Here is a 57,671-nt window from a genome sequence, read left to right on the forward strand (position 1 = left end):
ATGGTCGTCGCCTGGCGCATTACGTATTTGATGCGCAAAGGTAGAACTTGCCCGGACTTGGCTGCATCGCTCTTCTTCGACCCTGACGAGATTCGTGGAGCCCACCTGCTAACCAAGAGGAAAATGCCGGCCACGCCACCGACACTGAACGAGGTCGTAAGAATGATTGCGCAGGTAGGCGGCTTTCTGGGCCGCAAGAGTGACGGCGAGCCAGGAGCCAAGACTATTTGGCGTGGCCTTGATCAAGTGTTTGCCGCAGCCGAGACGCTGCGCGCCCTGCGGGAAGGGCTTGGCTGACTTGTGTATAACGACATGGCCCTGTGCCGCGCACCGTGCCCTTGAGCTTCTGGACGTTTTCCTTAACCGGCTAACTAGCGGGCAAATGGGCATCCAGCCCTGTAAGCCGCATGTTGTGATTCGCGGCAAAATATGCTCTGCGGTATTTGCCACGAGTCAAATAACTTTAAATGAAAAAATATCTTCTTCTTCGCTCTCGATTTGCCGAACAAATTTTAGAGCGTCGGTATCTACATATATCCAAGTGTCGACCGAGTCACTCGGAATATAACACTGAACCTTGTTTTTCTGAGCATATGAAATAATTTTCCCAGAAATTACTGAGGTAGGCAAGGGGCACCTATATAACTGCAACAATTGTGAAGCATCACCTCGAACCTCCACAACCACACAAATGCAAACTATTTCTGAATCATTCAGCTCCTCGACCAGAGAGTTGAACTCATCAATATCGAAAATTAGTATTTTTTCAGATGAGCAATCAAAAATTTTAGATAAAAATTCCTTTAACTCAAAAAAAGAACAATGGAACTTCAATAAAAAATCTATCATTTATTTATCACCTTATAAACTTCGAGCGCTTTAGATATTCTTTCTTGGGGAATACCCATGTTTTTCATAATTGTATATGCTTGAGGAGATTCTCCAAATTTGTTTAGAACCCCCAATGCCTTAAATTCTCCCCGATCAAGAGGATAAAGACCAGGGCCCGATACCGGATAAAGAATGTCATCATGGAAACTATATGCTCGTCCATTCTCAAGATGATATACCCTACCAATTTTTTCCGCTTTACCCAAGTTAATTGCCAACACATCAGCCGAAATATCTACAACAGACCGGTCAATCACTGTATTCTCATCGCCGACATTTGTATTTTGCTTAACCTTATCTGCATAGTGTCGCGGATTTGGAGCCTTCAATGGTAGATTTTTATCTACATCCACTACAGTGTTTTTAACAACATTTGCAGGACCACACACATCAGAGCAATTGTGAACGAATGCACTTTGCTCTCCAGCAAAATAAGTATGGAAATCGGCAACGGTAAAGTTATATGTTACTGCAGAACGTCCTAGGCTAGTTAGCGACTGCACCGTTAGCTGACCGCGCTGAAGATTTTCCAGTTCCATACCGCGTTCAAGATCGATTGCGTTAACCCATCCTTTATCTTTTACCCAATAAGGATGATTGTCAGTAACATCCATACTTTCGTTGACTCCACGAAAGTCCTGCGTTACTAATCGGTATAACGGCTTCGCTTTGGTGACCATCAATTGAGTCACTGGCTTAAGCTCGGTCGCGCCAGTTTCGGGGTTGCGAGCGTAAACTAACTGCCCAACCTGAATTTGTTCAATAGCCACTGTTCCCGACGACGCAACCACAGGAGTGCCTGCTGGAAAGCAACAGCAGGCTTCGACAACCGTTTTTGTGGCGGTATTATCAGTTGCCGGTTTTGAATCTGATGCTACCGAGTTAACCAGGCTTGTCCCTGTAGACACGACAGGGCTAGTAGTGTTAACACCTCCGTTTATAGCCGGCACCGTCGCAGGAGTATAAGTTGGGGCAAGAGCAGGGGATGTCGGCAATGGGGCTTCCCACAGTTTTGGAACTGGAGTACCGACAAATACCTCTGGCCCAACCACAACGTATTTCCCCGTCAAGGGGTCCATACGCATGACAATTTCGTCGCCTACTGATGCACCCGTCCGTGCAGCGTACGGTATCGGCACTGGCGTTGGGCGCGCGGCAATGGCCGCTCTCACCGGACCGTAGAATGTTGAACCCAGGCCAAAGAGACCACCCGCCATCTGCAGGCCGCCGCCAACGGTATCTCCATTGGCAACTTTAACGCCGCCTTCGCCAACGTTAAAGCCGTTCATGCCGGCACATCCCACCAAGGTGTATATGCAAGCCACAGTTGTAAGCACCATCACTTGACCGTCGTGCGCTCGCTGATCCCTCTGTGCGGGCGTTATGCCGGCATTTACGGCGAGAAGCAAAGGCGAGTACTTGCCAATGTTCTGGGCATTAATTGATGAGTTAAAGTACTCGGCCGGATGCGTCTTGTCGTAGTTGTTGTAATCCCACTTTGTCCCTGTGGCGCTGTCCTGCCCTTTCTTTCCAATGACTCCGACGACCAGCTCATCAATTCGGCCACCATCGTACAAATTCGTCTCATTGTTCGTCCAGCGAAGCAGCTGACGCTCGATACGTGCCAGTGCCTCTGCCTCGGAAATCCCCCCGGCCTTCGCTACCGCCTTGGCGTATTTCTTCGCAAGATCAATTTCGTTTTGATGCAACTGGCGGTTATTCAGGTCGATTATTTCAGCGGTGAAACCTCCCTGCAGGCCCGCAAGCAGGGTGCTGTTACCATCTGCCCCATTCGCCGCCGCTGCTGCGGCCCCCACCAGCGCCCCGCCAATCGCCGCACCAGTTTCCTGATAGGCATTCACAAAGCTAGCTCGTTCCGGCGATCCCACGGCCAGGCCAAGCTTGTCGGCCGCAGCTTCGCCGCTCGCCTCGCCAACTTGCTGGCCCAGGTTACCGCCAATGACACCAGCGCCATTGCTCAGCGCACCGCTGGATCCACCCGTGATGCCGCCAACAATTCCCTGGGTCGCCGTGTGCAGGCCGACGCGATAGATTCCGTTGTCGCCCCAGTTCGCCGCCGTTGTCAGCGCGTCATTGGCCTTGGCTGTAAAGGCAGCCGCCGCAACCGGGTCGTTGTTCGCGGTGGCATTCTCTGCCTGTTGCAAGTACTCTCCGGCCAGCTTTTGCGCATCCTCAACCTGTTTCGCTCCGATGTCGCCCACCTTCGTCGCAATCAATGGCGTAACTTGCTTCGCAATATCGGTCAGCGCCCTGGCGACCTCCCGCTCGCTTTGCAGTTGCTTCAGATCGAAGATTTTGCCGATCGTCCCGGCGCTGTTCGCCGTGTCCCGATTCAGGCCGGCGACGGTATCGTCCGCGCTCTTCCCGGTCGCTGCCAACTGACCCTTGTCGTCCGTAATGACAACCGTACCTGCACCGATGGCGCTCTTCGTCGTACTTGCGGCACTGTCCCGTTGGGCCGGGGTCAGGTTGCCCGCAATGTTGCTCTTGATCGTGCTGCCGGCGCTTGCACCGCTGCTGTACGACAGATTCAAGCTGTCGCTGTCGTAGCTGGCCGCGTTCTTCACGTCCGACTGCGTCAGCGTGCCCGTGGTCAGCTTGTTCTTGTCGGCGCCGGCGGCACTGGCAATCACCCCACCGACCAGGTCGGTATTGTTCTTGACCGTCACGTCGAAACCCTGCTTACCGGCGTAAATGCCGGACTGCTGGTTCACGCCCGCGAACGTGCTGTCGATGGTCGACCTGGCCGCGTTCACGCTGCCGGAACTGGACCCCACGCAGAACGGCGGCACGCAAATGCTCACGCTCGCCCCGCTGCTCGTCTCCCGGCTCTTGTAGTTGTCGATATCCTGCACACTGACAATGTTCAAGTCGCCGCCGATGTTGGCCAACACCTTGTCGCCCTTGACCTCAGCACCGGCCAGGGTAGTGTCCTTGCCGCTCTTGATGGTCAGGACATTGCTTGCCGTGACGCTCGTATCCTGGTTGGTCGTGGCGCTGCCGTTGGCATTGCCACGCGACTGCCCCGCCGCCAGCTCCAGCGTAAAGCCGTTCTGGGCGCCACCCAGCCCGAATCCCACGCCAATGGATGCGTTATGGCTGGCGTTCTTGCTGTCGTTCGCACTGGTGTCCTGCGCGCTGGCCAGCGTGATGTTGCGCGCCGCATCCAGGGTCACGTCTTTCCCGCCCAATACCGCGCCATGCGCAGTAATGTCGCCGTTCAAAGCCTTGCCATCGGCATCCTTGCTGCCGTCGCCGGTGGCAGTGATGCTCAGGTTCTGCCCCGCGCTCACGCTACTGCCCTTGTTCTGCAAGGCGCTGTTATTCGTCGTACTGTCGCTGCTGCTGCCGCCAACGCTCACCGTTGCCTTGATGGCCGCCTGGGTCGGCGACGTCTTCGTAACCGCAACGCCGACCATGCCGGTGCCGGTGTCGGTGCCGGTGCCGGTGCCGGCACCGGTGCCGCTAGCGCCTGCAGGTGTCGAGCCAGTCATGCCGGTGCCGTTGGCAACGGTAAGGGCCGCCTTCAGCGCATAAATCCCGGCCAGCTTGTCGTTACCCTGTTGATCGTGCGCGGCAGCAGCCTGCTTGATGGCATTGGTCGCATCCACCGCATACCCGGACAGCGCCACCGTCACGCCGAACTGGCTGCTCTGGTTGGCCGCCTTGGTGCTGACCTGGTCCACGCCCGGGTCGAGGATGACGTTCTTGCCTTTGATGTCCACGTTGCCTTCGGCACGCAAGTCGCTGCCGCGCACGGCAACGTCATCTTTCGCCGTGATGGCCAGGTTGCCGCCGGCGGCTACGCCGCTGCGAATCGTGTTCTGCTGGTCCTTGCGCGTATCGAGCGTGTCGTTGCTGCGCTTGACGCCGACGGTGTTGGCCGAGCCATTGCCGCCCAGGTCGCCCAACTGCATGGTGCTGTGCGTTTCCTTCAGCACCGTACCGTCCTGGCCGCTGACGATGTCGATCTTGCCGTCCTTTGCGGTCAGCGCAATATCGCCTTTGGCCGTCACACCACTGCCCTTGACCAGGATGTCGCCCTTGTTACTGACCAGTTCAACACTGTTGCCGTTGATCAGGCTGGCTTTTTGCCTGGTGCTCGTTTCATCGCTGCTGTCGCTGCTGCGTTTCTGGTTGTACGGCGACAAGGTCACACCGCCGTTGTTCGGCCCACCGTTGATCGACCGCGTCAAGTCGCCCAGGCTCGGCCCGGCCAGGCTCACGCTCGACGAGCTTGCCGTGGCCGCGCTGCTGTCGCGGCTGCGGTCGGTTGACGCTTCCACGGTGACGTCGCGCTCTGCGCTCAGCTTGACAATGCCGCCGCCGCTGATTGTCGAACCGCTGACCAGGATGTCGCCGTCAAGCGGCTTGCCATCCGCCCCCGCCGCACCGTTGCCGGTGGCCGTGAGGCGAATATTGCCGCTTGCGGTCAGGCCGCTGCCGGACTGCGTTTCGGCATCGTGCACCGTGCTGCTGCTGGTCTTGCTCTTGCCGAAAGTGACCGCCACTTGCGGCGCGGTCAGGCTGCTGTCGGCCAGTTCGGACAGCGTGCCGTTGACACGCCCGAACTTGCTGTCGTTCTTTTTGATGTCCTTCAGGTTGCGCATCGTATCGAGCGGCGTGCCCACCAAGGCGACGCCGACGCTCTTGGATGCCGTATCGACCGAACTGGTCTGGTGGGCCTTGTCCTTGCCGGGAATGATCGCGATGTTCTGCGCGGTGATATCGATGTTCCCGTTGAGCGCAGTGGTCCCGGTTTCCGGGCGCCCTGCGATCAGGTCGCTACCGGCGATGGTTGCGTTCTTGCCAGCAATCAGGGATATGTTGCCACCGGTGGAACCGAGCACGCTGCCGGTATCGCTCTGGCTGACATGCGTGCCGTCTTCACGGGTTTTCACCGTCGACGATCCGGCACTGAAGCCCAGACCGTTCTTCGCACCCGACAAACCGGACTCCTTGACAGTTGTCGCCGCGCTATAGCTACCCGTGCTGGTCGCGGCCACAACGTTGATGTCCGCGCCCGCCTTGACGGTCAGGTTTTTGTCGGCAAGTACCGACGAGCCGATCACATTCACGTTCCCCACCGCGTCCTTGCCGTTGCCGGCGACGATGGCGATGCTGTTGCCTTCGATACTGCTGCCCTGCGCCTGCTGCGCGCTTGCTGTGCTGGAACTGGTCGTGGTCTTAGTCTTGACCATGTTGCCGCTCTTGCTGTAGCTGTCGTTCAGACTGTCATGCTGGGTCGTGACCGCCTGGATCGTCACATCGTTATTGGCCAGCAGCGTGGCTGTGCCGTTCAGCGCGACCACATTACCCGCGTTCAAGACCAGATTACCGGTGCCGACCTGGGCGACCGGCTTGCCGTCCTTGTCAACTGCGCCCGTCGGCGTGCCGGTGGCGCTGATAGTGACGTTCTGCTTGGCGAGAACAAGTCCGCCGCTCAGCGTTTCGTCATCCGTCATGGCACGGTCATAGCGCTTGCGGCTGGCCGTTTGCGCATCGATAAAGGTGCGGTCCTTGACTGCGGAAATGGCAACATTGGCGCCGCTGATGCCCACATCGTTGGCCGCTGCAACCCTGCTGCCGCTGAGGGTGGCGTCGCCGCCCGCCCTGATGGCGATATTGTTCCCGGCAGTCAGCTTGCTGCCGATGTTGGTCACGCTGGCCTCGTTGGTATAACCGGTCCGCCCTTTGGTGTTGCCACCGAGCGGCACGAACAGTGTGTGTTTCTCCGCTACACCGGCAATATCGATGTTCTTGCCAGCCAATACATTCAGATTGGCGCCAGCGTTGACCTGCGCAGCGCGGGCCGTGAAATTGCCTTTGGCATCAATCAGCACATTGCCGCCGGCGATGGTTGCAACGCGGTCGATGTTGGTGCGGCTCGAGGTGCTGGTGCCGTTGTTGCCGACTGTGTCGATGCTGCGCGTCCGCGTCGTGCTGGACACGGTAATGTCGCGCCCGGCACTGAGCGTCACGCGGCTGTCATCGGCGGCGCTGCCGTCGACACCCTTGTTGGACAGGCCTGCAATGCGCCCGCCGATATTGGCGATATCGTTGGTCGCCTTGATATTGATCACATTGCCCGCGATCGTGCCGCGGTTGGTGACATCCTGGGCGTCGAGCGCGACGGTGCCGTACTTGTCGGTCGGCCTGGCGTTGGCGTAGCCAGCCAGGATGGTGCCGCTGTTGCTGATGCCACCATTCTGGTTACGGATGGTGACGTTGTCGCCGGCAATGAGCGCGCCGCCGGTCGACAGGTCGCCCTGTTGCGGGCGGCGCAGATAGACCTGCGGCACCATCGCTAAGGTGGTGCTACCGTCCGGTAGGGTGACGGTTTCTTCCTGCAGCCACACGATGTCGGTGGTCAGCTGGGCCATCTGCTGTTCGGACAGCGCTACACCCGGGGTCAGCTGGAACTGCCTGGCGTAAGCGACGCCCGCATCCATCAGCGCCGTGAAGGCCTTTTCGTTGTTTTCGTAACCGGACAGCTTGTTGCGCCCGGTGATGTTGACCAACTGGTCGGCAAACGCGCGCTGCTCCACGAAGCCGTCGCCGTAGCGCTTCAGGGTGCGCTGCGGATCGAGGCCGAGCTGGGTCAGGAAGTAATCGCTGCCGATCCACTTGTTCTTGTCGGTAAACAGCGGGTCCGTTTCGACCAGATAACCGGCGCCCTCCCCTGGTTTCAGCGAGAACAGATTGCCCGTCGGCGCCTTCCAGTCCGCGTTGCTGGTGAGCGTGACGTTCGGTACCTTCGGATCGGTGGCGCGGCCGTTGATATAGGCTGGGTCGGAGCCGGCAACACCGGCGACCGTCTTCTCCGCCACCGTCACGGGACGGGCGGCGGCAAACCTGGCGAACGAAGTCGTCAGGTCGCCGATAGCCGTCTGCTGCGCTGCGCGTGCATTGCCCGCGATAACGCTGCCAGGCAAGGCGTTGCCTTTCACCTGACCGGTGACCACTGGCTGCGCGCTGGTGCCGACGCTAACGTCCGCTGCGCCGCCACTGCCTGTTTTCTGCGCGTCGGTGGTGACCGGAGCGGCCCCGCCGCTGGTACCTGCCACTTGCGGGCCGATCTGGGTGCCGCCAGCGGCGACGACGGTGTTGACGGACGGCGCGCCGCCAGCAGTCACGCCCTGGGCTGCGACGCCTTGCACCGAGGTGTTGGTATTGATGGCGCCGACGTTGACGCCGACCGTGGTGCTGTCGTTCTGATAGGTGATGACGTTACCGGTCTTGGTGATCGTCGTATCGCCCGCCGCAGTGTTGCCATTGCTGGCGCTGATATTGCCGGGCACGCCAGTGCCGAGGGTACCGACGACTTTGGCAGGATCGGCAACGGTAATCGTTGGGTCCACGGGAGCAGCCGGCGCAGGTGCGGCGCCGCCGCTGTCGTAAAGGACACCAGCGATATCGATCGAGGTGGTCGGACCAACGTCCTGGAAAGCCTGTTCCGGGCCATAGTTCCGAACGTGCTTTTTATTGAAGGTGCCGCCAGTCCACCCCACCGACGTGTCGTACTTGATTCCAGAATAGGTGACCTGTTTGATTCCCTGCGTCGAGATATTGACACTATCGCCTGCCGACTTGATCGCACCATTGCCGACTTCGGCGCCACCGCCAATTCCGATATTTCCACCCGCAATAATCTGGCTATCGATATTGATTGCAATGCTGGCCGAAATGTTACCTGCCGCCGTGACGACGCCAGCCTGCGATTTGGTCATTACCGATGCAACCGTGGTCCTCGTATCAATCGTCTTCTTGGTGTAGTCCTCGATCTTGTCGTGCAAAGCACTCGGGTGGATATAGTAATGCTGATCGTCCGTGTAATACGACAACTGCTCAACCGCGTATTCGGTATTGGTGCCTGCCGGGGTAATCGTGACGCGGTTCATCCCTTCGACAGTGGTTTGGTCTACGAATCCAATACCGCCTTCCAATCCGAACGCGGCGCAATTCGACGCGCCCTGTCCGTTGCCGCCAGCACCACTGACGCAGTTCAGGTTTTGCAGCATCCCGGAAATATTGAGATTGCCGCCCGATTCGATCCGCCCCCCGGCATTGACCACGCCAGCCAACTGCATATTGCCCAGGCTGATCACATTCGCACCCGGCTTGTTGACCAGCATCCCGCCCACGGTCAGCGTCTCGCGCGCGCCGATGGTGGCATTCGCTTCGTTCGACACGGCGCCGCCCGTCATCACGACATTGCCGCCGTAAATGCGCCCGGTATTGACCGTATTGCCGGCGTTGATGCTCGTATTGCCGATCGAATTGACCACCGCGGAACCGTGGTTAGTCAAGCTGCCGACGTTAATCGTGGTATTGGTCGCGCTGATCGAACCGTAGTTATTCAACTCATTGGCCGACAAACTCAGGTCCTTGGCCGCGCTGATCGTGCCCTTATTCGTGTACTTGCCGTTGTTGAGAACAATCTCCAGATTGTTCTCGGCCGCCACCAGGCCCTGGTTGGTGTAATCGCCATCCATCTCCAGGCGCAGGGTGCCGGTCGAGGCCATCACGCCATTGGCGCTGAATTTCGCCATGTGCGCCGTCAGCGTAAGCGTCGCGTCGGTACGCCCCGCCGTATTGATGAAATCGGCCGTGTCGATCGCGACTGTTTCGCCGCTCAGCTGGCCGCCGCTGTTGTCGATGCTGGCCGTGCCAGTGACCTTCAGGTTCTTCAGCGCGACAATCGCGCCATTGACGTTGCCCACCGTGGCCGCATTCACGGTCACCGTGTTCGATGCCAGCATGCCCTTGTCGAACGCGCCGTTATTGGTGTTGCTGTTGTCGATCGCCGCCACATCGAGCGCCAGGTTGTTGTTCGCAAAGACCGTACCGCCGCTGTTATTGAGTAGCGGCGCCTTGAGCGTGGTATCGAGCGCCGACTTGATCTTGCCGTCCTGGTTGTTGATGCCCACCGAGCCGGTCAGGCTCAGCTCTTTCATGGCCAGCATGGTCGAGCCGCCGGTATTGTCGATGCTGCTGCCGTCAATGCTCAGCTTGCCGTCGGCGCCGATATAGCCGCCATCCTGCTTCACACTGCCGCCGGAAATGACGATATCGCCCTGGCTCACAATCCCGCGCTGCGTGCCGCTGTTGTCGTTGGTGAGCGTCTTGGCCGTGATGACGATGCCGCCCGTGCCCGCTTCGATCACGCCGGCATTGTTGTTGACGCTGTCGGCAGTCACCTTGGTCGACGTCAGTCCCGACAGCACGCCGCCGGCATTGTTGACGTCCTTGGCCGCCACAATCAGCTTGGTAGCCGAGCTGACCACGCCGTCCGTATTGTCCAGCTTGCCCTTCAGGCTGCTCAGCTTGATCTCGCCTTCGCTGGCGATGCGCCCGCCCTGCATGTTCAGCACGTCGGCGTCGGTCGTGGCCTGCACGCCGGTGAGGCCATAAATCTCGCCCTTCTGGTTCCAGATGCCCTTGGCGGCGTCGATCTCGACGGCCGCCTTGTCGCTCTGGATCGTGCCGCCCTGGTTGACCAGGGTGCCGGTGCTGCTGGTGAGAACTACCTTGTTTGTGGCCGCAATCAGGCCATCTTGATTGTTCACGCCGTTCTTGGCGATGATGGTGACATCGGCGCCGGCAAGCATGCTGCCGCCCTTGTTGCTCACATCGAGCGTGGCGGTCACATCGAGCGCCGCCTTGGCGCTGAGCGTGCCGCCATCGTTGTCGAAGGTGCGGACATTGACGGTCACTTTGTCTTTGTTGCTGACGATATTGCCCTTGTTGCTGACCAGGGTGCCGGCGTACAGGCTCACTTCACCATCGGACACGATGTTGCCGCCCGAATTGTCGGCCAGGCCGATGACCGACACGTTCACCGCCTCGGCGGCGGTGATGTTGCCGCCGTTCTTGTTGAGCAGGTTGCCGCCGGCGATGCCGATCTTGCCGGCCGCGCTGGCGATGGTGCCGCCATCGTTGATCAGCGACTCGGTGCCCGCGTCGAGCGAGACCAGGTGGTCCGCCGCGATCAGGCCGCCGCTGTTGATCATGCCGCGCGCCTTGAATTCGATCACGCCGGTGGCCGACAGGGTGCCGGCGGTATTGTCGAGCACGCCGCTGCCGGCGTTGAAGAACAGGTTGTCGCCGCTGATGGCCACGCCGCCGGTACGAATCCCGATGGCTTGCACCAGCAGGTCGGTGCCGAACTGGTAGGTAAAGTCGAGCGCGCTGAAGTCGAGCGCCTGGCCCATGCCGAACGACAGGCGTTTGCCGGCCGCCAGCTTGGCGTTGGCGGTGGCCACCAGGCCGCCGCCGTAGATGGCGGCGTTGTTGCCCGCCGCGAACTGACCGAAGCGGTAGTCGAGCGTATTGACCGCTTGAAGCGAAATATCGCCCTGCGTGCGGATGTCGATGGCGACAGCCTGCACATCGGTGCCGTTGATGTTAACGGCCGTGTTGGCAGCCAGCACCGCCTGGTTCAGGCCGACGTTCGCGCCGCCCACGGTAATCGTGTTGCCCGCTTGCAGATTGCTGCCGTTCAGGGCCACATCCGCGCCGGCCATGCTGATGTTTTTGGTGACGGCAATCTTGATGCCGTCGGCATCCAGGCGCGTGTTGGCGCCCGAGGATTGGATGGCGAAGCTGTCGCCGGCGGCAATCGTGCTGCCGGTCAAAACGGCATCGCCGGTGAGCAGACTGAGCTCGCCATTGCTGGCGAAGCGTGCGCCCGAGCCATCGAAACGCGCGCCCTGGGTGTTGATCGTCAGCGCTTGCTGGCCGATGACCTCGCCCTTGCGGCCGTCGAAAGCGGCGGTGGTGAGGCTGGCGCCGCCCTGGGCGCTGACCAGGCCACCCACATTGTCGAAGGCGCCGGTGGTGGCGAGCAGGTTGGCGCCGGTCGTGATCTTGCCGTCGGTATTGTCGAATTTGCCGGCCGCATTGAGCTTGGTGTTGCCACCGCCCGAAATGACGCCCTGGCGGTTGTCAAAGGCGCCCTTGCCCGCGTTGGCAGTCAGTTCGCCGTTGCTGAGCATGGAACCGTTCTCGGACGTGATGCCGTTGGCGACCACGCCCAGCGCAGTCGCGCCGGTCAGTTCGCCGTTATTGTTATCGAGCGCGCCACTGGCCTGAATGCTCAGCTTGTTGCCTGCCAGGATGCTGCCATCTCGGTTGAACACGGCGCCATTGGCGAGCATGGTCACGTCCATCCCGGCCGCGATCACACCGCCCACGGCGGGCGTGGCGGAACCGATGGCGCCGTTGCGCACCGCGCCGCCCGTCAGGCTGACACTGCCCTGCGCGCTGCGGATGGTGCCAGCGCTGTTGTCGAGCATGCCGCTGTTGTCGGTCGTCAGGTTCAGGTCGCCGTTGGAGGCGAGCGTGCCGCCCAGGTTCTGCACGCCGGCAGCGCCCAGCTTGAGCGACTCGCCCGCCAGAATGCTGCCGCCGCTGTTGACCAGCACGCCGTTGCCGGCCTGCACGGTCAGCGTCTTGCCTGCACTCAGCAGCGCGGCCTTGTTGTCGATGCCCTTGCCCTGCACGGTCGCGTTGGCGCCGGCCGTGATGCGGCCCTGTGCATTGTTCAGCACACCCTGGGCGATCAGCGACAGGTCCTTGCCCGCGCTGATCAGGCCTTTGCCGCTGTCGATTTTGTCGCCGGTGATGGTCAGGTCGGTGGCCGCCACGATGGCGCTGTCCGCACCCTGGCTGGCGATCTCGCCGGCCTCGATCGCGACCGAGGCCTTGGCGCTTTGCACGATGCCATTGCGGTTGTCGAGCAGCGTTTTCCCGGTGTCGAGCACCAGTTCCTGGTTGGCGATGAGAATGCCCGCCATGTTGCCCACGCCCTTGGCCGCAATGCTGGCCTTGCCGCTGGCCTGGATCTGGCCGCCCGCGTTATCGAGTGCGCCGCCAAGCGTCTTGAGATCGAGCGTGAGGTCCTTGCCCGTGCTGATCAAGCCTTTCCTGGTGGTCAGTGCAGCGCCGTCGATGCCGAGCGCGCCGTCGGCGATGATCTTGCCGGCATCGTTGTCGATGCCTTTGGTACCCGACAGCAGCATGTCGCCGCCGGCCTGGATCGCGCCGGCGCGATTGAGCAGCGCCCCTTTGACCGTCAGTCCGATATCCTTGCCGGCCGCGATAGTGCCGCCGCTGTTATCCAGCGTGCCCGCGCTGGCCAAGGTCATGGCGCCGTCGCTGTTGATCTGGCCCTTGACGTTGCTGATCGCACCGTCCGGGCCGGCATCGATAGCCAGCGTGCCGCCGGCCGTGACCTGGCTGGCGTCGTTGTTCAATCCCTTGGTGTGCAAGCTGACATTGCCGTTGCTGCCGATCAGCGCTTTGGCGCTGCTGTCGACCTTGCCGGCCGTGATCTCGATGCCGCTGCCGCCGGCCAGGGTGCCGGCGCGGTTGTCGATATCGCCGGCCTTGAGGTTCAGGCTGGTGCCGGCCTGGATCTTGCCGGCCTGGTTGTCGAGCGCCTGTACTTGCATGCCGAGCGCGCTGTTGGCCACCATGCTGCCGCCCGCGTTGCCGACGTTGCCGGCCTTGATTGCGAGCGTGCGCAGGGCGCCGATGCTGCCCTTGCTGTTGTCGAGCGCGCCGCTGCCGCTGTTGATGACCAGGTCGCCATTACTGACGATGCTGCCGCCCGTGCTGTCCAGGCCATTGCTGGTCAAGGTCAGGGCCGGCGCGGTGGCCGCGCTGTCGGTGGCGAGAATGGTGCCGCCGCGATTGCTCAGCGCACCGTTGCCGACGTCGAGCGTGACGTTCTTGCCGATGGCCCGGCCATCGTCGAGGATCAAGCCCTGCGCCTTGACCGACAGCGCCGCGTCGGTCAGGAAGGCGCCGCCCTGCGCGCCCGGCAAGGCGCTCTTGCCCAGGTCGATGCCGCCGGTGCTCACCACCGACAGGTCCTTGAACGCCGAATACTGTCCGCCCTTGATCGAGGCCGCGTTCACGGCCAGCTTGCCGCCGGCGCCGATCGACCCATCCTGGGCGTTGATGGCCGTGCTGCCGATGGCGATGTCGCCGCCGGCCTGGATGCTAGCCTGGCGCGCGTCCAGCGCGGCGCTGGCGATGCTGGTGCCGGCGCCGCTGGAAAGCGTCGATTGCCCCAGGTTGAGCGCACCGGTTTTCAGGCTCAGCAGGCCAGAGGCCAGCAAGTCCGACCCGCTGGCGTCGACACTGCTGCCCTTGCTGTCGATCAGCAGGTCGCCGCCGGCGGCGCTGATGGCCGCACCCTGCGCTACGATCTGCTCAGCGACGATGCTCACACCCTTGCCGGCGCGCACCTGTCCACCGCTCAGGTCGATCTGGCGCGCCGCCAGGGTCAGTGCGTTTTCACTGAGAATGCTGCCTTTGGCGCCACGCAGGTCGCTGTTGCCGAGGTCCAGCACCAGGCTGTTGCCGCTGGCAATCTTGCCGCCGCTATTGTCGATGCTGCCGCTGTTGATCACGGCCCCGCCGACGCCGACGATCGAGCCGCCTTTGTTGTTCAGGTCGGTGTCTCCGCCGGCCGCGACCGGCTTGCCGGCGATACGGTCCAGGCCGGTACGGGTTTGCAGCGTCAGTTGCTCGCGCGACAGAATGCTGCCGCCGCCATTGTCGATGCCGCCCTCGCGCGCCACCATGGTCAGCGCGCCGTTGGCCGCAATCGCGCCCTTGGCGTTGTTGATGGTGGCGCCGGACAGCGTGGCGCTGCCACCTGCCGAGAGCGCGCCGCCGGCCGTGCTGATGCCCTTGCCGGCGTTCAGCACCACGTTGTTGCCTGACGAAACGCTGCTGTTCGAGGTGTCGATCCGCCCGCTCGCATCGAGCGTAATGTTGCCGTTGGCGATGAAGCCCTGGTTCAGCGAGCCGCCGCCGGCCAGGATATTGCCGGCCTTGACCGTGATGGCGCCGGTCTCGCTGCGGTGCGTGCTGCCGCCGGCCCGGTAATCCTTGCCGCGCGTATCGATCGCGATGTCGCCCCTGGCCGCCAAGCGGGCGTTGCCGGCGTCGATGCCGGCGCCGTCGATGTCCAGGCGCGCGCCGCTGGCGATGGTGCTGCCGGCCAGGCCGAGGGCGCCGTCCGCCGCATGCAAGCCGAGGTCGCCCGCGCTCGACAGGCGGCTGGCGCCGGCGTCGATGCTGGCGGCGCTCACTTGCAGAGCGGCATTGGTCGCCATCTGGGTTCCGGTGAGGGTAGCGCTGTTGACGGCCTTGACCGTCAGCGGACCATTGGCGTTGATGTCGGCGCCAGCCAGGTTGACGCTGTCGCTCCCGTCGATGGCGATGGCGCCGTTGCCGGTGATGCTGGCGCGATTCGCCTGCACGGCATGGGCCGACAGGTCGATGTTGCCGCCCGCCATGATCTGGGCACTGTCCACCTGGATAGCCTGGTCCGCGGCGATCGCGATCTGCGCTTGCGACGAGATCAGCGCACCTGCCGCGTCGAGACGCCCGGTGCTGATGCTGAGCGGGCCGCCGGCGCGCAGCGTGCCGTTGGCGCTGGCGATGACGCCGCTCACGCTCAGGGACAAGTCCTTGCCCGCAGCCACGGTGCCGCCGCTGTTCTCCAGCGTGCCGGCGGCCAGGCGCAGTGTCTGGTTCGCGGCCAGCTTGCCGCCATTGTTGTTCAGTTCAGCCGCCGACAAGGTCATCGCGCCCTGTGCTTCAACCAGGCCGCGTTCGTTGGCAAAGCGTTTGCCGCTGGCGTCGATGACGACATCCTTGCCGGAGCGTAGCTGGCCATCGGTATTGTCCACCTCGTTGTCACGCATGACGATGCTGCTGCCCGTGGCAACGCTGCCGAAGCGGTTTTTCAACGCGCCGGCATTCAGCTCCATCGTGCCGGCCACCACGATATTGCCGCCGGTATTGTTGAACACCTGCTTGTTCGCGTCGAACACGGCGTTCGCATCGGACGACAGTGCGCCGCCGCTGTTATCGATGCCATTGGCGCGCACCACCAGCGCCGGCTTGCCCGTGGCGCCGCCCGATTCGGCCACCACCGTACCGCCCACGTTGCTCAGGCTTTGCAGGCCGGCGTCGAGCACGATGTGCTTGCCGCCCACCTCGGCCTTGTCGGTAACGATCCCTTCGGCACGCGCGGCAATATCGCCGCCGGCCAGCATGGCGCCGCCGGTCAGATCAAACCGCTTTTCCATGGTGATATCGATGTCGCCCGCGGCCGACAGCATGCCGCCCTGCTGGCTCTGGCCGGTGATGGCCAGATTGCCGCCGGAGACGGCGCTGCCGCCCTGCATCAGCAGCTCGCCGGTGGCGAGGGTGACGCCGCGTGCGCCGGACAGCGTGGCGTCGCGCAGGTCGACCGTCGCGCCCTTGAGCGCCACATTGGCGCCGCTTTCCACCCGCAGTTGCTGGGCGTTCAGGTTGGCGCTGTCCAGAGTGACGTTGCCGTTGGCGGCAATCGTGGCCTTGTCGAGCGCGGCGTTGCCGCCGATGACCAGCTCGACACTCTTGACCGAGGTCATGGTCGCGCTGGCGCCGGACAGGTTGTCCGCCTTGATCGCCAGCGCCTCGCCGGCTTGCACCGTCGCTGCGGTGGCGACGATGTCGCGCGCCGCCAGCGCCAGCGTGCCCTTGCTGGCCAGCTTCGCGCCGGCCAGGTCGAGCGCGGCGCCGCCCAGCGCCAGCTTGCCGCCGGCGCTGATTTCGCCGTTGGCCCCGAGCAGGCGCTGCGCGCCGATGCTGACGTCGCCGGCAGCGCCGATCGCGCCCTTGGTATTGTCGAGACGGCCAGCCTGGATGGAGACACTGGAATCAGTACTCTGGATCACGCCGCCGGCGCTGTCGATGGCGCCGCTGGCGTCGAGCCTCACGGCCTTGCCGGCCTGGATGGCGCCGCCGGCGTTATCGAACGCGCTGCCGGCGAAGGTGAAGGCGCCGGCTGTGATCAGCTTGCCCTTGTTGTTGTCAACGGCGCCATCCAGCACCAGGTCGCTGGAGGCGGAGACCGTGCCCTCGCGGTTGCGGATACTGCCCACGTTGGTGAACACTGCATTGTTCGAGGCCACCGTGCCGCCCGTGTTGTCGAGCACGCCCGCGCCGGCGTTCAGCGCCAGCTTGTCGTCCGCCACGATCTTGCCGCGCATATTGTCGATGCCGGCCGCGCGCACGTCCATGCCGCCGCTGGCATACAGCACGCCGCCGGTAGTATCCAGTTTGCCCTTGCCCGCATCGACGCTGACCGAGGCCGCCGTCACGGTGGCGGCGCCGCTGTTCACACCCTGGCCGCGCAAGTCGGCCGACCTGGTAGCGCTCAGCTTGCTGCCTTGCACATCGAGCACGCCGGCGGCGTTGAGAAGCAGATCGGTGCCGGCCGCCAGCACGCCATTGGTGGCGCGCAGTTCAGTGGCATTGAGCGTGACCGCATCGTTGGCCGCCCACTGCTGCTTGTCGACAGCGATGCTGCCGGCGCTGACATGCAATGCACGCTCGGCTTGCAGCACGCCGCCGCTGCCGTCGATGGCCTGCGCTTGCAGGTTCAGGTCGGTGGCCGAATAGATACTGCCGCTGCTGTTGATGCGCTCGGCGGCCAGCACGAGAGCCTGGCTGGCCGACTTCTGGATCACGCTGCCGCTGTTGTCGATCTGGCGGGTCTGCAGCAGCACGCCTTGTTCGGCGCGCAAGACGCCGCCTTTGGCGATGGCAATGCTGTCTGGCGCGGCGATGCGCACGTTCTGGTCGGCGTTGGTCTGGCCGGTCAGGGTGACCTTGCCGGTGCTGGCCAGAACCACGTCCTTTTTACTGTAATTGTCTTTCAGGGTCAGGTCGCCCTGCGCGCTCAAGGTCAGGTTGTCCGCCAGCGCTGCAATCCGGCCAGCGCTGTTCACGCCCAGGCCCTTGTCGGTCGCGACCAAGTAGATCTGGTTGGCGTACATGCCGCCCAGTTCGGCGATATCGATCGCGAAGCGGGGCGCGCTGCCAGTGCCGTCCTGCTGCGTGGCCTTGAGCGTGCCGTACAAGACCTTGTTGGCGCCGAGAACCGCCTGCAAATTCTTGGTCGACACTTCCCCTTCGATCACGATGCCGCGCGCCAGCAGGTCGAGTTGTTCCATGTTGCTAGCGTTCAAGCCGCCGGCGCCGATGGTGATCACGCCGCGCTGCACGTTCAGGCTGTCCAGCTGGCCGGCGCTGTTGTAGCCCGGCGTGCCGGTGGTGAGCGTGGCACGCCCGGCGGTATTGAGAAAGCCGCAGCCGTCGCAGGTGATGCCGTTCGGATTGGCGATGACCAGGTCGGCGCGCTGGCCGGCCACTTCGATGTAGCCGTTCAGGCGCGATGGATTGCCGGACGTAACTTCATTGAGGATGATGCGCGCGCTGGTCGTGCCGAGCTGCATATTGCCGTTGACGATGCCGCCCAGCTGGGTGCCGGTTGCCTCGCGGCTGTTATTGAGCATCAAGCCCTGCTTGCCCACGTTGAACTGGTCGTAGCGGTTGTGCGACACGCCGGCCGCGCTGGGCGGCGCGATCAGCACGATCGGCACACCGTTGGCGGCGGCGTCGACCAGCGGCTTTTGCCCGGCCGGTGCATTGCCCGCAGCGACCACCTGGGCGTTGGCAGGGGCCACCACCAGGGCCGTCTGCAGGATCTGCAGCACGATCATCATCTGCGCCACCGCCCGCGCCCACGGACGCCGCGTGCCGCCTTCACTCTCGATCGGCTCCTGCAACTGCTCCGCGACCAGGCGCTCGGCCGCGGTCAGGGTGGTTTGCTTGCTCAACAGATGGCGGATGGGTGATTTCATGATGGGTCCTTGGGTGCCTGGACGGCGTCAAACAGGTGCTGCAAAGGGGGTACTGCTGAATAACTGCGGTGGCGCTCAGCGCGCATACGTGATCGATACCGATGGGGTGACGGCGCGCGTCTTGAAGCGCTCCGGTTTACTGACCGGGATGGCCAGGCTGGCCTCGAAGACCAGCCCCTTCCATCTGCCGCGCACGCCGGCAGCGAAGCCGGTCAGGGTGTCGCCGACCAGCCCGGCGGCGCTTGGCCCCGAAACCTTGCCGACGTCGAGCGCCACGAAGGCGCTGCTGTCAATGCCGGCGATCGAGGGCAAGCCGGTCGACAAGTCATTGCGCAGGATCGCGCCGCTTTCGGCCAACAGCACGCTGTCGCCGTCGAAGCCGCGCACGCTGTAGCGCCCGCCGATGCTGATCTGGTCGGCCGACAAGGTCATGTCGCCGGTTTTTTGCAGGCGCAGGCTGGCGCTGTACTGCAGCGCGTGCGCGGCTACCTTGAACGGCTGACTGAAGGAAGCGTTGAAGCTGACGATGCGCGGGCGCAGGGTCAAGCCGCCCTCGGCCGCGCTCGGATAATCGTCTTCCGCGCGGCCCAGGCCGACGCCCATGCGGTAGCCCAGGTCGAGGTCGAGCACGCCCTGGCCGAGGTATTGCTTGAGGGTCACGCCTCCCTGGGCGCTGGTGGTGCGGCGGCGCTGCACGACAAGTTCCACGTCGTCCAGAAAACTGCGCGCGCGCCGGGTCGAGAGGGCCGCGTACATGCCGGCCTTGGCCGAGGCGCTGCGCCACGCCAGATAGCTCCACCTGGCTTCGGCCGTGCTGCTGCTGCCGCTCGAGAGGAAGCGCGCGGTCGTGCCCTGCACGAACTGGGCGAAGCGGCTGCTGCTGTGCGAGACGGAAAAGCTGTGATAGTCCCAGGGAATGCTGTAATTGGCCGACAGGCTGTAGCTGCGATGGTCACGCCGCGGCTGCTGGGCGTTGATGTTGCTGCTCAGGCTGAGGATGTCGTTCAGGCCGGCGGCGTTATCGAGCGACAGCGAACCGGACAACTGGGCGCGCCCGAGCGCTTCCGAGCCGGAGTTGTCCAGGGTAAGGGAGCCGCGCGTACGCTCGAGCAAGGATGCCGCATTGCGCTCGACCAGCACCACGCTGGTGTCGGCCTCCATACCGGGCTCGATGCGGGTCGTGACCGACTGGCTCGGCAAGCGCTTCATCTGCTCGACACCCTGCTCCAGGTCGCGGATATTGAGCACATCGCCCGCCGCCAGTGGAAATGCATTGGTCCAGGTGCCCCAGGCGGTGTCGGCCACGTCGCCGGGCACGCCCGCCCGCACCATCTTCACGCCGGCCACGCGGCCGATGTGCAGCGCGAATACCAGCTTGCCCTCGCTCAGGTTCTGTTGCGGCAAGCTGACGCGGGTGGTGACATATCCAAGCGCAATCAATCGGGCGTCGAGCACGGCGGCAATCTGGCGCACGCCCTGCACCCCGACGCACTGGCCGAGGAAGGGCGCGACGGTGGACGTCATTGCGTCAAACTTTTGTTTATGACCGACAGTAATGCTCTTAATCAAAAAGCAAGGTGTCTCGACCGGCAATTTACTGAGGTCTGTGCTTATCTGCGCCAGTTGCAACAGGACGGCCTTGGTTTGCAATTGCTGCTGCTGTTCGCGGGTGCGCTCCTCTTGCCGACGGATGCCCTCCTGCGCCACCTCGAGCGGATTGAGGGTGAATCCGCCCGGCGTTGCGATCTGCTGCGCCGACGCGGCCGCAGCCGACATGAGCAGCAGTGCGGCATGCACGAAGGAACCCAGCTTGAGTCGGCGGGGCAGGAAACAGAGTGATGTTGGGGTATGAGTAAGCAGCATGGCGGGCAGGTGACAGCCCATCTACATGGCCTGATTCATTGCACAAATCGTAACGAGTCGAGCAGTTTAGCAGATGAACGTGCATTTTAGAAATTGTTTAATTGCAATTTCAAGGCGATTTTCCTATCTCCCCGGATTTCCTATGCATGCCGCATGGAAACACCACGTGCAAAATGAACGCTGTTATAGATGAATTATAGTTACGTAAAAGCATTACCTAAACTGCTTCATTATTTCTTGCAATGCAGCATAAATACAACACCGAATGTAACTCCCGGTTAGCCAGTCAATGGCAAGTAGCGACCCCAGCTCTTGAAATGGCGTCGACAGGCGTCCAAAATGCACCAATCGGATCAGGAGGATTTTCGTATGTACGTGTACGTTTCAGCAGCATGGTTGGCACTCACGCTGTCGGCGACGCAGGCGCACGGGCTCTCGCCCATTGCCGCGCCGGTGCGCTATAAGGTCAGTGACGGCAAGCCGTCCACCAACGTGTCGATTCAAACCGTGACGCTCGAGGCGGTTCCCGGCATGAACCCACAAGCCGTCGGCAAGGCCAATGCGGTCTTGACAGCGGCGGCGGCCAGCTTTGTCCGCGAGGCCAGGCAGTGCGGCACAGCCGCCGTCCAGGGCCGTCCGTGGGGGTTCACATTGGCTTTCGACAAGGCCGTCGTGTCGGACGCTTACCTCAGTGTGGTATTTGCCAAGTCGACTGTGTGCGCCGGCTCGCCCGACGAGGAAAAGGAAGCGCGCGTGTTCGCGCTCAAGAGCGGCGCCCTGGTGACCTCGCCGGACTTGTTCAAGCAACTGCTGCCAAACGCGAAAATCTTGACCGCCATGAGGACAAACAAGGAATTGATCCGCCTCGGCGAGGAAACGGCCGCGACCCTGATCGACGACAGCAAAGCGGTCCTGAAAATCGATGACGAACGCTGCGACTTTTATCTGAAAACCACCTCGTACCGCATCTGGGCCGACGGCAAGCACCTGATCTTTTACCCGGAATTCAATCAGCCATACTCTTTCTGCCAGAAAGAGTACCTGATCCTGCCCGAGTAAGGTCTCACTCGGTCCACATGGCCGCGCCAGTCCACGCCGACGGCCGCGCCGGCACGCCGTCGAGCACCGCGCCATTGGTGGCGATCACTTCGCGGTAAAAATACGCGCTGTCCTTGAGCGTGCGCTCCTGGGTCGCAAAGTTCACGTGCACGATGCCGAAGCGCTTGGAAAAGCCATGCGCCCATTCCAGGTTGTCCAGCAGCGACCAGGCGCAGTAACCGCGCACGTCCACGCCCTTGCCGATCACCTCGTGGATGGCGCGCAGGTGCTTCTGGTAGTAGTCGATCCGCAGCGGATCGTGCACGCGCCCTCCTTCGGCCACCGGCGGATCGAAAAAGGCGGCGCCGTTCTCGGTGATGTACAGCGGCGGATTGCCATAGCGCGCGGCTACCCATTCAAGCGTGTCGCTCAGACCCTTGGCATACACTTCCCAGCCGGTCTCCGTGTAGGTGGCCAGCGGCTGGCGCAGCGCCACCGCCCGCACCGGCAAGGCGGTGGCCTCGTCGCGCGTGACGCTGCGGGTGTAGTAATTGACGCCGATGAAGTCGAGCGGCTGGCGGATCAATTCGAAGTCTTCCGCCGGCCAGTCGGGCCAGGCGTCGCCGTACACGTCCTTCATCTTCTCGGGATAGCGCCCGAAAAACACCGGATCGAGGAACTGGCCGTTCATGTAGGCGTGCCCGCGCGCGGCCGCTTCCTGGTCGGCCGCGCTGTCGCTGGCCGGGTACTTCGGTTCCAGGTTCACCACCAGCCCGATCTCGTGCTTGCCCACCTCGCGGTACATCTTGACGGCAGCGCCATGGGCGCGCAGCAGGTTGTGCGCGGCGATGGGCGCCTCGAAGCGGTTGTGGTGACCCGGCGCCAGCGTGCCATTGAGGTAACCGCCGTCGGACACCACCCACGGCTCGTTGAGCGTGGCCCACGAGGTGACCCTGTCGTCGAGCCGGTCGAACATCACGCGCGCGTAATCGGCAAACCAGCCGGCGATATCGCGATTGAGCCAGCCGCCCTGGTTGTCCAGCGCCTCCGGCAAATCCCAGTGGAACAAGGTGACCATCGGCTTGATGCCCTGCGCCAGCAGGCGATCCACCAGTTCGTCGTAGAAGCCGATGCCGACCGGGTTGACCGCGCCGCGCCCGGACGGCATGACGCGGCTCCACGATATGCTGAAACGGTAGGCTTGCAGGCCGATCTCGCGCATCAGCGCCACGTCTTGCGCAGAGCGGCGGTAATGGTCGCAGGCCACGTCGCCGGTGTCACCATCGCGGATATTGCCGGGCGAGTGAGCGAAGCGCTGCCAGATGCTCGGTCCCGCGCCATCGGCCAGCGGCGAGCCTTCGATCTGGTAGGCCGATGTCGACGCCCCCCACAGAAAATTTTTGGGAAAGTTAATTGTGTTGGTCATGGTTTTCCCTTGGTGTGATCGAGTGCGATGAAAATGGTGGCCGGCAGCGTGCCGATACGCAGTTCGCCGCCGCGCCAGAGCGCGGCCTTGCCGTTCATGGTGGTGCGCGCGCCGCTCCAGCGGGCATCGTGCGCGCGCAGGCGCACACCGCCAGGCGGCCGCTTGATCTTACCTCCAATCCCCATGGTGATGCCGCGCGCGTCGGAGCGGATGGTGTAATCGAGCCAGCCGTACCCGGTCGGCAAAGACTGCACAGCGACGCCCGCGCCAGCGAGCCAGGCAGCCGGAATGCCATCGGCGACGATCAGCGACTGGTCGGACTCTCGCTCGTAGGCAAACAGGTCGAGCGTGGAGCGGATGAAGTCCGACGCAATCCAGCCGTGCGGCATGTCGCCCACAAAGCGCGGCGCGCGCGCGTCGCGCCCCACCACCTCGGCCCACTGGTTCCAGGCGGCGGGCCGGCGGTCGCGCATGAAAAAATCGAGCAGTTCGTGCGCGCGTTCGCGCCATCCGAGCCGCACGAACGCGGCCACGTTGCGCAGTTCGTACGGCGTGTAGTCGTTCCACTCGCGCCGCCCGTCGCGCCGCGCCGCCGCATCAAGCCAGTAACGTTCGAACGTCCCGTGCAGCAGGTCTTGCGGCAGGCGCTGTTGCAGCCCGCCCGGCGAGAGCGCGATGGTGCTGGAGGTGGGATCGAAGTCCCCCAGTTCCGCCGCGCCCGCAAGGTAGCCGATGCGGTGCGTGCTGGCGGTCAGGCGCAGGGATGCCAGCAGCTCGCGCTCGAACTGGTCGGCCTGCGCGGTCAGGGCAGCGGCGTGCGCCGGCTCGCTCACCACCCTGGCCAGCATGGCGGCGTCGCGATAGCCGCGCAGGCCCCAGAAATTGTCCCAGTTCGCGTGCATCGGCTTGGCCGAATAGCCTTCGTGGCTGATCGACGCCGGCAGCAGGCCATACAGCATGCGCCGCCCGGGCACGAGATTGGCCGCCGTCCGTTGCGACTGGCGCTGCCGCTCCATGTAGGCCGCCGCCGCCTTTACGCGCGGCCAGAGGCGCGTCACCAGTTCGCGCTCGTGCGTGTAGCGCCACACTTGCGCCACCAGGAAAATGAACTCGCCCTGGCTGTCGTTCTCCGGCACCGGGTCGGCGCCGCGCCGGTCCACGCAGCAGGGGATCTTACCGTTCGCGAACTGGTGCGGCGCATACCAGTTCACGTAGTCGCGTGCGTCGGTGTGGTCGCCCAGCCGCAGCATCGCTTCCGACATCATGGCGCCATCGCGGATCCACGAGCGTGCATACGAGCGCGTGCCGGGCATCAGCGCCGCGCCGTCGCGCGTCATCAAGATGTGCGCCAGCGACGAACGCAGGGTGTCCACCAGCGGCTGCGCCGAGGGCGGAACGGTGAACAACACGCGATTGAGGCGCGCGCGCCAGCCGCTGGCGACGTCGTCCTGCATCCTGGTGAGCCATTGCGCGGGACTGGCGCCGGCCAGCTGCGGCGCCTGCGCCGGGCCGTTCAACGGCAGCGCCAGGCCGAACACCGCCGTCGCGCCCGGCGCCAGCGTGACGTCGTACGCCAGCGCGCCGGAGGCGAAGCCGGCTTCGTCCTCCACCCGCCGCAGCGCACTCCAGCCGTCGCCGGCGAGGCGCGCCGGAATGGCGGTATGGTCGAACGACGACACGCCGGCGTGATCGGGAGCGGCCAAACTCCACACGCGGGTGGCGCCATCGACCGCGAAACTGTCGCCGTTCCAGGCGAGCGTGCGGATCGGGCTCACGCCAGGTGGCGTATTCAAGAACTGCATCGGTGGATTGACTTGCAAGGGCCGCAGCGCCAGTACCAGCCGCACGGTCAATGCCGCATCCGACGTGTTGGCCAGGTCGTAGCGCGCAATCAGCTGCGAAGTGGCCGCTGTACCCTGCGCGAAGGCGCTCGTGCGCAGCTGCCAGCGCGGCGCCGTCCAGGTCACCGACGGTATCGGCAGATAGCCGTCCTGCAGCGCGTGCGAGGTCGATACATCGGCCCAGGTAACCAGCTTGCCCCCGTCAATCACGAACGGTTCGATCGTGAATCCGGCGCGCGCCGCTTCAATCGCGCCGTCTTCCGAGATCAGCCCCGTTTCGCGGCCACCGTCCACCCCAAGCACGGTCCAGTAATTCTGCTGCCCCGACATGCCGCGCGGGTAATGGCCGCGCGGCGCCTCCGTTGCCAGGGCCTGGAAGAAGCTGTTGGCCGATGCGCCGTACGCCAGGTCTTTCAGTTCGATGCGATCGAGCCGGTATGGCTGCGCCGGCGCGCCGGGTAGCGCCACGCGCACGTAGCGTGCCTCGGACTCGCCCAGCAGCAGCGGATCGGCGCCGCCGCTGCCGTCGACCACCTTGCGCACCGTGCGCCAGGTGCTGCCATCGTTCGAGAATGCGACCTCGTAGCGGGCGGCGTGCAGCCCGTCCGCCCAGTGCAGCACCAGGCCGCCGAATTCGCGCGGCACGCCATAATCGACCGTCACCGCGCCCGGCGTGGTGGCGACGACCGGCTCGGGTGGTGGCCCGGACGGCGCAATGGCGCGCATGCGCAGGTCGTCGATCCAGACCGACCCACGCCCGCCGTCACGCCCGGCGCTGACCACCAGTTCCATCTGTTCGGTGCGGCGCAGCGTGCGGTCGCTGGCCGGCCCCCAGGCAAAATCGATGTGGCGTTTTTTAAACGTCACCTTTTGCCACTCGCGCGAGATGGCGAAGTTGGGCCGGTTGACCCACCAGACGTTGTCGCCGCTGGCGTCGACCAGTTTCATTTCGAAGTTGTTGAGCGGGGCGTCGGCGCGCAGCCAGAACGAGATGGCAAAGTCGCCGTCGAAGTCGAGCGGCAGCACGCGCTTTGCGCTGGCATAGCCGGCGGCGCTGCCGAAGTCGAAGTCGAAGCGCATGCCCTGCCCCTGCACGCCCGGCGCGCCCGACGCGCTGGCGGTGACGCCGTCCGACACCACTGCCTTCCACGCGAGCGGCTGCTCGAAGTCGTCCAGGATGCGTTCCTGCGCCTGCGCGCTGAGCATCGTGCACAGCAACAGCGGCCATGCTTTCATCATCCCTTCACGCTCCCCACCAGCAAGCCCTGGATATAATAGCGCTGCAAGACCAGGAACAGCAGCAGCACCGGCAGGATGGTGAGCACCGATCCGGCCATCATCATCTCGTTATCCTGCACATGCTCGCGCGAGAGCGACGCCAGCGCCACCGGCAAGGTGTAGAGGTCCTTGTCGGTGAGGACGATCAGCGGCCACATGAAGTCGTTCCAGCTGCCCAGGAAGCTGAAGATCGCCAGCGTCACCAAAATCGGCGCCAGCAGCGGCAGCACGATCGAGCGGAAGATGCGGAACTCGCTGGCGCCGTCGAGCCGCGCCGCTTCGAGCAGCGCGTCGGGAATGGTCAGCGCATACTGGCGCACCAAAAAAATCCCGAAGATGCTGGCCGCCGCCGGCACCAGCACCCCCACGTAGGTGTTCACAAGCCCCATCTGCTTCATGATCAAGAACAGCGGCAGCATCGCCACCTGCCCGGGAATGACCAAAGCCCCCAGCAGCAGCTTGAAAATGCGGTCGCGCCCCGCGAAACGCAGCTTGGCGAACGCGTAGCCCGCGCCCACGTTAAATACCAGCGACAGCAGGGTGGCGGCCAGGGCCAGCACCAGGCTATTCAAAAAATAGCGCTTGACGCCGGCCTGCGCAAACAGCTCCAGGTAATTGGCCAGCGTGGCCTGGCGCGGCAGCAGCGGCGGCGGGAAGTGGCTCGCTTCGCCATGCGCCATGAAGGAGACTGACGTCATCCACAGCAGTGGAAACATCGCCAGCAGTGCGCACAGCACCAGCACCGCATTGATCCACACGCGCCGGGGCATGGCGCCGTGCGCGCTCATTCTTCCAGCCCGCGGCCGGCCACGCGCATCTGCAGCATGGTCACGCCGAACATGAGCAGGAACAGGATGAAGGCGACCGCCGTCGCGCTACCCAGGTTCCACCATTTGAAGCCCTGCTCGTACATGAAGTACAACACGCTGACGGTGCTTTGCAGCGGCCCGCCTTCGGTCATCATGTATGGTTCGGCGAACAGCTGGAAGTAGCCGGCCATGGTGAGGATGCTGACCATGAACATGGTCGGCGCCAGCGCCGGCAAAGTGATGTGGCGCAGCATAGCCATGCTGCGCGCGCCATCGAGTTCGGCCGCCTCGTACAGATCGGCCGGGATGCTTTGCAGGCCGGCCAGGAAGATGATCATGTTGTAGCCGAAGTTCTTCCAGACCGCGAACAGGATAATCGAGGGCATCGCAAAACGCGGGTCGCCCAGCCAGTCCACCGGCGCGATCCCCACCAGATCGAGCCCGTAGTTGATGAAGCCATAGCGCGAGTGGTACAGGTAGCGCCAGATGACGGCCACCGCCACCATCGAGGTGACCACCGGCGCGAAGAAAGCGGTACGAAACAGCGGCTTGAACCACGCCAGCTGGGAGTTGAGCAGCAGCGCCGCGCCGAGCGAGGCGGCAATCGAGAGCGGCACTCCGACCACCACGAAGAACAGCGTGTTGCCCAGCGCCTTCCAGAACAGCGGTGTTTGCAGCAGTTCCGCATAATTGGCCAGGCCAACGAAGCGCAGGTTCTTCAGGTCCGCCAGCGCGTACAGGTCGAAGTCGGTCATGCTCATCGCCAGCGCGGCGAATACCGGCACGAAGAAAAACACGCCGATCACCAGCAGCGGCGGGCCCACCATCCACCATGCGGCGCGGCCGCTCTTCATGCCCTGCCCCGCTGGTCGAGCATCCAGCGGCGTTTTTCCAGGATGCGGTCGGTGCGCGCGTCGAGCTCCGTCACGGCTTGCTCGAGCGTCATGCGGCCCGCCACCAGCGCCTCGGTCACGATGCGCATCTCGGTGCCGATGCGCTCCCATTCAGGCACCTTGGGCGGCGACTTGGCGCGCTCGAGCTGCTCGCGAAAGGCCGCCGAATACGGATCGCCCTGCAACGCCGGGTCGGCCCACGCGCTGCGGCGCGGCGGCAGGTTGCCGGTCATCTGGTAAAAGCGCCGCTGCACATCCGGCTGCGACAGGTATTCGATTACCTTCCACGCTTCTTCTTTATGCTGCGACGCCTTGAACACGACCAGGCTGGCGCCGCCGGCCACCGAAGCGCCGGGGCCGCGCGGTCCGGGCAGGGGCGCCGTCATCCAGGTGTGCTGTTTGTCGGGCGGCAGGCGGCGCTTGAATTCGCCGATATTCCATGGCCCGGAGATGTAGAAGGCAAAAAAGCCCTTGGCAAATTCATCCCACACGTTCGAAATCGCCGTGGCCGAGAGGCGCGGCGCCAGGCCGGTTTTGAAGATGTCGAGATAAAACTGCAAGGTGGCGCGAAAATCGGCATGGCGGAAGTCGCCGAAGCGCCCTCCTTCGCGCAACAGCGGCGCGTCCTGCTGCAACGCCAGCGACAGCAGTTGTTCGTATTCGTTCAGCGGCAGCAGCACGCCATAGTTTTGCGGGCTGCGTTGTTTTACGGCGCGCATGGCATCAAGCCATTCGGCCCAGCTGGCGGGCGGCCTGGCAAAGCCGGCGTCCCGCAGCAGGTCCTTGCGATAGTAAATCAGGCGCGTGTCGACATACCAGGGCACCCCGAACAACTGGGCGTCGATCTGGTTCGAGGCCCAGATGCCGGGAAAATAGTCGGCGCTCATGACGCCGTCGGCGCGGTCGACGCGCTCGCCCAGCGGCTCGATCGCGCCCAGCGCCGCGAACTGCGGTATCCAGGTATTCCCGAGCTGGCACAGGTCGGGCGTGACATCGCCGGCAAAAGCGGTCAGCAGTTTTTCCTGGGCCGACAGCCACGGCAGCTGCTGCACCTTGATGCGGATGCCGGGGTTGATTCTCTCAAAGTCGGCCAGCAGTTCCTTGACCACTTCGCCCTCGCGCCCCATGGCCCACAGGCGCAGTTCCACCGGGCCGCCGCTGCGCCGCTCGCAGCCGGCCAGCAGCAGTGCCAGCGCCGAACCGGCGACCCAGTGGCGCCGCCGCAAATTCATGGCCTGGCCTCGGTCTCGAGCCAGCCGCCAGAAAAGCCGGCTTTGCGCAAGCCGGTGCGGATCACCGGATTGCCGCGCATGACGCGCCACACCGATTCGTCGCGGTGGTTCGCAATCATCGCCAGGATCGGGCCCTGGTCGATGCCCAGGTAGTCGGTGTCGATCCAGCCGAAGCCCGGCACGCGGCGCCCGTTGGCCAGCTTGATGCCGAAGTCGAAAGTCGGATTGAAGGCGTCGAGGAAGCCGTATTTACCGTAGATCTGCTTGCCGTAGCGCGCGTGCATATCGGTGATCGCGGGAATGGCGATCTCCGGCGCGAAGGCGATCGAGGCCGCCGCGCCGGTCGGGGCAATGGTGCAGTCGTCGTAGTGCTGCTTGCCCATGCCGCGCCCGGCGTAGCTGCGGAACTTGCGCCGCTTGCCGCCGTCGGTGATGGTGGCGTCGGCCGGGCCGTCGCTGGCCGTCACCCCCCACAGATTGGCGCCATAGCCCTTGCAGCCGAGCGGATTGGCAATGGCGTAGGCCTGCTGCGCGTAAGTGGCGCGCCGGCTGTTTTCAAAATAGTCGATGCCGCGCTTGCGCATGTAGGCATCCTGGATGCCGCGAAAATCGATCCACACGTGCGAATACTGGTGCCCGAAGTGCGGGGCGAACGCCAGGTGTTCCTGGCCCCACAACGTGCCCCAGGTCTTGTCGTAGGTGCTGGTCCACTCGTCCCAGGCCTTGGGGTCGACCGGGTGCGTGGGCGAGGCCAGCGCCAGCACGTACACCAGCATCGCTTCGTTATAGCCGCGCCAGTCGTAGGGCAGCATGCCGGTTTCGGGATGCCACCCAAGCACGATGGCCGGCGGGCGCGCCTGCGCCCATTGCCAGTCGACGCGCCGATACAGTTCATCGGCCAGGCGGCGGATTTCGACCTCCTGTTCGTCGGCGCCGTCGAAATACGACTGCATGTGCAGCACGCCGGCGATCAAGAGGGCCGTGTCCACCGTCGAGAGCTCCGAGTTGGAACTGCGCGCGCCGGTTTTCATGTCCAGGAAGTGATAGAAAAAACCCTTGTAGCCGCTCATGCCCTGCGCCGCCTTGCCTTGCGGGGCATTGCGGAAGAAACGCAGGGTGGTCAGCACCCGTTCGCGCGCCTGCGCACGCGTGATGTAGCCACGCTCGATGCCGATCGGGTAGGCGGTCAGGCCGAAGCCGACCGCCGCGATGCTCGAGAACGACGGCGACGGATAACGGTCGGGCACCAGCCCATTGGCCGGATTGGCAGTCTCCCAGAAAAAGCGGAAGGTGCGTTCGGACAGGTCGTCCAGCAGCGCCGCCGCCGGCCCTGGAACCGCAGGCGCGGCATGGGCCAGCGGCATCGTCGCGATGGCGCCAACCAGCGCGGCCATCGGCATCAAGCGTTTTCTCATCGACTTCCCTTATTTAAAATGCATAGCGCGCGGTGAGTTTAACCGTTCGCATCGGACCCGTCACGGCGCCCGGAACTCCCAGCTTGACGTTGTCGCCGCCAAGGTAGTTGGGATTGTTTTTGGTCGGCCCGCCGCCCCAGGCATCGTAGGCGGCGTAATTAACCGTGTTGAAGACGTTGAGCACGTCGAAGCGTACCGACACCTTGCCGAAACCGACACCGAGATCCTTGGCCATGGCCATGTCGACGGTGCGGAACGAGCCGCCATCGCCCTTGCGCGACACGCAGGCCTCAAAGCCCGCGGAGCAGTCGGTGATCCGGTACGGCAGGCCGCTGCCAAGCGTCACTTTGGACGAGAACATGATCCCGAACGGCAGCAGACGGTCGCTCAGGCCCGCCACCACCAGGCGATGGCGTTCGACCGTGGTCGACGGATTCCACGAGTGGGCGTAACGGCCGAAGGTCCAGTTGAACATGTCGTTGTTCCACTCCTTGTTCGTGGTCTCGCCTTCGGAGTAGGTGTAGGTCGCGGCCAGGCCCCAGCCCGACGCGGTGGAAAATGGCTTGTCGCCTTTCAGGTAGGCGGACGAGGTTTTTGCCTGCGAGATGAAGTCGCCCAGGATCAGGGTGCCGTAGCCGGGCACGGAGCTGAACATCGGGTCGATCGGGCTGGCATTGCCCCAGCCGCCGTTGACGTCGCGGTTACCGCCGAACCAGTTGAACTGGTTGCGGCTGCGCGAGACGGTCGCCCCGGCTTCGGTATTCCATGCGCCCAGCGCCTGGCGCACGCCGACGCTGAACTGGTCGGTGTACGGCAGCTTGTGTTCACTGCGGACCAGCCAGATCTCGCCGCCGGCCTGCGAGTTCTTTTGCAGTTCGTCCAGCGCCACGTTGGCGATGGTGCGGTCGTAGGCGCGCCCGGCACCGGCGAAAAAGACCGTATTGCTGTCGCCGAAAAGGTCGTACGAGAGCCCGACGCGCGGCTGCCACGCATCCTTGAACGACTTGCGGTTCGAGCCGGTGCTGATGTAGTTCCCGATCGTCACGCCGCCCTTGGCCAGCGACTGCGCGTAGGTCTGGCCCACAGGCGCACCGGAACGCGGGTCCTGCTTGCCGAACAGGCCGGCGCGGTCGCTTGGGGTAACGTAGCTGTCGTTGAGCATATTCGTCTCGTAATCCCAGCGCAGGCCGAGGTTCAGTTCGAGCTGCTTGGTCAGCTTCCAGTCGTCCTGCAGGTACACGCCGTACTGGCGGTCGGTGTAGCTCACGCCGGTCGGCGCCAGCGCGCGCGAAATTTCGAAGACCTGTGGAATGCCGGTCACGTTGTCGATCATCTCGCGCCGGATATCGATGGCGTTCGAGGTGCCGTACAGCTTGAAGTCGACCTTCTTGACCTTGACCCCGCCCTTGATCGTGTGGCCGTCAAGACCGGTCCAGGTCAGGCTCTCGCTGAACGAGAGGCCTTTCTGCATGCGGTCCTGGGCATCCGGCGAGCCGCCGGTAAACAATACATCAACCACGTTCTTGGTCTCGTTGCTCGGCGAGACCACATACTTTACGTAAGGCGTCGACAGCAGCGCGCTCGGATTCCAATGGAATTTTTCGTAGCCGATGCGCGCTTCGTTGAGGAAGTCGCCGCGTGAAAATTCGTGTTTCAGGTCGATCCGCGTTTCGTCGTTCTTGCGGTCTTTCTCGTTGCCCGGCACCGACAGCTTGAAGTCTTCCGGCACCAGGTCGTTCTCGCGCCGCACGCGCGTGGTCAGTTCGATCAGGTGGTCTTCGCCGATGCGCGTGGTGAGCTTGCCGAGCACCAGGTCTTCCTTGAACTTGGCGGTGGCCGATCCGGCCTGCGCCAGCAGGGACGGCACGATGCCGGCGTTGGGCAGCAAGTCCTGGCGCTGGGCCACCACCTGGCGCGGCGTGTCGATCCGCTTGCCTTCGTACGCGATGAAGTAATGCATCACGTCTTCCTTGATCGGCCCCCCGAGCGTGGCCCCGTACTGCTTCTGCGAGTAGCGCGGGCGCTCGACGCCGTCGGCCTTGTTCTTCTTCTGGAACGGATCGTGGGCGGTCAGGTTGGCGCCGGTGCGGTCGAAAAACACATCGCCATGCAACTGGTTGGTGCCCGACTTGGTGATCGCCGTGATCGCGGTCGAACTGACCTGGTCGAATTCGGCCTTGTAGTTTTGCGAAACCACCTTGTACTCGGCCACCGCCGACTGCGGGAACGGGTTGCCGCGCGAAGAGTCCAGGCCGGACATGCCGCCGCGCAGGATATAGTTTTTCTGGCCGACGCCGTCGATGAAGACGTTCACGTTATCCTGGTTCTGCGCCCCGCCCTGCAAGGTGCCGTAGCCGGTCTTGGCCTCAACGTCGAAGCGCACGCCCGGCGCCAGGTCGGCAAAGGCGAGGAAGTTGCGCGAGACCTGCGGCAGGCTCTCGATCTGCGCGCGCGAGACGCTGGTGCCCACCTCGGACGTCTTGACGTTGCGGCGCTGGGCCGAACCCAGGATCACCACCTGCGCCATGTTGGCCGGGTTGGCCGGGTTGGCCGCGCCCAGCGACAGGTCGAGCGAGGCGGTCTGGCCGATCGACAGCGTGACCTTTTCGGTGCTCTGGCCGCCGACCTTGATCGCATACTCGCCCGGCGGCAGGCCGGTGAGCACGTAGCTGCCGTCGGCGCCGGTGCTGGTGCGGTACTTGTAGCCGGTGGCCGTATTGCTGGCGACGACCGGCGTGGCCGGCGCCGCGGGCGCGCCGCTCTGCGTGATTTGTCCCTTGATGGTGGCGCTGCTTAACTGCGCATGCGCCGGCGCGGCGGCCAGCATGGCTACCGTCGACAGTCCCACCAATGCCCGGCGCAGTTCGCGCACGCCCGTTTTCATCTTCATGCATTTCTCCCGTTGTTTATAGTTGTCGTTATTTCAGAATGTCGTTTTCCGTCATGCCCTGCGCATGCGCGCCGCACGAGCGCCGCACCACCAGTTCGGTTTGCACCACCTGCACGGTTTTTTTTGTCCCCTGCGGGTTTTCAATCTCAAAGGCCAGGCATTCGAGCGCGCGACTGCCCATTTCGGTGATCCGTACGCGCACGGTGGTCAAGGGCGGCGTGACGAAGCGCGCCGTCGGCACATCGTCGAAGCCGGCCAGCGCGATGTCGCGCGGGACCACCAGGCCGCCCTCGCCCAGCGCGAACAGGCAGCCGATCGCCATCATGTCGTTGGCGGCGAACACCGCGTCCGGCAGGCGTTTCAAGGCGCGCAGCTGCTGGCCGGCGCGGTAGCCCGATTCCTCGCCGAAGTCGCCGCGCAGCACTTCCGGCTCGAAGCGCGGCGCCCCTGGCAGCAAGCGCGCGATGGTCTCGCGAAAGCCGCGCAGGCGTTCTTCGGCGTCGAAGTTGTCGGCCGGGCCGGCGATCATGACGATGCTGCGGTGCCCCATCTCGACCAGGTGCTGCACCATGTCGGCCGCGCCGCCGTGGTTGTCGACCGCCAGGGCCGAACAATCGTGGCCGGTGGCGCGCGTATTGACAAGCACGATGGGCAGGCTGTCGGGCAGGTTGTCGGCCAAAAAACCGGCATCGACATGCGGCGACATCACGATCAGGCCATCGACCCGGCCGCTCATGGCGCGCATGGCCCGCGCAGCTTCGCCGGCGTCGCCGTGCGAACTCGATACCAGCAGGTGCAGGCCGCGCCGGTGCGCCGCCATGTCGATCCCGCGAATGAGCTCCGAAAAGAACTCGCCATGCAGGTCGGGCAGCACCACGCCGATGGTTTCGGTGCGGCTGGTCGACAGGCTGCGCGCGCCGCTGTGCGGAATGTAGCGCAAACTGCGCGCGGCAGCCAACACCAGCTGGCGCGTCTCGTCGGTGACGGTGTCGCTGCCATTCAACGCGCGCGACACCGAGGCGACCGACACATTGGCCGCGCGCGCCACATCCTTGATCGTTACCGCCATAAAAACACCACGCTTTCACCCCTCCCGCATAAACCCCGGTAACCGATTACATTTTTTCTAATGTACCGCAATCGAGCTCAGCACAGCGTGGTTTTTTTGTAAATTTTTCACCAAAAAAAGCACGACTTCTGGTCGAAATTTTACTTTTTTAACAAAGATGTCATGTAAAATTTATCAGGATGTAACCGCTTACATTGCGCCGTCTCCATTGCCAACCACCGTACCCTGCCCATGACTCCGATTCCATTCAGTCCCGCCGCCGGCGCCCGCTTCCTCTCCAACGGCCATCTGCGGGTGCTCGTCACGGCCGCCGGCACCGGCGCCACGGACCTGGGCGAGCACGCGCTGACGCGCTGGCAGGGCGACCCGGTGGAAGACGGCGACGGCTACTTTATCTACCTGCGCGATATCGACAGCGGCGAATCCTGGTCGGTCGGCGCACAGCCCTGCGCGGTCGCCGGCGCCCGCTATGGGTTCGGCGGCGACGATGGCGGCGCGTGGCTGACCTGCCGCCACCTCGGCATCGAAGCGCGGCTCGACATCGTCGTCGCGACCGAGTCCGACGTCGAACTGCGCACCCTGACCTTGCGCAACACCAGCGCGCGGGCGCGCCGCATCGAAGTGACGAGCTACCTGGAAGTGGTGCTCAACAAGCGCGCCGCCGAAGCCTCGCACCCGGCGTTCTCGAAACTGTTCGTGCAGACCGAGTCGGTTCCCGAGGCCGGCGCGCTGCTGGCGCGGCGCCGTCCGCGCGGCGCCGACGACGTCTGCATCTGGCTGGTGCACGCCGCCGCCGGCGGCGAGGATGGCGGCATCGAGACCGACCGCAAACGCTTCATCGGGCGTGGCCGCAGCCTGGCCGCGCCAGCCGCGCTGGCCTCAAGCACGCCGCTCTCGGGCAGCGCCGGCAACGTGCTCGATCCGTCGTTCAGCCTGCGCCGCAACGTGACGCTGGAACCGGACGCGAATGCCGTCATCGTCTTTACGCTCGGCGCGGCGCCCGGGCGCGATGCCGCACTGGCCCTGCTGGCGGGCGCGCCGGCGCCGGAACTGGCCGCGCGCATGGCGGGCGAACGGCGCGCTGCCCTCCTCACGGCGCTGGCGCTCGATGCCGAACAAGGCGCCTATGCCGAAGCGCTGGCCGCCGCCATCCTGTATGGCGAAAGCGCCCTGCGCGGCCCGGGCGACGCGCCCCTGTCCACCGACAGCCTGCCCGATTCGCTCGGCCTGCCCAAGGACCGCGTGCTGTGCGTGGTCACCGCCATCGGTCCGCGCGACCCGCAGGCGCAAGCCTTGCTCGACGCGGCGCGCTACTGGGATGCGCTGGCCCTGCCGCTGCACCTGGTGCTGGTCGGCGCGCAAGCCGACTGGCCCGCGTTGCCAGGCCCGGTAACCCTGCTCGACCCCATGCACGTCGACAGCGCCGACCTGGAACGCGTGGCCGCGCAGGCGCGCATGGTGGTCAAGGGCGAGCTGCCGCTGTTCGCGCCGCGCGCCAGCATCCTGCGCCCGCCGCGCCCACCGCACCGCAAGCATCCACAGGACGACGCCGAACCGGCGCCGCTGCAGTTCTTTAACGGCGACGGCGGCTTCTCGAGCGACGGCAAGGAATATGTGATCCGCCTGGCCTGGGACGGCGCCGAAGGCCTGTCGCGCCCGCCCCTGCCCTGGACCAATGTGATCGCCAACGAACAGGTGGGGGTGCTGGTGAGCGAAACCGGCGCCGGGTACACCTGGAGCCGCAACAGCCGCGAACACCGGCTCACGCCCTGGTTCAACGACCCGGTGCGCGATCCGCACGGCGAAGCGCTGTATCTGCGCGACGAAGACGACGGCAGCTGGTGGTCGCCCATGCCCGGTCCCGCACCGGCGGCAAGCAACTATGAGGCGGTGCACGGCTTCGGCTACACCACTTTCCGCCATGCCAGCTATGGCCTGGAGCAGGAATGCACGGTATTCGTGCCGCGCCACGACCCGCTCAAGATCGTGCGCATCCGCCTGCGCAATACCGACGCGCGCAGCCGCACCATCTCGCTGTTCTCGTACCAGCAGCTGGTGCTGGGCAGCACGCCGGCCGACAGCGGACGGCACATCTGCACCACCTGGGACAGCGGCGTGCTGCTGGCCACCAACCGCATGGCCGGCCCGTTCGCCGACGGCGTCACCTTTTGCGCGCTGATCGCGCCGCCGGCCAGCGCCAGCTTCCACAGCGCCGACCGCGCCGCCTTCATCGGCACCCAGGGCACCACCGCGCGCCCGGCGGCGCTGGGCGAAGCGCGCCTGGACGGGCGCACCGGCCCCGGGCTCGATCCATGCGCCGCGTTCCAGGCGCGCCTGACCATCGCCCCCGGCGAAGAGGTCGAATTCGCCGTGCTGCTGGGCGAAACCACCTGCGCCGACGATGCGCAGGCGCTGGTGCGGCGCTATCGCGCCGGCGCGGCGGTCGAGCAAGCCCTGGCCGAGGTACGCCAGTTCTGGCGCGACACCGTCGGCGCCATCGAAATCGACACCCCGGTGCCAGCGATCGACCTGATGGTCAACGGCTGGCTGGCCTACCAGAACCTGAGCTGCCGCATCTGGGGCCGCTCGGCCTTTTACCAGTCGGGCGGCGCGATCGGCTACCGCGACCAGTTGCAGGACGCCAGTGCCCTGATCTACACCCTGCCCGAAATGACGCGCAAGCAGATCTGCCTGCACGCGGCGCACCAGTTCACCGAAGGCGACGTGCTGCACTGGTGGCACCCGGCCCCGCTCGAAAAAGGGCTGCGCACGCGCTTTTCCGACGACCTGCTGTGGCTCCCCTACATCACCGCGTTCTACCTCAAGTCCACCGGCGACTGGAGCGTGCTCGATGAAGTCGAAGGTTTCCTGAGCGCGCCGCAGCTGGAAGACGGCGAAGACGAAGTCTTCCTGCACCCCGAAGCGGCCGGCACCAGCGCCGACGTGTACGAGCATTGCTGCCGCGCGCTGGACCGCTCGCTGACGAAAGGCGCGCACGGCCTGCCGCTGATGGGCACCGGCGACTGGAACGACGGCATGAGCCGGGTCGGACGCGAAGGCCGCGGCGAGAGCGTGTGGATGGGCTTTTTCCTGTTCCGCATCATCAAGGACTTCTTGCCGGTATGCGAGCGGCGCGGCGACAGTGCGCGCATCGCCGCCTACAGCGCCTACCTCGAGCAGCTGGCGGTGGCGCTCAATGACCAAGGCTGGGATGGCCAGTGGTACCGGCGCGCTTTTTACGATAACGGCGCGGTGATGGGCTCGAGCGAGAGCGACGAATGCCAGATCGACGCGCTGGCCCAGGCCTGGTCGGTGATCTCCGGCGCGGCGCCGCTTGAGCGCGCGCAGATGGCGCTCGACGCCATGGAACAACGGCTGGTGTCGGATGCCGATGGTTTGATCCGGCTGCTCACGCCGCCTTTCGTCCACACCGCGCAGGACCCTGGCTACATCAAGGGTTACGTGGCCGGCGTGCGCGAAAACGGTGGCCAGTACACGCACGCGGCCTGCTGGGCGGTGCGCGCCGTGGCCGAAGCCGGCCGCAACGAACGCGCCGCGCAGCTGCTCGAAATGCTCAGTCCCATCAGCCATGCGCTCACACCGGAAGCGGTGGCGCGCTACCAGGTCGAGCCCTACGTGATCGCGGCCGATATCTACGGCGCCGATCCGCACGTGGGGCGCGGCGGCTGGACCTGGTACACCGGTTCGGCCGGCTGGGCTTTCCGGGTCGCGCTCGAATCGGTGCTCGGTTTTACGCTCGAAGGCGGCGCCGCGATCCGCATGAAGCCGGTGGTGCCGGCCGCGTGGCCGCGCTTTGGCATTCGCTACCGCCTGCCGGACGGCGCCACCAGCTACCACATTGAAGTGATCAACGACGCCATCGGTGACGGTTCGCTGGTGGTGGCCGCCTCGCTCGACGGCCAGGAAGCGCCGATCGTGGACGGCGCGGCCATGATCCCGATGAAGGCCGACGGCGCCGCACACCGCGTGGTCGTCGTGCTGCGCGCAGCCTGAGATGGCGGCGGTCAGGCTCACAGGCATACGCAAGTCGTATGGCGCGCAGGCGGTGCTGCACGGGATCGATCTCGATATCGGCGATGGCGAGTTCGTGGTCTTCGTGGGCCCGTCCGGCTGCGGCAAGTCGACCCTGCTGCGCGCCATCTGCGGGCTGGAAGACATTGACGGCGGCGACATCCTGATCGACGGCGCGCGCGTGAACGACGTGCCGCCGGCGCAGCGCGGGCTGGCCATGGTGTTCCAGAGCTACGCGCTGTACCCGCACATGAGCGTGTACGAAAACATGGCGTTCGCCCTGAAACTGGCGGGCAAGCGCAAGTCGCAGATCGACGTGGCGGTGCACAAGGCCGCGCAGACCTTGCAGATCGAAGCGCTGCTCGAGCGCCGGCCCAAGGAACTGTCGGGCGGCCAGCGCCAGCGCGTGGCGATCGGACGCGCCATCGTGCGCCAGCCGGCCGTGTTCCTGTTCGACGAACCGCTGTCGAACCTGGACGCCTCGCTGCGGGTGCAGATGCGCATCGAGCTGGCCAGGCTGCACCGCACCCTGGCCACCACCATGATCTACGTCACTCACGACCAGGTCGAGGCAATGACCCTGGCCGACCGCATCGTGGTGCTGCGCGCCGGGCGGGTGGAACAGGTGGGCGCGCCAATGGCGCTGTACCACCGGCCCGACAACCTGTTCGTGGCCGGCTTTTTGGGCGCGCCGCCGATGAATTTTTTACGCGGCGAGATCCGCCAGTGGAACGCCGGGCAGGCGGTGGTGGCGCTGGCCGGCGGCACCCAGCTGATGGTGTGCGTGGCCGAGAGCATGGCGCCGGGCGCGCGCGTTACCCTGGGCATGCGCCCGGAGCACATTGCGCCGCATGTTACCGACGGCATTCCGGCGACCGTGTTCGCGGTCGAACGGCTGGGCGAAGGCACGTATCTGTACGCCACGGTCGCCGGCAGCGCCGAGCAGGTGGTGGTGCGCGCCGACCCGGACGCCAATTGGGACGTGGGCCAGTATCTGCTGCTTGGCGCACCGCTCTCGCGCATCCACGTGTTCGGCGAAAACGGCAGGCGTTGCCCGCCTGCGGGCGAGCCTGGGACCGCCGGACTTGCACCGGCTTGCGCCTGAGCGGTTTTTGATCTAAGCTCGCTCTGTCGAAAATGGTAGACCGGTGTGGTGAGCCCCGGTCAGCCTGCCGCACCCGTGGCGGGCAAACAATCCAGCCCATGGGGGCCGCGGACCGCGACGGAAGGCGGACCTGCGCCGTTTTTCCGTGACGGCGCCGTCTCGACCCGGCTGTTCTCCTCCGTCCGGAATACGCCCTGTCCTTCGCCGTGCCTGCGGCAGCTCACCACAAGGACGTACCATGCAAAACCATTCCCTCTCCCACGACAGCGCCGTCCTGATCATCGGCGGCAGCCTGGTCGGACTATCGGCCGCCTTGTTCCTGGCGCGCCGCGGCGTCGCCACCATCGTCATCGAAAAACACCACGACAGCGCGCCACATCCGCGTGCGATGGGCTTCACCGAACGCACCATGGAGCACTACCGCGCGGCCGGCATCGGCGAGCGCATTGCGCAAGTGCCGCCCCAGGCCCGCCTGCGCCGCGTGCGGGCCGATTCGCTGACCGGCGCCTGGCGCCAGGAGACCGAATGGACGCCTGGCGAAACGCAGGAGCGGCGCGCCAGCGCGTCTCCCTGCGGCGGCGCGGCCATCGCCCAGGACAGCCTGGAACCGATTTTGCGCAGCGCAGCCACGCAGCAAGGCGCCGACCTCAGGCTGGGACACGAACTGCTCTCTTTCCAGCAGGATGACCAAGGCGTGACGGCACAGGTACGGGTACGCGACAGCGGCGCGCTGGTCACGCTGCGCGCCGCTTACCTGATCGGCGCCGACGGCGCGGCCAGCCCGGTGCGTACTGCGCTGGGCATCGAACGCCAGGGCATCGGCCACCTGCGCACGCTGCGCAGCATCCTGTTCCGCTGCCCCGGCGCCGAACCGTACCTGGCGCGCGGCATCACGCAGTTCGACATCGAGCAGCCCGGATTCAAGTGCTTCCTGACCACCTACGGCGACGGCCGCTGGGCCTTGATGTTCGACCAGACGCAGCCCGTCGGCGACGACCTGGTGGCGCTGGTGCGGCGCGCGCTCGGCCAGGACCTGGCGGTCGAGGTGCTGGCCACCGGGTGCTGGGAGCTTGCCGGCCGCATCGCCGATCGATTTTCGCGAGGGCGCGTGTTCCTGGCCGGCGACGCCGCCCACCAGCTGCCGCCCACCCGTGGCGGTTTCGGCGCCAATACCGGGATCGACGACGCCGCCAACCTGGCGTGGAAGCTGGCCATGGTCGTGCAGGCACGCTCGTCGCCCCTGCTGCTCGACACCTACGATGAAGAACGCCGCCCAATCGCCTGGCTGCGCCACCAGCAGACGTTCGCGCGGCCCGACTATGCCCACTGGGCCAAGGGGACGCTGGAGCACGTAGCGCTGTTCGGCAATGAAGCGATGGAGCTGGGCCAGTTGCAGCGCTCCGCCGCCATCCCCGGCGCCGCGGCCGGACTGCCGCCGGCGGCACATCCCGATCAATGGGCCGGCCAGCCGGGAACCCGCATCCCCCATGTGTGGGTCGAGGGCGGGGGAAGCACGCTGTCCACGCTGGATTTGGCCACCGACGGCTTCGTCCTGCTGGCGCGGGCGCGCGGCTGGATCGACGCCGCACGCGCGCGGACCGGGCCGGCATGGCCGCTGCGCGCCTTGCAGGTCGGCGTGGATATCGTTTTCCCGGCGGACGCCAGCTTCGAGCATCGCTTCGGCGTCGGTGCGGACGGGGCTGTGCTGGTGCGCCCGGACGCGCTCATCGCATGGCGGGCAAGCGGCCTGCCTGCCGATCCGGCCCGGACCCTGGCCGAGGCGATGAAGCAGGTGGCGATGCTCGCTTAAGCAGGATGCGGCCAGGTACAAAGCGCGCTTGCCTGGCCCAGGCGCTGCCCGGATTCCGTTAAAATGGCTGCCTGGGCAATTAAGCAAGCTGGGCAGTGAAGAATGCAACTGGTGCGCCCTCCGAGCGACAACAAAGCTGATCAGATGAGACCATCCGAACACCGACCAGGCTGCGTGGCAGCGCCCCTCCCCGCCAGCATGGCCGCCGCGCTGGCGGGCTACACGTGGGAGCGCGAGGCCAGCGGCGAGTCCGGCGCCGGCGTCTACCGGCTGCACGGCAAGAAGGATTGCCCCGATCTGTTTCTCAAGCACGGAAACGATGCGGTTGCAGACCAGATTACCGATGAAATGACGAGAATGCTGTGGCTGGTCCGGTATATTCCGGTGCCGGAAGTTGTGCAATTCGTGCGCACGCCAGATCGGGCCTGGCTGCTGATGAGCGCAATGAACGGCGTGACGGCGCGCCACATGCTGGAATCGCAGCCCGAACCCGGCCCTGCCGTCGTCGACGCATTGGCGGCATTCCTGCGGCGCCTGCACGCCATTCCGGTGAGTGCATGTCCATTCAACGCCGATCACACTGTCAGGCTTCGGCTGGCACGGCAGCGCATCGACGCGGGCGCCGTCGATGTCGATGATTTCGATGACGAGCGCGAAGGCTGGACCGCCGAACAAGTGTGGGAAGCGCTACAGCGCCATCTGCCGCTCGTGCCCGACCCGGTCGTCACCCATGGCGACTTCTCGCTCGACAATTTGATGATCCACGACGGCGCGGTAGTCGGATGCATCGATGTCGGGCGCGCCGGAGTCGCCGATTGCTACCAGGATCTTGCCATTCTGTGGAACAGTCTCGGTGAATTTGGGGAGGCGCTGCAGGAAAGGATGTTTTTGCAATACGGCCTTGCGGTTCCCGATCAACGCAAGCTGCAATTCCATTTGCTGCTGGACGAGCTGTTCTAAGCTCGGTCGCACATGAACGGTTTGCCGGAACCTGTCGTGAAACTGCCTGTAAAACCTTCACCGACTCGCTAACGCCGTGGGCTTGCGCCACATCTGCAGATAAAACTGCTGGATATCGGCTGCGATGAATTCCCACGCCCACGCTTTTTCCTCATCGCTGGCATCCCACATGATATTTTCGGCATACGATACATCCACGATGGAGAGGAGCGCATCCGGATTAGCCCGATACTGATCGGCCAGGAAACCGGTCTGCGCCCGGATTGCCGCGCTGTCTTTTCGCTTGATCGCCTCGGTAATCCTGCCCGCAAAGGCCTCTACCCACGTATGGGGATAGTCATCATATTCTGCAGGGTCCCAGTTGCGTTCGGCGAGCCATTTTCCGGTCAGTGCCGCCCCCTCCGGAAATCGCGTGCGGATGTTGCTGACAAGCCGGTTTTCAGCGATATACATATCCATCCGTCAATGACGCCATGCAGGAAAAGCCATCGCAAAACCCAGGCTTTCCAGCCTGTCCATTAACTCATTGACTGCCTCCGGGTCGGCCGACGCCGGCACATCGACTGCATAGTGCTTGAACTGAGGAAGATGTTCAATGCCGAGGTCCAGATCCAGCAGCTCATGCTCGTATTGTCCCAAATCGGGTCCGGCGTGATCGCTGATCCAGACCAGCGAATGCCCTGACGATTCCATCACAGTGAAGTCGAACACGCAGCCGTTGACGGCATCCGGTTCGGCGGAAAACCAGTCGCCGACCGCCAGGCCCTTGATAAAGAAGGGACTGCTTTTCAAACGGTAGCCGGCATCGGTCTTTTCACACCATACATGCTCGGTTGCCACAGGTGGCCATCCATCGACAACATCGAGCGCAAACGCGACCTTTTCCATCCAATCTCCTGATGTAAGTACACACTGGCGTTTACCCGCCCCGATGCAGCGCGCAACGCTTCGTGCCACACTAGCAGACTTGGCAATTAAATGCATGACAGGAATATATCCGATGTGGACTGGCGTACTGTGCGGCCTGCTGGCCGGCGCGATGTGGGGCATGGTGTTCATCGTGCCGGAACTGTTGCCGGCGTTTTCGCCGGTCGAGCTGGCCGTGGGCCGCTACATCGCCTACGGGGCGATTGCCACCGGGCTGATGCTGCCGCGCCTGCGCGGCCTCCTGGGGCGGCTCGACCGCAGCGACTGCGGCGCGCTGGTGCGCCATGCGCTGGCCGGCAATATCGTGTACTACATGCTGCTGGCGCTGGGCGTCAAGCTGGCCGGGGTGGCGCCGACCTCGCTCATCATCGGCCTGCTGCCGATCACCGTCACCCTGCTCGGGCGCAAAGACCATGGCGCCATTCCCCTGTCGCAACTGGCGCTGCCGCTGCTGGTGGTGGGCGCCGGCATCGCCTGCATCAATCTCGATGTGTTCCTGCATGCACGCGCCAGCGGGGCCGCTCCCGGCGCCACCCTGCTGGGCGTGCTGTGCGCCTTCGGTGCGCTGCTGTGCTGGAGCTGGTACGCGCTCGACAATACGCGTTTCCTCAAGCGCAATGCGCATTTCAGCAGCGCCGAATGGTCGGCCCTGTATGGCATGGCCAGCGGCCTCATCGCACTGCTGGTCGGGACGCTGGCGTTTGCGGTCTGGCATGGCGAGGTCACCGGCGCGGCCGCTGCGGCAAGCGGGCGCAACTGGACAATGTTCTGGATCGCCAACACCCTGCTGGCGCTGGGCGCCTCGGTGATCGGCAATCACCTGTGGAATATCGCCAGCCGGCGCGTGCCGGTCACCCTGGCCGGCCAGCTGATCCTGTTCGAAACGCTGTTTGCGCTGCTGTACGGCTTCATCTACCAGCAGCGCCTGCCGCGCATGCTGGAAGCGGCGGCGATCGTGCTGCTGGTTGCCGGCGTGCTGTGGTCGGTGCGGGTACACGCGCTGCAGCCGCCCCATGCCTGAGTGGGGCGACGCTTACTGCCGGCTCAACAGCACTGCCCCGGCGCGCTGCGCCGGCGCGCCAAGATAGACCAGCGACAATCCCGCCTGGCCGGCGCCCAGGCGCGCCACCCCGGTCAGGGTCTGCACGACACCGGCGCAGGTCTCCGTGATCGCCGCGTCCAGCACCGCCGCCGCGCCCGGGTGAACGGTCAGGCTTCCGCCATACAGGCAACCCGTGGTGCTGGTGCCGCTCAGGCGCCCCGCGCCATCGACGTCCCAGCTCAGTACATTGGCGCCGAGCTTGCCGATCCAGCGGCCCGCCAGGCTGGCTTGCACGGTGGGCGTGTCGTAGGCCTTGTTGTAGGTCCAGGCCAACGGGCCGGGCGCCGCCGTTCCGATGCGTATGCTCACTGGCAAGCCATCGGCGGCGCTGCCCGGCAGGCTGCCGCTGAGCGTGAACGCTTGCGCACTCGCGCCCGACAAGGGGAAGTACTGGCCGCTGCCGCTGTACGCCGTGCCGCTGCGGACCAGGCTGGCCTGGGCCACCGCGCTGACGGCGCCGTCGCGTTCATACACCACCCATGCCTGGCCGTCAGGCAAGATGGTGGCGCTGACCACGCTGCCATCGCCCGCGCTGGCGCTCCAGAAACCCTGCGCTTGCGCCAATGACGGCTGCGTTGGCGTTGGCGTTGGCGTCGGCGTCGGGGTCGGGGTCGGGGTCGGGGTCGGGGTCGGGGTCGGGGTCGGCGTCGGGGTCGGCGTCGGGGTGGGTACCGGGGTCGGGACCGGCGTAGGAACCGGGGTCGGGACCGGGGTCGGGACCGGTGCGGGCGTCGGCACCGGCGTACTGTCGCCGCCGCCTCCGCAAGCGGACAGCAGGGCCAAAGCGGATACCGCCAGCAAGTTTGTCTTGTTCATGATTGAGGCTTTCGTTTGCATGCGCATTACCAGAAATGGGCGCCATCGACCAGGCCGGGCGTGTAGCCAATGATGCTCAGCGCCATGAAAGCGGGCGCGCCCGGATCGGTGATCACACCGTCCGCCTTGCCGTCGGCGTCGAACTGGCCGCCGTCGGTGAGCCGGAAGTCGAGGCGCAGCTTACCGCCTTCGAGCCCGATCGCGCCGCCATGCGCGGCGCTGGCCAGGTTGACCCAGATGCCGTCCGCGTTCGCCTTCCAGTAGCCGTTGATACCCAGGGCCGTATCGAGGTAGAGGCTGAATTTTTCCGTCGCGCCGGCGGTACGCACGGTCGACGAAAAGGAAAGCAGTCCGAGCGGCATCGCCATACCGGACGGCAGCTCGGCTGGTGCGTCGAGCTGGCGCATATTGTTCAGGGTGACGGGATTGGCCAGGCTGGCGTCGATCTTGCCGTCCACCGAACCGGCGACCAGCGTGATGTACAGCGGCGGCGCGCTGGATGGACTGCTTTGCGCCGTTGGCGTGGTCAGGAACAGCGCCGAACCGACACCCGGCTGGCGGCTGTCGGCAATGCCGTCGCCGTTGCCGTCGCCCGCCATTGCAGCGCCGCCGGTCGCCGGCGGCAGGCCGGGCGCGGCATCTTCGACGGCGTCCGGCACATTGTCGCTATCGGAAACCGGAGTCGGGGTCGGGGTCGGAGTCGGAGTCGGGGTCGGAGTCGGAGTCGGAGTCGGCTCCGGCGTCGGCGTCGGCGTGGGCGTCGGCACCCTGGCGTCGATGCGCACCCCGGCCACGGACGGCACGCCGCTCAGTGCCGGCGCGGCAAGGTTGCCCGCCGCGTCGTGCAGGACGGCGCCGTTCAACGCCAGGCTGCCCAGCGCAATGCCATCGAGGTCGAGCATGCCGGCGCCGACCGCCATGCGGAAATTGGTGGCAGCACTGCCGCTGCCGGCCACGTAGTCGGCATAGGCGATGACGCCGTTGTCGAGCATGATGGCCAGGCGCGGGGAACCGCCCGCGCTGTCGAGCTGGACCGGCTCGGACCAGTTGAGGATGAAGTCGAGCTGCTGGCCGGCGCCGTACGTGGCGTCGGCCGGCACGCCGACCGACAGCACCGCCGGCGCCACGCCATCGATCGCGTAATTGCCGGAACTGGTGGCGCCGCTGCCGGGATTGCCCGCCGCGTCGCTCAGGCCCGCATAACTGAGCCCGATCGCATTGACCGGCGCCGTGATGCCCGCCAGCGGCGTGAGCGTCGCCGTCCAGGTGCGCCCGCCATCGTTGCTGATCACCTGGCTGAGGGTAGCATTGCCCACGCTCAGGCTGGCGTTGTCGAAACCGCTGACCGGCTCGCCGAAGGCGATCGTCACCAGCGCCGTCGCGCCGGCCCCGAGCAGGCTTGCCGCTACCGTGACGGTTGCCGCCGGGCCCTTGCTGTCGACCGCATAGGCGGACGAGAGGACGGCGCCGGCGCCGGCGTTGCCGGCCAGGTCGAGCACGCCTCCCAGGTCGAGGCTGATGAGGTTGACGGCGGCCTCGACCCCGGCCATCGGGGTCAGCGGCGCGCTCCAGGTGACGCCGCCGTCGATGGTGGCGAGGGTGCCGACGCTGGCGTTCGGCACGCTCAGGTCCTCGCTGCCGACGCCGCTCACCGCTTCGGTGAAGGTGATGGTGAGCTGGGCGCCCGCGGCGCTGGTCAGGGTGGCGTTGCTCAGCACCATGCTCGCGCCCGGCAGGCGGGTATCGATCGTGTAATTGTTGGACGTGCTCAGGCCAAGGCCGGAAATGCCGCCCACGCTCACACCGGTGTTGTCGAGAACGATCTGGTTGCTGGTGCTGGTGACATTCGCGGCCGGCGTGAGCGTCGTCGTCCAGGTGACGTTGCCGTCGCTGCTAGTGAGCGCGCCGAGCGTGCCGTTGGCCACGCTCAGGTCGGCGCCGTCGAAGCCATCGACCGCCTGGCTGAAGACGATCGTCACCAGCGAGCTGGCGCCCGCCTTCAGGGCCGCCGTGGTCACCACCACGGTGCTGCTCAAGGAGGGAGTCTGGACCGTGTAATTGGCTGAAGTGCTGGTCCCGGCGCCGGGGTTGCCGGCCACGTCGGTCAGCCCGCCGTTGGCCAGGCTGATGACATTCGTGTTGCTGCTCGTTCCCGGCGCCGGCGTCAGGGTGGCGTTCCAGGTAAGGCCACCGTCGGCGCTGGCGACCGGGCTCAGGGTGCCGCTGCCGATGCTCAGGTCGTCGTTGGCGAAGCCGCTCACCGCTTCCGTGAAGGTGATCGTCACCAGGCTCGTTTCGCCGTGGGTGAGCGCGGCGTCGGCCAGCACGATGGCGGCATTGCCCGGCGCGGTCGTGTCGAGCACATACGCCTGGTCGAGCGCGGCGCCGCTGTTGCCTGCGGCGTCGCTCAGCCTGGCCTTGAGCGTGTTGCTGGACACCAGGGTCTGTCCGGCCAGGCTCCAGGTGGTCTGGCCGGGCAGGATGACGGCCGGGCTCCAGGTGGCGCCATTGTCGAGCGAGACTTCGACCCGCTCGCCGGCCGCCAGCGGCGCGCTGATGGTGCCGCTGACGGTCTGGGCCGCGCTGCGGGTGATGAAGTCGGTGGCGCTGGCGCCGCCGTCGTTGTCGAAGGCGATGCTGGCGATCGTGGTGGCGGGCGCCGTGGTGTCGATCGCGATGGCCTGGCTGGCCCCGAGCGAGCCGGCGGCCCCGGGCGTGGCAAGGGTCAGCACGGCGTCGGCGCTGGTCGCGCTGCGGATGCTGCCGCCGTCGAGCACCAGCGCCGCGGCGCTCAGATAATCGAGGTCGGCGCTGGTGTCGCCCGCCTGCACCGTGTAGTGGAAGGTCAAGGTGGCGCTGCCGCTGCCGCTGGCGTAGGTGGCGTCGCGGTCGATGGCGCCGGTTTCCAGGCTCAGGCGCGGAACGCCGGCCACGGTCACCGCTTCGCTGAAGGTCACTGTCAGCACGATCAGGGCGCCCTCGCGATAACTGCCGTCGGCGCTCGTTGCGGCCACGGCGCTGACGGACGGCGGCGCGGCCACCGTGGTCAGCACCACGTCGTTGCCGCTGCCGCCGGCATAGCTCACGCGCAGGAACTTGCCGTTCACGGCGAACAGAGCGCCTTCGGCCAGGCCGGCGAAGGTGCCGGCCACGGCGTCGCTCGCATCGTTGACGATCAGGGTAAAGCTGTCGCCGATCAGGGGCACATAGCCCAGGCTGACGGAGAGGGTGGCGGAACCGAGGTCCACGCCGCCGTCGACAGCCAGCTGATCGTGGGTAAGCGACGGCGTGGTGCCGTTCAGCTGCATCGCCACGGTCGCGCCGGATGCCAGGGTCAGCCCGTTGCGCAGGGTCAGGAGGCCGCTGCCGCTGTTGCCGGGGGCGATGGCGCCGCCGGCCTGCACCGTCACGGCCCCCAGCACGCCGGCCGTGCCGATGCTGCCGATCCCGGCCAGGGTCGCTCCCGCGTCCACCGTGAGCGCGCTGGTGGCGGCCAGGGTGCCGTTGATGGCCAGGGTGCCGGCGCCGGCCGTGGTGGGGCCGGAATAGGTGACGCTGCCCCCCAGCGCCAGCACGCCGCTGCCGGCCTTGAGCAGGCCGCCGCTGGTGCCGCCCATCACGCCGGAAAACGTGGTCGAGGTATTGTCGCCGCCCACCGTCAGCAGGTGGGCACCCAGCGCCACGGCACCCGTGCCGGCAAGCGAGCCGATCGTTTCGGCCGCGCCGATGGCGAAGGTGCCACTGTTGGTCAGGTTCACCGCGCTGGCGTCGGGGATCGCCGCCGCCGCACCGGTGGCCAGGGTGCCGTTGGTGATGGTGGTCGCGCCGGTGTAGGTATTGGCGCCGGACAAGGTGGTGGTCTGGGTGCCGACCTTGGTCAGGCCGCCGCTGCCGGCGATCACGCCGGAAAAGGCGGTGCTGCTGTTGTTGCCGCCCACGCTCAGGGCGAAGGTCCCGATATTGACCGTCCCCGCCCCCGCCAGCGCGCCGATGACCTCGTTCCCGCCCAGGGTCAGGGCGGCGCCGGCGGCCACCGTCACCGCATTGGTGTCGGCGATCCGGTTCGCTGCGCCGGTCTGCAACACGCCGCCCGCGATGTTGGTGCCGCCCACATAGCTGCTGGCGCCGGTCACGACCAGGGTGCCGGCCCCGGCCTTGGCCAGAGCGCCGGCGCCGATCAGCGGATTGACGATGGTGGTCGTGCCGCTGGCGTTGCTGATGGTGAGGGTGACGCCGCTGCTGATGGTCAGGCTGCTGCCGCTCAGGGTGTTGCCACTGATGACAGCGTCGGTGTTGATGGTCAGGTTCTCGGTGAAGGTCTGGCCGCTGGAATAGCTGGTCCCGCTGGTGGCGAAGGCGCTGCCCAGCACCAGGGTCTGGCTGCCGGTGACGTCCCCCAGCGCAAGCACGACCGCCTCGCGCATGCTCACGCCGTTGGACAGGTTAATCGCGGCGGTAGTGGTGTTGGTGCTATCGGTGACATAGATGGTGTCGCTGCTCACCAGCGCGTTGGCGATGGCCGGCGTAACCCCGTCGCTCAGGGTAAAACGGATGATCGAGTCGCCGGGCGGCGTGTCGTTGCGAAACAGGATGCCGCGCATCACATCGCGCACCAAGGTCGTCGTGGCTGCCGCGTTGAAGCTGATGCTCAGGATGCCGAGCGCATTGGTGAAGCTGGCAAAGGTGACCCCGCCGCCCGTTTGCAGGTTCGCGCCGCTGACTGTGTAGCCAGTCTGGTTAAAGCTGAACAGATCGCTGCTCATGGCCGTGCTGCGCTGCACGGTCAGGCTGGCGCCGCGCCAGTTGTTGCTGAACTCCATTTCCGGATCGCTGACCGTGGCGTTCGCGCCGGCGTCGAGCGCCACCGTGTTGCCCACGCCGGCCCAGGCCACCGTGTCGCCGGCCAGGCCGGCAATGCCGGGCGGCGGCGCGTTCTGGAAGAACTGGGTGTTGCCGTCCGAGGTGCCGTACAGGGCGTCGAAGTCGCCGTCGGCATCGATGTCGGCAAAGGTCGGATTCGGATAGGCCGCCGGACCGAGCCCGTAGGGGTTGAGCACGGGCGCATCGAATACCGGGGTGGCGGCCGTGCCGCTGTTCTTGAAGAACCCGTTCTTGACGAACATGTCCAGGTCGCCGTCGCCATCGAGGTCGATCAGCACCGGACTGGCGTAGGTGTCATTGTTTTGCAGGCCGAAGGGATTGGTCTGCGCAGCGGCGAAGGCCGGGCTGGCGGCGCTGCCGGTATTCTGGAAGTAGTAAGTATCGCCGTTGCTGGTGCCGATGAAGGCGTCCGCGTCGCCGTCGCCATCGATGTCGGCGAAGGTCGGGTTGGCGTAATTGACCACATTCGCCAGGCCGAACGGGTTGGACGCCGCGCTGCCGAATGCCGGGGCGGCGGCCGTGCCGTCGTTCTGGAAGAACAGGGTGTCGCCCGCGCGATTGCCGACAAAGGCGTCGAGGTCGCCGTCGGCGTCGATATCGACGAAGGTCGGGGTGGCGTACAGGCCCACGTTGGCGAAGCCGAAGGGATTGGTCAGCGCGGCGGCGAACAAGGGCGCCTGGCTGGTGCCGTTGTTATTAAAATACAGGATGTCGCCATTCCTGTTGCCGATCATAGCGTCCAGATCGCCATCGGCGTCGATATCGACCAGCACCGGATCGGCGTAGTCGCCGGCGTCGCCAAGGCCAAACGCATTCAGGACATAGGGCCGGTAGACCGGCGTGACCGGCACCACGTCGTTGTCGGCGACCGCCACCACCACGTTCTCGATGCTCAGGCCATTGAAGGCGGGGTCGCCGCTGCTGCTCGCATGCCGGATCACCCAGCGTTGCGGGCCTTCCGCCACGGCGTCGTTGATGGCGCTGACAGTGACCGTTTGCGGGCTTGCCCAATTGGTGCTGGTAAACGTCAGGCTCGGAACATCGCTGCCGACCTGGCCGTTGGTGTTGCTCAGGGTGACGATCACATCCGCGCTGGGCGCCTCGCTCAAGACCAGGGTGTAGCTGCCGCTCGCGCCGCCTTCCGCAATGGCGGCGCCGATGCCGCTCCGATCGACGATGATGGTGGGGGAAGTCATAAGGTATCCTGGAGTGTGTCGATGCGGGGGCGGATGGCGGCGTTCGAGGCCGGGGGCTGCGGCAGTTGCAGGTGTTTCAGCAGGGCCGTCGCGATGCCCTGGTGACGGTAAGGCGGCAGCACCAGCAGCGACAGCAGGGTGCGCAGCGGCGCGCCGTCGGTGCCGGCGGCTTGTTCGGCCACGGCCAGGGCCACCATAGCGCCGTCGACCGACGCCGACACGCCCAGCAATTCGCCGTGCGGCGCTTGGCCGCGCCAGCGCGCCTGCAGGCTGGGAAACGTCATGGCCTCGTAGCCGGCCAGGTTGGCGGCGTTCAGGTGATGGACGTGCTGGTATTTCACGCAGGCTGCGGCCGCGCGCGGCAAGGCGGGGGCCGCCACCGCCGCGCCGATGCCGGGACGGCGCACGGTCGGCTTGGTGGCGAGCAAGCCGCCGCTGCCGGGAAAACTGATCAGGCGCTCGATGCCATCATCCTGGAAACCCAGCGCGGACGGGCGCTCCACGCCGGCCAGCACGACCACGTCGAATAATTCGTCGACCCCGCCATCGAACAACAGCGAATGCACCGGCGCGCCGCTGCGCAGATCGATCACCACCAGGCCGCATTGCGAGGCCTGGCCGGCGCCGGCCAGGCGCTGCGCCAGCGGCAGGCCGCCAAAACTGCTGGCGCGCAGGCGCGACATGCCGACCACGGCATAGTCGCCGGCGAAGGCCAGGCCGCGCACGAAGCCGGGACAGGCGGCCACCGGCACGAAGCGCTCGCCGTCGAGAAAACCGAACTCCCCGCTGCCGGCGTTGAGCAGCCACAGCTTGCCCCGGTACCAGCGCGGCGAATGCGGCATCGACAGGCCGCCGGCCACGATCTCGTTGCTGGGGATATGCATGACGATGCCGCCGGCGGCGCGCTGATGGCGCCAGCCGGCGGCGGCGTCGCTGGCGGCGCAGGCCGTGACATAGGCTGGCGCCCCCGCGCGCATGGCCAGCCCGTTCAGGTGGCAGCGGTCTTCGGCTTTCAGTGCGCTAATGAAGGGCGGTTGCCAGACCGGCTCGAAACTGTAGCCGTCCCGCAAGCGCGCCAGGCAGCTGAAGTCGGTATTGATGAACAGGGTTTCGCCGTGCCGGTCGCGCACCACGTCATGCACGTTCAGGTCGCCCGTGGTGTGCGAGCGGGCCGGCACGTACAGGCGATCGCAGCCGGCATGGGTCTGGCCCGGCGCCAGCCGGTTTTCCAGCTGCCAGATAGCATGCCGGGTGCTCATCACCAGGCTGTCCTCGCCGGCGTACAGGCCCATCGGCTTGTCGAAGACGCGCTCGTGCACGGCGATGCGGCCTTCGGGCTTGCGGCCGACCAGCAACAAGCGGTTGCTCTGGTAAGTGGTGAAGGCCAGGCTGGCGCGGCTTTCCTGCAGCCATTGCCACAGCCCTGTCGAGGCTTGCATCGCATTTGCCGCCGGAAATGACATGCTGTTGCCCCGTCACAGCGCCAGACCAGGCGCCCACTGGAATCGATTGAACATCGTCTCCAATGATAGTAGCACGCCGCTCTGTCTGCCACGCAACAATCGAATGCACGTGCCTGCCGTGCGGATGCTGGCCCAGGCGTGTGCGCGGCAGCTAGCGCCGCTGCTGGCTCTGCTGCTGCAACGACAGGCTCAGCCTGCCCAAGTCTTCCTTGCCCAATTGCGGCAACAGCGACACCAGGTGCGCCAGGGTCGAGCTGTTGCTCAGTTCCAGCTCGGACGATTGCACCAGCACCGTACCGGCGCCGGTGAAGTCGACCTGCTTTTCCTCGCCCGACAAGGTGAAACCGGTCAGCGCGCCCACCGTCGATACGAATCCCCGCACATGCTCGTAATCGTAGCGGTACGACGGACTCGGGCAATCGGCCCAGCCCAGCACCGCCTGTTCGTCGACGCGGCAAGGCAATTCCAGGAAATGCACCGGTCCGTTGGACGAAGCGATGATCTTGCCGGTCCCAAGCAAGGTCAGGTAGCCCGGCAGGGTCGACTCCTGGCAGATCACATTTTTCGTAAAGCCCAGCAGGTTCTTGGCGCGGATGGTCATGTTGGCCGCATCCAGGTCGTAGCAGGCAATGTCGTTGCCGTTGTCGCCCAGGATCAGCTGGCCCTGCCCCTGCGCCACCACGAAGTTATGGATGTACTTCGGCGCATTGAAGGCATGGCGCGCCAGCATGTCGACCACGCCGCTGCCCATGGCCTCGAAACTCAGGTTGCCGTAAAAGGCGATCATCTTGCCCTTGCGGATGAACATCTGCTCGCTGACGTCGGCCACGAAGGCAAACCGGTTCAGGTTATCGTTCCTCGGCAAGGTCGCTGGATTGTAGATTGTCATGATTTACCTCTCGCTCGCTTGAATGTAGACCGTACCCTGGCCGCTGAATTTGACTTGATACGATTCGCCCGAGGCCTGGCCGACGAAGGTTTTCCAGTTCAAGTCGGTTACGATGGTGGAACTGAGTTGACCGGTATGGCCGATGTAGGCTTGCGGATCGACGCAGACCGGCACCTCGTGCGTCACCGGCAAGCCGATCGCATTGCCATCCGACAGGATCGCCACCTCGCCGGTGCCCTGGAAGGTACTGGTAAACAAGCCCTGCCCCGACACCGCGCCGCGCGCCATCCCTTGGATACCGCCCTGGTTGCCGAGGAACATGGTCCCGGCAGTCATGCGCGCATCGAACGCCAGTACGTTGTCGCTTTCCACGTACAAGGTCTCGCCGCGCACCGGGATGATGGTGACGAACAGGCCGTCGTGGGCGTAGTAGACCGAGCCGCGGCCCTTGGCCATCATCAGCGAGTAGCCTTCGCTGGTGGCGGCGCGCATGGCCAGGCTCTCCACGCCCTGCCCCGCAAGGAAGGAGCGGCTGAAGGCCACATCGCCCTGGTACGAAATCATGGCGCCCTTCCTGGCGAAGACTTCTTCGTTATTGAGTTTGACCTCAATCATTTTTTCATTGATTTGCTGGTACGCCGGCATGGCATTCTCCTACTCGATTCGATTGTTCAATAGCGCTGCGCGGCACAAGTCAGCGTTCCGCGGGCTGGATGAAGACCACGCCCTGGCCGCTGAATTTGTGCTGGTAGGATTCGCCGGACGACTGCCCCACCATCGTGCGCCAGTTGACGTCGAACACGAATTCCTGGGTAATATTGCCTTTGTAACCGATGAACGCATCGGGATCGACCCGCAGCGGCGTCGAGGGCGTCACTTCCAGCATGATCAGGTTGCCGCGCGAGATGACGGCAATGTTGCCCTGGCCCTCGACGGTGGTGCTGAACAAGCCCTGGCCAGAGGCCGCGCCGCGCAGGCCGGCAAAACTGGTGCCGGTCTTGAGCGAGGTGTCGTAAGCGAGCAGGCTGCTGCTTTCGATGATCATTTTCTCGCCGGACATGGGAATGACGGTGATTTCGGCCGCATTCTGGGCGAAGAACACCGTGCCGGTGCCCGAGGCCTGCATCAGCTGCATGCCCTCGTTGGTCACCTTGCGCTTGAGCGCGCCGAAGATGCCCTCGCCGCCGAGCAGGGATTTTTCAAACTTGATGGTGCCGGTGTAAGCGACCATGGAACCGGCAATGGCAAGCACCGTTTCTTTTTGAAGGGTCACTTCCAGCAGGCGATCGGAATTGTTACGGAAACTGGTCACGGCTTACTCCTGGCAAAAGCGGTCGCGGCGCAGCCGCCGCCAACCAGAACGTCACATTCTGGTTGGGTCGGACTGGCGTGTCAAGACAGCAATTCTCAGGGGCGCAACACCAGGGATCAGTAGTAACGCGAACGCGAGCGGTGCAGGATGCCGGAATCGCTGCTTTCGCGCGCATCCTTGATGCGGAAGTCGGATGCCGGGCTGGTACCGGAGCGCTCATCGTCGTTCTTGTGGCGCTGCTCCCGTTCGCGTTCGATTTCGCGTTCGATGCGGGAGGCCGGCTGGGGATCGGGTTTGGTGGTTTTCATGTCAGACGCTCCGGCACGATGGCGGTGGAGATACGGTCAAGACTCGAAACGGGCAAAGCGCGGTTTTCATGATTTCTTTCAGTTAAAAAGTTACTGCATGAATCCAGTATGCGCACCCGGGACAGCGGCGTATGTTCGACTCCTAACACAAGGCATCAAAACCTTGCACACCACTCCTAATAGGGCTTGCCCGGCAAACCCAGCCGGATCTGCCAGAGCGCGCCTGCGCCCGTCATGAACAAGGTTTTGCCGTCCGCGCCGCCGAACGCGGCGTTGGTGATGTTGGCGTCGACCTTGATCACAGCCAGTTCCTTGCCTGCCGGTGAAAACACGCGCAGGCGCTGCGCCGCATGCTCGGTTACGTACAGATTACCCTGGCAATCGACGGTCATCCCGTCCGGCACCGCCACGCCGCCGACCAGCTCGCGTCCCTCGCCCGGCACCCCGCCCACGATCGGGTAGGCGCGCACGACGCCGTGCTCGCCGCCGCCGCTCACATACAGCATATCGCCCGCTGGCGACAAGGCAATCCCGTTCGGGTTGACGATGCCGGCGTCGACCACCGTCACCTTGCCGCCCGGCGCCACGCGGTACACGCGGGTGGCATCCTGCCCGCCGGGCGCGGCGGCGCGCTGGAAGCTGGGATCGGTGAAATAGATGGTGCCGTCGGCGCCGATGGCGAGGTCGTTGGGCGAATTGAAGACCTGGCCTTGAAACGTACCGGCGAGCAGGCTGCGCTTGCCGCTGGCCAGCTCAAGACGCACTACGCCCTTGACGCTGTGGGTGGCGGCGACGATATTGCCGCGCGCATCGACCGCCAGGCCATTGCTGCCGCTATCAAGAATAGCCGTGCTCAGCTTGCCGTCCGGGCCGAGGCGCCGGATACGCGAGGGGAAACCGGGGCCGAAGCTAAAATCCGAGAAATACAGCGCATCGCCGATCCAGACCGGGCCTTCGTACAGGCCCGGCTCGCTGCTGGCCGGGGCGCTGCCGGGCACGCGGGTGGCGCTCAGCGTGCCGCTGGGCGCGGCGCCGCTGCAAGCCGGGACCGCCGACGCCTGCGCCAGCGGCGCCCACAGCAGCGCACTTGACAGCAGCCACATGGCCGGCATGGCGGCGCGGAACGGAGAACAACGCGCTTGCGTGGTGGGTGTCATCGGTCGGTTTCCTGCGGAATGTTAGCGCTATCCAAAAGGAAATTGTAGCAGCCTTCCGCGCGTGCGGGCCGGGCTGGCGCGACTCGCCTATACTCCACGCATCGCCCTGTCGCAGCGTGCGCAGCGGCACTTGAACAGTGAGGAAATATGGAACGTCCACACCCGGCCGGCGCCGGCGTCAGCTTGTCGCGGGAGCACCTGGCCGAATTGAAACAGGCCAGGCAACTGCTCGAGCATCCCGGCTACGTGGCCCGCATCACCGACGTGATCGGCATGCCGCTGGAAGCGGCCGTCAAGGCCCTGCCCGCTTCGTGGAGCGGCAAGATTGCGTCGGTCACCAACGCGACGCTGACCAAATGCCTGAAAGTGGCCAACGCCACCTTGCGCCCGTCGGGCACCTCCTCCTTCCCCAAGCTGCACAGCGCGGCGGTGGCCCTGAGCGGCGCGGCCGGTGGCGCCTTCGGCATCGCCGGGCTGGCGGTCGAGTTGCCGGTGTCCACCACCGTCATGCTGCGCTCGATTGCCGATATCGGCCGCGCGCACGGCGAAGACCTCGCCTCCCCTGAAGCGCAGCTCGCCTGCCTGATGGTGTTTTCACTGGGTGGCAAGACGGCCGACGACGATGCCACCGAGTCCGGCTACTACGCGGCGCGCATCGCGCTGGCGCAAGCCATGTCCGAAGCGACCGTGTATCTGGCCAAGCATAGCGTGGCCAGCGAAGCGGCGCCGGCGCTGGTGCGCCTGATTGCCCAGATCGCGGCCCGTTTCAACGTGCACGTCTCGCAAAAGGCGGCGGCCATGATGGTGCCGATCATCGGCGCGGCCGGCGGCGCGCTGGTCAACACCTTGTTCATCAACCACTTCCAGGACATGGCGCGCGGGCATTTTACGGTGCGCCGGCTGGAGCGGCTGTACGGGCCGGAGGCGGTCAGCGCCGCCTACCTGCAACTTCGGGACTAAGCGGCAAGCCAGTCGAAGGTGCGCGCACTGTTGACTGGCGCACAGACCGGTGCTGCCCGCGACAGGCAAAGTAGCTCCACGACAGCCATTCATCAATCTGCCGCAGGATACACAATGCCTTACAACCGCACCGCCATGCCGCATCGCATTTCCACCCATACCGAACCGGGCACGCCCGGCTGGGGCAGCCTTGCCCTGTTCGCCGCCGCTGCCGGCCTGGCCGCGTCCGCCGTGTACGTGCACGCCAAAAAGCGCGCGGCGGAACAAGCCAATCCCGCGCAGGGCCGGATGATCGACATCGATGGCGTGCGCCTGCACTACTTGGAACGTGGCGAAGGGTCGCCGCTGGTGCTCTTGCACGGCAATGGCT

Annotated in this window: 31 protein-coding genes (1 of these 31 running past the window's edge); 10 read left to right on the plus strand and 21 right to left on the minus strand. The window is 65.2% G+C overall.

Annotated elements, in window-relative coordinates; all coding sequences use genetic code 11:
- The coding region (locus tag F1609_RS20390) for an IS4 family transposase (protein WP_267876801.1) at positions 1-297 on the plus strand (297 nt) is incomplete at its 5' end.
- A gap of 156 nt (positions 298-453) precedes the next feature.
- On the opposite strand, the gene F1609_RS20395 is transcribed toward F1609_RS20390, so the two are convergent.
- The 3 genes from F1609_RS20395 to F1609_RS20405 form a co-directional block, all read right to left on the minus strand.
- Positions 454-849 carry a hypothetical protein gene (locus F1609_RS20395; RefSeq protein WP_167078499.1) on the minus strand — a complete coding sequence of 132 codons (396 nt, stop codon included), beginning with the start codon at positions 847-849 and terminating at the stop codon, positions 454-456.
- The gene (locus F1609_RS20400; protein WP_167078500.1) at positions 846-18,629 is read right to left on the minus strand and encodes a hemagglutinin repeat-containing protein; all 17,784 of its coding nucleotides are present in this window, start codon (positions 18,627-18,629) and stop codon (positions 846-848) included. The genes F1609_RS20395 and F1609_RS20400 overlap by 4 nt, the downstream gene beginning before the upstream one ends.
- 75 nt (positions 18,630-18,704) lie before the next feature.
- Entirely contained in the window at positions 18,705-20,153 is a 1,449-nt protein-coding gene (locus F1609_RS20405; RefSeq protein ID WP_229421965.1) for a ShlB/FhaC/HecB family hemolysin secretion/activation protein, read from the minus strand.
- A gap of 18 nt (positions 20,154-20,171) precedes the next feature.
- Between F1609_RS20405 and F1609_RS34690 the strand changes: the two genes are divergently transcribed.
- Positions 20,172-20,468 carry a hypothetical protein gene (locus tag F1609_RS34690; RefSeq protein ID WP_229421966.1) on the plus strand — a complete coding sequence of 99 codons (297 nt, stop codon included), beginning with the start codon at positions 20,172-20,174 and terminating at the stop codon, positions 20,466-20,468.
- Between the two features lie 363 nt (positions 20,469-20,831).
- Positions 20,832-21,551 carry a hypothetical protein gene (locus F1609_RS20410; protein ID WP_167078501.1) on the plus strand — a complete coding sequence of 240 codons (720 nt, stop codon included), beginning with the start codon at positions 20,832-20,834 and terminating at the stop codon, positions 21,549-21,551.
- A gap of 4 nt (positions 21,552-21,555) precedes the next feature.
- On the opposite strand, the gene F1609_RS20415 is transcribed toward F1609_RS20410, so the two are convergent.
- The 8 genes from F1609_RS20415 to F1609_RS20450 are packed head-to-tail and all read right to left on the minus strand — an operon-like array spanning position 21,556 to position 34,383.
- Positions 21,556-22,956: a GH1 family beta-glucosidase gene (locus tag F1609_RS20415; protein WP_167078502.1), complete on the minus strand. Its 1,401-nt coding sequence runs from the start codon at positions 22,954-22,956 to the stop codon at positions 21,556-21,558.
- Entirely contained in the window at positions 22,953-26,036 is a 3,084-nt protein-coding gene (locus F1609_RS20420) for a discoidin domain-containing protein (protein ID WP_167078503.1), read from the minus strand. Before F1609_RS20420 ends, F1609_RS20415 begins: the two co-directional genes overlap by 4 nt.
- Positions 26,033-26,863, minus strand: coding sequence for a carbohydrate ABC transporter permease (locus tag F1609_RS20425; protein WP_167078504.1), 831 nt, complete (start codon positions 26,861-26,863; stop codon positions 26,033-26,035). Before F1609_RS20425 ends, F1609_RS20420 begins: the two co-directional genes overlap by 4 nt.
- Positions 26,860-27,738, minus strand: coding sequence for a carbohydrate ABC transporter permease (locus tag F1609_RS20430; RefSeq protein WP_167078505.1), 879 nt, complete (start codon positions 27,736-27,738; stop codon positions 26,860-26,862). Before F1609_RS20430 ends, F1609_RS20425 begins: the two co-directional genes overlap by 4 nt.
- A complete protein-coding gene (locus F1609_RS20435) occupies positions 27,735-29,009 on the minus strand; it encodes a sugar ABC transporter substrate-binding protein (RefSeq protein ID WP_167078506.1) in 1,275 nt (424 codons plus the stop codon). The genes F1609_RS20430 and F1609_RS20435 overlap by 4 nt, the downstream gene beginning before the upstream one ends.
- Complete coding sequence (locus tag F1609_RS20440) at positions 29,006-30,424, minus strand: glucoamylase family protein (protein ID WP_167078507.1); 1,419 nt, start codon at positions 30,422-30,424, stop codon at positions 29,006-29,008. Before F1609_RS20440 ends, F1609_RS20435 begins: the two co-directional genes overlap by 4 nt.
- A 13-nt stretch (positions 30,425-30,437) precedes the next feature.
- The gene (locus tag F1609_RS20445) at positions 30,438-33,314 is read right to left on the minus strand and encodes a TonB-dependent receptor (RefSeq protein ID WP_167078508.1); all 2,877 of its coding nucleotides are present in this window, start codon (positions 33,312-33,314) and stop codon (positions 30,438-30,440) included.
- A 28-nt stretch (positions 33,315-33,342) separates the two neighbouring features.
- On the minus strand, positions 33,343-34,383 hold the full coding sequence (locus F1609_RS20450) for a LacI family DNA-binding transcriptional regulator (RefSeq protein ID WP_167078509.1): 1,041 nt from the start codon (positions 34,381-34,383) through the stop codon (positions 33,343-33,345).
- Between the two features lie 231 nt (positions 34,384-34,614).
- Between F1609_RS20450 and F1609_RS20455 the strand changes: the two genes are divergently transcribed.
- The 4 genes from F1609_RS20455 (at position 34,615) to F1609_RS20470 (ending at position 42,290) form a co-directional block, all read left to right on the plus strand.
- Entirely contained in the window at positions 34,615-38,397 is a 3,783-nt protein-coding gene (locus tag F1609_RS20455; RefSeq protein WP_167078510.1) for a GH36-type glycosyl hydrolase domain-containing protein, read from the plus strand.
- A gap of 1 nt (position 38,398) precedes the next feature.
- Positions 38,399-39,520: an ABC transporter ATP-binding protein gene (locus F1609_RS20460; RefSeq protein WP_167078511.1), complete on the plus strand. Its 1,122-nt coding sequence runs from the start codon at positions 38,399-38,401 to the stop codon at positions 39,518-39,520.
- Between the two features lie 238 nt (positions 39,521-39,758).
- Complete coding sequence (locus F1609_RS20465) at positions 39,759-41,330, plus strand: FAD-dependent monooxygenase (RefSeq protein WP_167078512.1); 1,572 nt, start codon at positions 39,759-39,761, stop codon at positions 41,328-41,330.
- A 144-nt stretch (positions 41,331-41,474) separates the two neighbouring features.
- Entirely contained in the window at positions 41,475-42,290 is an 816-nt protein-coding gene (locus F1609_RS20470) for an APH(3')-I family aminoglycoside O-phosphotransferase (protein ID WP_167078513.1), read from the plus strand.
- 57 nt (positions 42,291-42,347) lie between these two features.
- On the opposite strand, the gene F1609_RS20475 is transcribed toward F1609_RS20470, so the two are convergent.
- Positions 42,348-42,743 (minus strand): DUF7674 family protein, encoded by a 396-nt coding sequence (locus tag F1609_RS20475; RefSeq protein ID WP_167078514.1) that lies wholly within the window; start codon positions 42,741-42,743, stop codon positions 42,348-42,350.
- A 9-nt stretch (positions 42,744-42,752) separates the two neighbouring features.
- Entirely contained in the window at positions 42,753-43,178 is a 426-nt protein-coding gene (locus F1609_RS20480) for a DUF4265 domain-containing protein (RefSeq protein WP_167078515.1), read from the minus strand.
- Between the two features lie 112 nt (positions 43,179-43,290).
- Here F1609_RS20480 and F1609_RS20485 point away from each other — a divergent pair, with 112 nt between their 5' ends.
- Complete coding sequence (locus F1609_RS20485; protein WP_167078516.1) at positions 43,291-44,238, plus strand: DMT family transporter; 948 nt, start codon at positions 43,291-43,293, stop codon at positions 44,236-44,238.
- 12 nt (positions 44,239-44,250) lie between these two features.
- On the opposite strand, the gene F1609_RS34230 is transcribed toward F1609_RS20485, so the two are convergent.
- The 8 genes from F1609_RS34230 to F1609_RS20525 all read right to left on the minus strand — a co-directional run bounded on the left by F1609_RS34230 (position 44,251) and on the right by F1609_RS20525 (position 56,341).
- Complete coding sequence (locus F1609_RS34230; protein ID WP_196785466.1) at positions 44,251-45,135, minus strand: hypothetical protein; 885 nt, start codon at positions 45,133-45,135, stop codon at positions 44,251-44,253.
- 26 nt (positions 45,136-45,161) lie between these two features.
- On the minus strand, positions 45,162-51,212 hold the full coding sequence (locus F1609_RS20495) for a beta strand repeat-containing protein (protein ID WP_167078517.1): 6,051 nt from the start codon (positions 51,210-51,212) through the stop codon (positions 45,162-45,164).
- The gene (locus F1609_RS20500; RefSeq protein WP_196785467.1) at positions 51,209-52,651 is read right to left on the minus strand and encodes a TIGR03032 family protein; all 1,443 of its coding nucleotides are present in this window, start codon (positions 52,649-52,651) and stop codon (positions 51,209-51,211) included. Before F1609_RS20500 ends, F1609_RS20495 begins: the two co-directional genes overlap by 4 nt.
- 175 nt (positions 52,652-52,826) lie before the next feature.
- Positions 52,827-53,564 (minus strand): AIM24 family protein, encoded by a 738-nt coding sequence (locus tag F1609_RS20505; protein ID WP_187363084.1) that lies wholly within the window; start codon positions 53,562-53,564, stop codon positions 52,827-52,829.
- Positions 53,565-53,567: 3 nt separating this feature from the next.
- Positions 53,568-54,209 (minus strand): AIM24 family protein, encoded by a 642-nt coding sequence (locus F1609_RS20510; RefSeq protein ID WP_167078519.1) that lies wholly within the window; start codon positions 54,207-54,209, stop codon positions 53,568-53,570.
- A gap of 49 nt (positions 54,210-54,258) precedes the next feature.
- Entirely contained in the window at positions 54,259-54,876 is a 618-nt protein-coding gene (locus tag F1609_RS20515; RefSeq protein ID WP_167078520.1) for an AIM24 family protein, read from the minus strand.
- Positions 54,877-54,992: 116 nt separating this feature from the next.
- On the minus strand, positions 54,993-55,184 hold the full coding sequence (locus tag F1609_RS20520) for a hypothetical protein (RefSeq protein ID WP_166875567.1): 192 nt from the start codon (positions 55,182-55,184) through the stop codon (positions 54,993-54,995).
- A gap of 176 nt (positions 55,185-55,360) precedes the next feature.
- Entirely contained in the window at positions 55,361-56,341 is a 981-nt protein-coding gene (locus F1609_RS20525) for an SMP-30/gluconolactonase/LRE family protein (RefSeq protein WP_229421967.1), read from the minus strand.
- A gap of 147 nt (positions 56,342-56,488) precedes the next feature.
- Between F1609_RS20525 and F1609_RS20530 the strand changes: the two genes are divergently transcribed.
- Together F1609_RS20530 and F1609_RS20535 are read left to right on the plus strand one after the other, a co-directional pair.
- Positions 56,489-57,301 (plus strand): EcsC family protein, encoded by an 813-nt coding sequence (locus F1609_RS20530; protein WP_167078521.1) that lies wholly within the window; start codon positions 56,489-56,491, stop codon positions 57,299-57,301.
- Positions 57,302-57,415: 114 nt separating this feature from the next.
- Positions 57,416-57,671, plus strand: partial view of an alpha/beta fold hydrolase gene (locus F1609_RS20535; RefSeq protein ID WP_229421968.1) — the beginning only. The gene runs 803 nt beyond the window's last position; only the first 256 of its 1,059 coding nucleotides appear in the window; the start codon lies at positions 57,416-57,418; the stop codon falls past the right edge of the window.

It is taken from the genome of Massilia aquatica, from assembly GCF_011682045.1.
Taxonomy (GTDB): Bacteria; Pseudomonadota; Gammaproteobacteria; order Burkholderiales; family Burkholderiaceae_D; genus Telluria_A; species Telluria_A aquatica.

What these genes read in the sequence shown, in the direction of transcription:
- F1609_RS20395 (WP_167078499.1), bottom strand. Translation starts at nt 849, where the DNA reads ATGATAGATTTTTTATTGAAGTTCCATTGTTCTTTTTTTGAGTTAAAG.
- F1609_RS20400 (WP_167078500.1), bottom strand. Translation starts at nt 18,629, where the DNA reads ATGAAATCACCCATCCGCCATCTGTTGAGCAAGCAAACCACCCTGACC.
- F1609_RS20405 (WP_229421965.1), bottom strand. Translation starts at nt 20,153, where the DNA reads ATGACGTCCACCGTCGCGCCCTTCCTCGGCCAGTGCGTCGGGGTGCAG.
- F1609_RS34690 (WP_229421966.1), top strand. Translation starts at nt 20,172, where the DNA reads ATGACCGACAGTAATGCTCTTAATCAAAAAGCAAGGTGTCTCGACCGG.
- F1609_RS20410 (WP_167078501.1), top strand. Translation starts at nt 20,832, where the DNA reads ATGCACCAATCGGATCAGGAGGATTTTCGTATGTACGTGTACGTTTCA.
- F1609_RS20415 (WP_167078502.1), bottom strand. Translation starts at nt 22,956, where the DNA reads ATGACCAACACAATTAACTTTCCCAAAAATTTTCTGTGGGGGGCGTCG.
- F1609_RS20420 (WP_167078503.1), bottom strand. Translation starts at nt 26,036, where the DNA reads ATGATGAAAGCATGGCCGCTGTTGCTGTGCACGATGCTCAGCGCGCAG.
- F1609_RS20425 (WP_167078504.1), bottom strand. Translation starts at nt 26,863, where the DNA reads ATGAGCGCGCACGGCGCCATGCCCCGGCGCGTGTGGATCAATGCGGTG.
- F1609_RS20430 (WP_167078505.1), bottom strand. Translation starts at nt 27,738, where the DNA reads ATGAAGAGCGGCCGCGCCGCATGGTGGATGGTGGGCCCGCCGCTGCTG.
- F1609_RS20435 (WP_167078506.1), bottom strand. Translation starts at nt 29,009, where the DNA reads ATGAATTTGCGGCGGCGCCACTGGGTCGCCGGTTCGGCGCTGGCACTG.
- F1609_RS20440 (WP_167078507.1), bottom strand. Translation starts at nt 30,424, where the DNA reads ATGAGAAAACGCTTGATGCCGATGGCCGCGCTGGTTGGCGCCATCGCG.
- F1609_RS20445 (WP_167078508.1), bottom strand. Translation starts at nt 33,314, where the DNA reads ATGAAGATGAAAACGGGCGTGCGCGAACTGCGCCGGGCATTGGTGGGA.
- F1609_RS20450 (WP_167078509.1), bottom strand. Translation starts at nt 34,383, where the DNA reads ATGGCGGTAACGATCAAGGATGTGGCGCGCGCGGCCAATGTGTCGGTC.
- F1609_RS20455 (WP_167078510.1), top strand. Translation starts at nt 34,615, where the DNA reads ATGACTCCGATTCCATTCAGTCCCGCCGCCGGCGCCCGCTTCCTCTCC.
- F1609_RS20460 (WP_167078511.1), top strand. Translation starts at nt 38,399, where the DNA reads ATGGCGGCGGTCAGGCTCACAGGCATACGCAAGTCGTATGGCGCGCAG.
- F1609_RS20465 (WP_167078512.1), top strand. Translation starts at nt 39,759, where the DNA reads ATGCAAAACCATTCCCTCTCCCACGACAGCGCCGTCCTGATCATCGGC.
- F1609_RS20470 (WP_167078513.1), top strand. Translation starts at nt 41,475, where the DNA reads ATGAGACCATCCGAACACCGACCAGGCTGCGTGGCAGCGCCCCTCCCC.
- F1609_RS20475 (WP_167078514.1), bottom strand. Translation starts at nt 42,743, where the DNA reads ATGTATATCGCTGAAAACCGGCTTGTCAGCAACATCCGCACGCGATTT.
- F1609_RS20480 (WP_167078515.1), bottom strand. Translation starts at nt 43,178, where the DNA reads ATGGAAAAGGTCGCGTTTGCGCTCGATGTTGTCGATGGATGGCCACCT.
- F1609_RS20485 (WP_167078516.1), top strand. Translation starts at nt 43,291, where the DNA reads ATGTGGACTGGCGTACTGTGCGGCCTGCTGGCCGGCGCGATGTGGGGC.
- F1609_RS34230 (WP_196785466.1), bottom strand. Translation starts at nt 45,135, where the DNA reads ATGAACAAGACAAACTTGCTGGCGGTATCCGCTTTGGCCCTGCTGTCC.
- F1609_RS20495 (WP_167078517.1), bottom strand. Translation starts at nt 51,212, where the DNA reads ATGACTTCCCCCACCATCATCGTCGATCGGAGCGGCATCGGCGCCGCC.
- F1609_RS20500 (WP_196785467.1), bottom strand. Translation starts at nt 52,651, where the DNA reads ATGCAAGCCTCGACAGGGCTGTGGCAATGGCTGCAGGAAAGCCGCGCC.
- F1609_RS20505 (WP_187363084.1), bottom strand. Translation starts at nt 53,564, where the DNA reads ATGACAATCTACAATCCAGCGACCTTGCCGAGGAACGATAACCTGAAC.
- F1609_RS20510 (WP_167078519.1), bottom strand. Translation starts at nt 54,209, where the DNA reads ATGCCGGCGTACCAGCAAATCAATGAAAAAATGATTGAGGTCAAACTC.
- F1609_RS20520 (WP_166875567.1), bottom strand. Translation starts at nt 55,184, where the DNA reads ATGAAAACCACCAAACCCGATCCCCAGCCGGCCTCCCGCATCGAACGC.
- F1609_RS20525 (WP_229421967.1), bottom strand. Translation starts at nt 56,341, where the DNA reads ATGACACCCACCACGCAAGCGCGTTGTTCTCCGTTCCGCGCCGCCATG.
- F1609_RS20530 (WP_167078521.1), top strand. Translation starts at nt 56,489, where the DNA reads ATGGAACGTCCACACCCGGCCGGCGCCGGCGTCAGCTTGTCGCGGGAG.